Origin of the sequence: Natrarchaeobius versutus (assembly GCF_041205745.1) — an archaeon.
Lineage (GTDB): Archaea > Halobacteriota > Halobacteria > Halobacteriales > Natrialbaceae > Natrarchaeobius > Natrarchaeobius versutus.
On the sequence record NZ_JBGFCC010000001.1, the window covers coordinates 56,728 to 114,398 of the forward strand.

Genomic DNA, 57,671 nt, shown 5'->3' on the forward strand with positions numbered 1-57,671 from the left:
GTCGGTCGGCACGATGAACATCGAGTGGTTGCCGTACCGATTGGTTTCGTCGTCGCCGGTTCGGGCGTAGAGGGTGATCCAGTCGGCTTCGACGCCGTTGCCGATCCAGTATTTCTCGCCGTTTATGACGTACTCGTCACCCTCTTTTTCGGCGCGGGTTTCCATCCCGGCGAGGTCGCTTCCCGTCTCGGGTTCCGATACCGCAAGCCCCGAGAGCTGGTCGCCCTCCGCGACCGGTCGGACGTACTCCGCACACTGCTCGTCTGAGCCGTAGTCGTAGGTAATCTCACAGCCGAAACTTGCCAACTGGAGGGTCAGGGCGATGCCCGCATCAGCCCGGTAGAACTCCTCCGTGACGGCGAGCAACTGCGGGAGGTCGAGTCCCCGTCCGCCCCACTCCTCGGGAATGTCTTGTGCGACGAGTCCGGCGTCCTGGCCCGCCTCGAGGATTTCGTGGGGATACTCGCCCGACTGGAAGTACTCGCGGGCGTTCGGTTCGACGTGCTCCTGGGCGAACTCGCGGGCCTCGGCTTTGACCTCGCGTGCATGCTCCGGGACGATGCCGTCGTCGAGCAGGTTCATGTCTCTTCGCTCCACACGAAGGGGAATATAGGCCGGGGTCGGTTCCCACACTCTCGAGCGTGAATTCGAGAGACGGTCGTCACCCGCGGACTCGACGTTCCCGATCGGCCACTGGGTCGGCCTCGTGGCGCAGTCGCCAGACGTCCCAGGCGACGTCACAGACGACGTGGACGTAGAGGACGACGCCCGTGAGAATCGCGAACGCGACGCTCTCGAGTGCGAGTAGCGGAACGAGGACGCCGACGATCACCAGATGACTCAGTAAGCGAGAGAGGACGCCGACGTCGCCGCGGTCGAAGATTCGATGCTGGTCGACGACCGCCGCGATCGGGTTGGCGAGGCAGAACCGCACCGCGGCCCAGTCGCCGGTCTTCACGCGGGCGATGAGAAAGTGATCGAGGTCGACGAACACGCCGAGAAGCGTTCCGTAGACGACGACGGCGAGGGCTGGAACGGCGTAACCGAAGAGGGAAAACGGCGCGAGGACGTAGACGAGAACGCTCGAGACGACGAGCGAGATCGCCGCGTGGTGTGTCGAGTAGATCGCTGATCACCCGCTTACGACGACGACACCGATTCACTAATACGGTCCGCTGGACCGAGAGACCGACTCGGTGCGCGTCACCCGGCGAATCCCGAGAGGAGCCACTCGCCGCCGTCACCGTCGTCGTCGCCGATGCTCGGGGCGCTGACGAGGACGAACGCGCTCTCGTCGTCGCCGTTGTGGATCTGTCGAGTCGACTTGGGTGGGATCCAGAGCGCGTCGCCGGTCTCCATCTCGACCGGGTCGTCGTCGACGACGACCGTCGCCTCACCTTCGATCAAGACGTACACCTCCTCGTGGTCGTTGTTCGTGTGATCGTGTGCTTTGCTCTTCCAGCCCGGATCACAGCGTGCCACCGTCACGCCGACCTGTTCGGTCTCGAGCGGATCGCTGAGAAAGTGCATCGCACTCGAGACCTGATCGACGTCCTCGTAGTTCACCTTCCGGTAAGACATACGGTATCCTTCGGCGGGACGACAGTAAAACTACGCGTTCCGCCACGAGCGCTGTCCCGAAGCAACGTCCGCCTCGGCACAGTTCGCCGACGGCTATCCGTTTCCTCGGCCGCGTCGATGCGCGGGCTAACAGTGATCGCAGTCGCAATCTTCGCCACACGAACAGACCGAGTCACACGTACACGCTGGTTCACAACAGACTGACATTGGGAATCGATGTGTATTCGTTTCGACGACGACAAAAGTGTTGTGCTAACGAATGACGTGAGGTTACTATCGCATCAGTGATCCTGTGAGATCGGATCGAAGTCGTCGACGGGGATCACGGAGTAATCGACGGTGAGTGCGTCCTTGGTCGCACGAATCTTGCCGACGAACGTCGAAATATCCTCGAGGTCGCCCTCGAGGACGAACAGTTCCATACAGTAGTGGTCGCCGACGTGGCTGTGGAAGTTCGAGGCGACGAGTTCCTCGTGTTCGTGACGCAGGTGCATCATGCGTTCTTCGACGCTCGTCGTCTCGTAATCGAACAACACCGTGACGATGCCCATCAGCTCACGGTCCTCGAGTCGGGTGTCCTCGAACTCGCCCAAGAGATTTCGCGATGCTTCCCTGACGACCTCGCTTCGACCGGTGTAGCCGTGCTCTTCGGCGAACTGGTCTAACCGCTCGAGGAGTTCGTCGGGCATCGAGACGCTTACGACTGCCATATAATAACTCAGTGGAACAAAACTATTAAGCCTTATCATCGAACGGCCGATAGACCGTTATCCAGCACGCCGAATGTCGCGAAAACGTCGGAGTTGGCCGCCGATCGGCCACACAAGGTTTTGTTCGTGGGACCCGAGGGGTGGGTATGCTCATCCCACACCGGACCTGGCCGGAACTCGGAGACGCAACCGAGTCCGTCGCCGTGGTCCCGATCGGCTCGACCGAACAACACGGGCCACACCTCCCCGAGGGAACCGACTCCCTCATCGCCGAGGCCCTCGCACGCGAAGCGAGCGATCGAACGGGCCACCTCTGTACGCCGACGCTTCCGATCGGCGTGAGCAGTCACCATCGACAGTTTCCCGGAACGATGTGGGTCGAGCCGCCGATGTTTCGCGACTTCGTCGAGAGCTTCACACGAAACCTCACCACACACGGAATCGATCGAGTCGTCTACGTCAACGCCCACGGCGGGAACGTCGTCCACCTCCGTGAGGTTGGCCGGCGACTCCACCAGGACGAGACCGCCTTCGCCATCGAGTGGATGTGGAACGAGTCGATTCCCGACCTGATCGACGACGCGTTCGAGGTAACCGGCCCCCACGGCGGACCCAAAGAGACCGCGATGATCATGCACATCGCTCCCGATCTCGTTCGGACGGGTCGACTCGAGGACGCCCGCGACGGCGGGGCGACGTTCGAGTACGACGCCGAACGCGTCCACGGGGCGACGACGTTCTACGATACGATCGAACACAGCCCGAACGGCGTCTTCGGCGACCAGACCGACGCGACTCCCGAGATCGGCCGACAGCTGTTCGAGGCCGCGACGGACCAACTCGAGGCCTTACTCGAGTGGCTCGAGGAGCGTCCGCTCGAGGGGCTTTTTCCCGACCCAGACCTCGAGCCCGATTCCGCGCCGTAGTCGATCCGTGTGGTCGGTTGGTTCGGTGGTGTCCCCGACTGACGCTGGACTTATGGCGCTGAGTGGCCTGGCTCTTCCATGAACGACCGGGCACCGACCTCGGAGGCGGGGTTGTGGGCCGAACGCGGTCCCGTGGCGAGCGAGTGCGACCGAGCGCTTCGGGGAGCGATCGACGGCGGAATCGTCCAACTCGACGGGCGTGGTCGGATCGTCGCGGTCGACGGAGCGTTCCTCGAGTTGGTCGGACGCGATCGAATCGACGTCGTCGGCGAACCCGCCACGGCGGTTCTCGCCGAACCGGACGTCGATCGATTCGACGACGCGATCCGTTCGCTCGAGGACGATGGCGGATTGGCACTCGATGTCGACCTCGAACACGCCGACCGACCGACGGTTTCGACCACGTGTCGGCTTCGATCGATCGGATCCGACGGAAGCGAAGACGGCGCCGTCGCGATCTTCCGTGAACGCGAGTCGATGGCGTCGGAACCGAACTCGAACCGATCGACGAGTGCCGGGTCCGAATCGATCACGACGATCCTCGAAGACGCCGAGATCGGCGTGTTCGTTCTCGACGACGAGTTCGACGTGGCGTGGACGAACGAGGCCGCAGAGCGCTACTTCGGATTCGACCGATCGGACGTCCTCGGACGGGACAAACGGCGGCTGATCGACGAACTCGTTCGCCACCGTCTCGAGGAACCGGAGACGTTCGCCGACACCGTCTGTGCGACCTACGACGACAACAGCTACGTCGAACGCTTCGAGTGTCGCGTAACGCCCGGCGACGGTCGCGAGGAGCGGTGGCTCGAACACCGGAGCAAGCCGATCGAGTCGGGGCTCTACGCCGGCGGTCGGATCGAACTCTACTACGACGTCACCGATCAGCGCCGGCGCGCGTACCAGCTTCGGCGCCTGCACGAGGCGGTCGCCGAGTGGCTCGAGGGAGATTCGCGCGAGGCAGTCGCCGAACGGGCAGCCGTCGATATCAGGGACGTTCTCGGACTCGAGATCAACGGCATTCACCTCTATCAGCCGGAGACCGAGCGACTTCGGCCGGTCGCAGTCTCGAAGCCGGCGGCCGAGTTGTTCGAGCAAATCCCGGCGTTCGGGGAGGGCGAGGGGATCGCCTGGCGCGTCTTCGAGTCGGGAGACCCCGCCGTCTATACGGACGTTCGAGCCGATCCCGACGTCTTCAACAGCGAGACGCCGATCCGAAGCGAGATCTGTCTCTCGCTGGGCGAGCACGGAGTCGTGACGATCGGCTCAGAGCAACGAGGCGCGTTCGACGACGCCGATCTCTCGATCGCGAAGATCGCCGCATCGAGCCTCGAGGCGACGTTCGATCGCATTCGCCACGAGCAGACGATCGAACGAGAGCGGACACAGACCGAACAGCTCCTTCGGATGGCGCCCGCCGCGATTACGGTCGAGGACGACGACGGCGAGATCGTTCTCACGAACGAGCGGACTCGGAACGTCCTCGGAATCGAAACTCCGGCGAACGGCGACGGTCGATCCGAGCCGCGGCCGCCGCTCGAACTCGAGGTGTACGACGTCGGCGGCGATCCACTCGATCCGGCGGAGACGCCGTCGACGCGCGTCAGGCGGACCGGCGAACCGGTATTCGACGTCGAACTATTCGTCGAGGGTAACGCTGGTGACCGGACGTGGCTGTCGGTGAACGCGGCGCCGCTTTTCGATGCCGACGGCGAACTCGACCGCGTCGTGACGGTCAGTGAGGACATCACGACGCGAAAGGAACACGAACGGCGACTCGAGCGCAAGAAGAGCGAACTCGAGACGGAGCTAAGCGAGATCCTCGGGCGGGTCTCGGACGCCTTCTACGCGATCGACGAAGAGTGGACGTTCACCCACATCAACGACCGGGCGGCGGAACTCGTTGGCCACCCGGACGGTGACGTCCTCGGCCGGAAAATCTGGGACGTTCACCCGGACGACGATGGGACGATTCGCGAGCAGTTTCACCGGGCGATGGCGAGCCAGAAACACGTCGAGTTCGAGGCCTCGGTCGACGCGGTCGATCGCTGGTTCGAGGTCACCGCTTATCCCTCCAAAACCGGCCTCTCGGTGTATTTTCGCGACGTCACCCGAAGAAAAGAACGCGAGCGGGAGCTGTTGACCTACGAGACGATCGTCGAGACCGTCGAAGACGGAATCTACGTGATCGACGAGTGCGACCGGTTCACCGCCGTCAACGAGGCCTACGCGGAGCTTACCGGTTACGCCCCTGGCCAACTGCTCGAGGAACACGTTTCGATCGTCGCCGACGAGGAAGTGGTGGCGCTCGCTCGAACGACCGCGGCGAGTGAGGCGGACGACTCCACCATCGAGGCCGAACTCGAGACCAAAGGCGGCGATCGCATTCCGATCGAAGCGACGGTGACGACCGTCGCGGATGGTCTCGAGAACGGCGCTCAACGGGTCGGCGTCGTGCGGGACATCACGGAACGAAAGGCGAGACGGCAACAGCTCGAGGAGTCGAACGAGCGCCTCGAGCAATTCGCCTACGCCGCCTCACACGATCTCCAGGAGCCGTTACGGATGATCTCGAGTTACCTGCGGCTGATCGATCGGCGGTACGGCGATCGCCTCGACGAAGACGGCCAGGAGTTTCTCAACTACGCGGTCGACGGCGCCGATCGGATGACGGAGATGATCGAGGGGCTCCTCGAGTACTCGCGCGTCGAAACCCAGGGCGATCCGCTCGAGCCGACTGACCTGGAGGCCGTCCTCGAGGACGTATTACAGGATCTCCAGTTTCGAATCGCGGAGTGCGACGCCGAGATCACCGCTGAACCGCTCCCGACCGTCCGCGGAGACCGCGGGCAGTTGCGCCAGGTCGTCCAAAATTTGCTCTCGAACGCCCTCGAGTACAGCGGCGACGATCCGCCACAGGTACGTATCCGGGCGGAACGGTCGGGATCGGAGTGGGTGATCTCGGTCCGGGACGACGGTGTCGGGATCGAGTCCGCAGAGACCGACAGAATCTTCGAAGTGTTCCAGCGACTCCACAGCCACGAGGAACACGCCGGGACGGGAATCGGTCTCGCACTCTGTCAGCGAATCGTCGAACGCCACGGCGGTCGAATCTGGGTCGATGCCGAACCGGGTGAGGGCTCGACATTTTCGTTTACCGTTCCCGCGGTCGGTCGGGCGAACGCGTGACGGCTCGTCGCGTGGCCGGCCTACGAAACCAGCCTCTCGGTAGAGTATCGGATCGCGTTTTCGAGAGGGACGTCCCTTCGGTCCTGCGTCGAGGCCCTTCCCGCCCTACGCGAGGAGGTTCACGCCTTACGCCGGATACGTGTCGCCCCATGGACGAAGCCGTTCGAAGACGGCGCTCGCGGTGATAACCGTCTCGTCGTCGAAGCGGTCACCGACGAGTTGCATCCCGACCGGGAGACCGTCTTCGTCGAATCCAGCCGGGATCGACGCCGCCGGATGGCCGGTGAAGTTGAGCGGATAGGTCAGACACCAGCCGATCAGCGGATCGACTGACTCGCCGGCGACGTCGGTCGCCCCGACCGTACTCCCCTCGCTCGCGTTCTCGACCGGCCCCGTCGCGAGCGTCGGCGTCACGAGGAGGTCGTAGGACTCGAGCGCACTCGAGATCGCGTCGTAGATTTTCGTCCGAACGTGATCGTCCCGCTTGTACGCACTCACGCTGATATCCCTCGTTCGATCGAGGAGGTCGACGAACGCCGGCGTGAGTTCGTCGCGGTGGTCGCCCACGAGGTCGATACCCTGGTCGGCGAATCCCTCCACCTGGGACTGATACAGCATGCCGATCTGGCGAAGCCACAGCGACGATAGCTCGTTCTGTGTGGTGTCGATGCTCAGTTCGACCTCCTCGACGGACGCACCGGCTTCCTCGAACGCGAAGACGGCGTCGTCGACCACCTCGCGAACGCGGGGTTCGACCGGGAAGACGTCGAACTCCGGAACGTACCCGATTCGAAGCCCACCGACGCCACTGCGGACGGCCTCGAGCAACGGCGGATCGGTGTTCGGTACGCTCAGGGGGTCGCGCTCGTCGTAGCCGGCCATCATGGCGGTCATCAACGCCGCGTCCTCGACCGTTCGTGTGAGCGGCCCTGAGAAAATAAACGGCGTATGCGAGAGGAAGGCATCGGGTCGCGTCGACTGCGGAACGAGCCCGTAGGTGGGTTTGAATCCGTAGACACCACACCAGGCCGCGGGAATGCGTATCGAGCCGCCGCCGTCGGTTCCGGTGGCGATCGGGACCATCCCGTCGGCGACGGCGGCCGCGCTCCCGCCCGAGGAGCCACCCGCGTTTCGATCCGGATCGAACGGCGTGCTGGTCGGACCGAACAGACCGTTGTCCGTCGTCCCCTTGTGACCGAACTCGGGAGTGTTCGTCTTCCCGACGACGATCGCGCCCGCGGCCTCGAGACGGGTGACCTCGGTCGCACTGTCGGTCGGCACGTACTCGGCGAGTGGCTTCGAGCCGAACGTCGTCCGCACGTTGGCGACGGGCACGAGATCCTTGATCCCGACGGGGACCCCGTGGAGCGGACCGAGCGCGTCACCGTTCTCGACGGCCCGCTCGGCTTCTCTCGCACGATCTCGCGCGTGTTCTGCCGTCACGGTGACGAACGCGTTACAGCCGTCGTTTCGCTCGTCGATCCGCTCGAGACACGCTTCGACGACGTCGACCGGCGACCGGTCGCGGTGTCTAATCTGGAAGGCGAGTTCGACCGCAGAACGGTAAGACATAGGCGACATACGACGGCACCGAGCATTAAGCAGGAGCGTAAACCGGCACCGACGGGACGAGGGTTCGTCTCGGTTCGGTCCCACCCCGTCGACTGCCAGCCAACAGCTATATATCCGGCCGGCTATAGGTGCCAGCAAAGCGGTGCACGACGTGATTCCGACAACACTCCGTTCGGATCGACTGCTGCTGGCTGTATCGTTCGCCTGTTTCGCCGTCGCTGGCGGGACGAACGTCGCCGCCGACGCATTCGTGCCGACGGCCGGTGCCACAGTACTCGCTATCGTTGGCGTCTACTGCGTCGCCCAGTACGCAAATCGCGTCTCCAGACGGACGCTTGCGTCCCTCTCACTCGCGTTCTGGATCGGTTTTCTGGTGATCGCGGGCGTTCACGCAGTCGGTATCGCCGCCATCGCTGGCGCGATCGCCGCCCCGGCCGCGACCTTCTCGCTCTCGCTGTGGGCGATCACGTGGGCGACGTTGTTCGTCGCCTGCTCGGCAACGACGTTTCTCGGTTTCCGCGAGTACGGTTCCCCGGCCGGCGCCGAGGTGGCCGAAGAGCAGATTATCGAGGGAGAGACCTCGGATTACTCGACGCGGTAACTGACCGCGATCCCCTCCCCTAACGGAAGCACGAACGTCTCGAACGCCGAATCGTTGGTCACTTGCTCGAGATAGTCCGCGATCCCTCGGGTATGTTCGTTCGGCTCCGGCGGTCCGTCCCGCTCGCCGTCCGCTCGTTCTTGCTGTTCGTCGGTCGGGTCTCCCGCGACGAGTTCGAGGAGCGTCTCGAACTGGATCGGGGCCGCGGTGATCGCGTTATCCGCGACGATCACGCCGCCGACGGGAACCTTTGGCCGGACGGCTTCGAACGCGTCGACGTACCGGTGTTTCTGGTGGTCGATCAGGACGACGTCGAACGGGCCGTCGTAGCGGTCGATGGTCTCCATCGCGTCACCGAGTTCGTACCGCGCGCAGTCGTCGTAGCCGCCCTCGGCCATGTACGTCCTGGCTAACTCGAGTTCGTCCTCGTCGACCTCGGTGAGGACGATTTCGCCGTCGTCGGGGAGGGCATCGGCGAACCAGTACGCCGAGTAGCCGTATCCCGACCCGAACTCGAAGATGCGTTCGGCGTCGCTCGAGCGGGCAACGAACCGGAGGAAGGCCCCGACTTCGGGACCGACGTGTGGGAACCCTTCGGTACGGGCGAACTCGTCCATCTCGCGGAGCGTTTCGTCCTGTTTCGGGCCGACCGCACGAACGAAGCGAACGATTTCGTCTGCGAGTACGTCCATACTCGATAGAGGGATGCAACGCCCATAGAAGTATTCACGAACCAATCCGCAGGGAAGGCCCCCGTCGTCGATCTCACGTCCGGGTCGGATCCCGTCGGTGGCTGAGTCGGATCCCGTCGGGGGGAGTGGCTCGTATCACGTCGGTGGATTTAGTAGTCCGGTCTCCCAGTGTACGAGACGTCAGTGTTCGAGACGGTCGGGTGGGAGTGGCAGTACACGCCGTTTTCGCCGATTCTGCTGGTCGCAGGTTCGATTATGGCCTCGATCGGCGCCTACGCCTGGCAAAACCGCGAGGTTACCGGCGCGAGTAGCTTCGCCATTCTCATGGCCGGGACCGCGCTCTGGGCGATTACCTACGCGTTTCAACTCGCGGGAGCCAACGAAGCGACGATCGGCTTCTGGGCCGACGCCAACCACGTCGGAGTCGCGATCGTTTCCCTCGCCTGGCTGTGTTTTACGCTCCAGTTCGCCGCCAGAGACCGCTGGTTGAACCGACGGACGATCCTCGGTCTCTCGATCGTCCCCGCGGGGTACCTCCTGCTCGTCTCGACGAACCGCTATCACTACCTCGTTCGAGAGCCGATCGAGACGAAATACGTCGCCGACGGGACCCTCGTCGTCTCTCAACACGAGTTCGGCATCGCGTTCTGGGCCCACGCGGCGTACAGTTACGCGCTCATGACGGTCGGAGTCCTGGTTCTCACCCACTTGCTGTTCTGGTCGCCTCGCGTCTACCGGCGCCAGGTCGCATTGCTGATCGTCGGTGCGGCGGTCGCGGGTGTGACGAACGTCCTCTTTCACGTCGGCTTCAGACCTCTCCCGTACGTCGACCCGACGCCGTTTAGCTTCACGATCTCCGGGTTCCTGTTCTTCCTCGCGATCTATCACTACCGGCTGTTCGACCTGTCGCCCGTTGCCCGGGCGCTCATCGTCGACACCCTCCAGGACGGAATGATCGTTCTGGATACGGACGACCGCGTCGTCGACCTGAACGAGTCCGCCGGCCGTCTGCTCGAGGTCGGCCCTGACGACGTCATCGGCGACCCGTTCGAATCGTTGTTTCCGGACGACGGCACGTTCGTCGATCCGACGCGGTACGAACCCGCCCAACGAACCGACGGCGGCGTCACGATCGACCCCGATTCGACGACCGAACCGATCTCAGAAACCGGTTCGGGGAGGGCGGGTCCCTCACGCTTCGAGTTCGTATCCGCCGATGGATCGGCCGACGTGGATCCGTCTCTCTCGAGCGTCACGCCCGACGAGAAGATTCCCGTCGAGGCGGAGTTCGTCGCCGACCGTGGAGCGACCCGCCGGCACCTTCGGCTCTCTTCGACTCCCATCCTCGGTGTCGGCGACGACCTGCTGGGTCGATCGATCGTGGTTCGCGACGTAACCGAGACCCGGCGGCTCCAGGCGGAAATCGACGAGACGCTCGATCGCCTGCGTCGGTCGAACGCCGAACTCGAGTCGTTTGCGGGGGTCGTTTCACACGACCTTCGGGAACCCCTTCGAGCGATCGAGCAATCCCTCTCGATCGTCGAACCGAGCGTCGACGAACTCGATCCCGAACACGCGGAGTACGTACACGTCGCACGGGAGAACGCAAAGCGAGCCCAGCGGATGATCGCCGACCTGCTCGCGTACTCCAAGATCCAACGCGAGACGAACGAGTTCGGCGCCGTCGACTGCGATCGTCTGATCGCGGAGGTCCTCGACGGGCTCCGTTTCGAGATCGACGACCGGAACGCGACGGTCGACGTGGAGGATCTGCCGACGATCCGTGGAGTCGACCACCTGCTTCGACGGCTCTTCCAGAACCTGCTCGTCAACGCCCTCGAGTACAGTGGCGGCGAGCCCCCGGAGATCACGATGTCTGGGGAGCGAGACGGCGCCACATGGTTGTTCACCGTCCAAGATTCGGGCGTCGGGATCGGCCCCGAGTACGTCGATCGGGTGTTCGATCTCTTCGAACGCGGTGACCGGACTGGTGACGGCGGCGGGACCGGTATGGGGTTGGCAATATGTAAGAAGATCGTCACGGTACACGGCGGGACGATCGACGTCGACTCGACCCCCGGCGTCGGGACGTCGATCACGATCGAAATTCCGGTCGATCCGCCGACCGAGTGATTCCAACCGCGAGAGATCGTGACCGGTATCCTTTTTGCGCCTACGAATCGTTCATCCACGCGAAATGTCAGCGGATCATTCCCTCGTCGAGTACATCGACAACCTGGTGTACGAACCGACGCAGGTTCACGAACACGGAATCGATCTGACGGTCAGTGCCGTCTACGAGGTCGCATCGCCCGGCCGAATCGATTTCGGCGGCGACGAACTCGAGGATGCAGACCTCGAGCCAGTGCCGACGGCGCTTCGGAATCCCGACGACGAGTTCGGCTGGTGGGACCTAGCGGGCGGCCAGTACGTCGTCCAGCACAACGAGTTTCTCACCGACCTCGAGGAACCGCTCCAACTGCAACCCCGAAACGAACTGCTGGCACGCGGCGGCTCGCACCCGTCGGTGCTGGTCGCATCGCACCTGCCGTTGATCCCGCTCACCGTCGCCGACGGCGGCGTTCGAATCAAGGAGAACGCCCGCATCTCGACGCTCCTGCCGACCGGTTCCCGTGACGACGCCACGCCGGTCGACTCCGGAAGCGTCGATTCCCTGGAGTGATCGCTTCCGATCGGCGGCGCGTTTCCGGACTGGTCGTCCGGAACGTGCGACCGGGACGACTGGTCTGTTTCACCCGGCCGTCATCTGAGCGAGAGCCGCCGATCCGCAGAGACACAGTCGACCCCTCGCAGTCCGAGTAGCGCCGCGGTCAGCGGCCGTTCGATCGTCCAGGCGTGAACCTCGAGGCCGACGGCTTTCGCCCGGGGGACGAGTCGCGTCCCCAGACAGCGCCAGTAGTTCGCGCCGATGACGTCACAATTGAGCTCGACCGCCGTCGTTACCGGCGACTCGAGTCTTCGGCTGACGAGTAAGCCGGTGGGTTGGGTCGGGTCGAGATCGCGCATCGTTCGAATCTCCTGGCGGAGAAACGACGTGGCGACGACGCGGTTTTCGACGCCGTTTAGCGCCTCGAGGACGTCCGCGGCGATCCCCGGTGCTTTCATCTCGAGGTTGACCTCGACGTCGTCGGGGACGACCGTGAGCATCTCCGCTAACGTGGGAATTCGCTCACCTGACTCGAGGACGGTGTGAGTTTTGAGGTCAGCGAGGGAACTCTCGGCGACCGTACCGAGACCCCCGGTCACGCGGTCGATAGTCTCGTCGTGGATGACGACGAGTTCCCCGGACCCACACCGGCGGACGTCGAACTCGACGGCGTCGGCGTGTTCGGCCGCCGATCGAACAGCGGCGATCGTATTCTCCGGCGACTCCGAGGCGAATCCGCGATGAGCGATCAGTCGCATTCCGTACGTAGCCGAAGGGACGAAGGGAATATATACTGCCGGGATCGAACCGATCGAACGTTGGTCGAGAACCGGTTCGTCGTCCGATAGCGGCGGTTTGCGCTTTCGTTCCAAAGCCTTTAGCAAGTACCCTTAAACCGATACCGTGGGTAGAAGCGTACGAGTACGTTGTCTAATGAGGTGTATGTGTTTTCGGAGGACGGCGCACGTGGTGACTGACGATGACTGACCGATTCGAGGACTCGATCGAAATCCTTCTCGTCGAGGACAACCCCGGCGACGTTCGGCTCACCCAGGAAGCGTTCAAGGAGCTGTCGACCGACGTGCGTATCCGCGTCGCCACCGACGGCGAAACGGCCCTCGAGAAACTCGGCCTTCGGAACGGGACCGATCCTGGCTCACTCCCTGATCTCGTTCTCCTCGACCTCAACCTCCCGCGAACCAACGGGTTCGAGTTCCTCGAAACCGTTCGAGCGGAGCCGGTTCTCACACGGCTTCCGGTGTTGGTTCTGACGAGTTCGAACGCCCACGAAGACATCCTCGAGAGTTACGAACTCGCGGCGAACGCCTATCTGACGAAACCGACCGGTCCCGACGAGTACAGCGCCATGGTGAGAGCAGTCGTCGAGTTCTGGTTCGAACAGGTGACGCTTCCGCCTGCGAAAACGTAGCGATCGAGGGTCGAGAGCAGTTTTCCCCACCGGGCTGGACACCCTCGAGACGATTCCCTGCGTGGTCAGGTCGACGCCTCCGATCACACACTGGATCGACGCCCCGGTACGGCGCTGACCTGCCTCCGACTGCCCAAGAACTGACTTACAGTAGTTCGTATTACTCACCGCTATGTCCGCACAGACAGCGTTCGACGTGACGTTCGACGGAACCGTCGCCGTGATCACCGGTGCGAGCGGCGCTCTCGGCAGTGGTGCGGTCGATCGCTTCCGTGCCGCTGGCGCGACCGTCTGCGGTGTCGACGTCGTCGAACCCGACGACGACAGTCCCCTCGACCGTGAAGGGGACCCGAAGTTCGAGTTCTATCGGGCCGATCTGACCGACGAAAACGACGTTTCGGCGCTCGTCACCGAGATCGCCGACGACCACGGTCGGATCGATCATCTACTCAACGTCGCCGGAACCTGGCGCGGTGGCGCCCCGATCGAGGAGACCGAACTCGACGAGTTCGAACTCCTGATGGACGTCAACCTGAAAACGGCGTTTCTCGCGTCGAAACACTGCCTCCCCCACTTACAAGAATCCGAAGGATCGATCGTCAGCGTCAGCGCGCGCTCGTCGCTCGAGGGAGGAGAAGGCGACGGCCCCTACCGGATCACGAAAGCCGGTATCCGACTGCTGACCGAGACACTCGCCGAGGAGAACCGCGGAACCGTCCGAGCGAACTGCGTGATGCCGAGCGTGATCGATACACCGGCGAACCGCGAAATGATGCCCGACGCCGATCACGACAGTTGGGTCGACCCGACCGAAATCGCCGACGTGATGGCGTTTCTCTGTAGCGATGGTGCGACCGTCACCAGCGGTGGCGCGGTGCCGGTGTACGGTGATGCCTAACGAACCACATATGTATCCACCCCATACGATATAAACACAACCGCCACCAACAGTTATATATTCGAACGAAATCCGTTCGGGTGACAATGAGTCCACAGGAGCACGCGCCAGTCGAGCGAATCGAACCGGTTCCCGACCAGCTCGAATCCGCCCAGGCAAAACTCGTCTACTTCTACCTCGAGACGACCGGCGGCGCGACGGTCGACGAACTGAGTGAGACGCTGTCACTGAAGAAAATCGACGCCTTGAGCGTGCTTCACTCGCTTAGGAGTGTTGGACTCCTCGAGAAAGACGGATCGGAGTACGTCGTCGCCGGCTGAGTGGGACCGTGTCCCGAGTTGCCGGTGTAATTGCGATCTATCTGCGACCGGACCGGCAACGACTTACGACGGTCCGTATGAGGATTCGCCGTACCGATCGCCTGATGCGGACTGCTGTGGTCAATTACCGTCGATCGCTGACGCGAGCTGGCAGTCGCGGAAAATAGTTACAGCAAACCGTATGAATCACCGCCGGATTCGAACGGACGCGTGAGCATCTACTGCCGTAATCGAACGCCCGTGTGGGCGCTTAGAAGGTCTCGAGGTAGCGGTCGATCTCCCACTGGGAGACGTCGACGAGGTACTCCTCGAACTCCTGGGACTTCGCTTCGACGAACTTCGGGGCGACGTGCTCGCCGAGGGCCTCGTAGATGACCTCGTCCGCTTCTAAGGCGTCGACGGCCTCGCCGAGGTTCGTCGGCAGGGTGTCGATGCCGTACTCCTCGCGTTTGGCCTCGTCGAACTCGTAGATGTTTTCGCGAACCGGGTCCGGGCACTCGAGATCCTTCTCGATCCCGTCGAGTCCGGCGTGGAGCATCACCGCGAACGCGAGGTACGGATTACAGGAGGGATCTGGCGAGCGCAGTTCGACGCGAGAGGCCGCGGGGACGCGTGCGGCGGGCTTGCGGACGAGCGCCGAGCGGTTGCGGTCGGACCAGGCGACGTAGACCGGCGCCTCGTAGCCGGGGACCAGCCGTTTGTAGCTGTTAACCGTCGGGTTCGCGATGGCCGTGATCGCCGGCGCGTGCGCTAAGATACCCGCGAGGTAGGAGTGGGCGGTATCGGAGAGATTGAACTCGTCGTCCTCGTCGTGGAACGCGTTCTCGCCGTCCTCGGTGAACAGCGACTGGTGGGTGTGCATCCCCGAGCCGTTGATCTTCGGAATCGGTTTGGGCATGAACGTCGCGTGGAGGTCGTGCTGGGCCGCGATGGCGCGGACGACCGTGCGGAACGTCGCCACGTTGTCGGCCGTCGAGAGCGCGTCGTCGTACTCGAAGTTGATCTCGTACTGGCCGCGGGCGACCTCGTGGTGGCTGGCTTCGATCTCGAAGCCCATCTCCTCGAGGCCGTAAATAATGTCCCGACGGACGTCGCTTGCGAGGTCCTTCGGTGCGACGTCGAAGTAGCCGCCGTGGTCGGCGGTTTCGGTCGTCGCGTAGCCGTCCTCGTCCTCCTGGAACATGAAGAACTCGGGCTCGGGAGCGAAATTGACCTCGTAGCCCATCTCCTCGGCGCGCTCGATGGCGTTTTTGAGGACGCGGCGTGGATCGCCCTCGAACGGCTCACCGGTCGAGGTATCGTAGACGTCACAGATCATCCGGCCGGCGGCGCTGTCCTCGTCGTTGCGCCACGGGAGGATGGCGAACGTCTCCGGATCGGGAACCAGACGCATGTCCGATTCCTGAATGCGGACGAAGCCCTCGATCGAAGAGCCGTCGAAGTAGATGCCCTCGGTGAACGCCTTTTCGGCCTGGCGTGCAGGCACGGCGACGTTCTTGACCGTTCCGAGGATGTCGGTAAACTGCAATCGGAGGAAATCGACGTCCTCCTCCTCGATCTCGTCCAGTACCGCCTGTTCTGCCGAAGTCAGGTTGTCACCTGTCATCTTATGCTCGGATCAACAAATGGATTCGACTATTAAAGCTCTACTGTTGTGGGCGAATATCCTTGAAACAGCTATGAAACGTGCTTTTGTCCAATTCAACTATTCCATTTTCGAATTTGTCAGACGATTCGTGTGACTCGACCCCATCAGGTTGACGATCGGAGCTATTTCACCGGAAACGAGGTTTACATACACACAGAAGTTTGGCGGTTATCGACCACTTCGAACACGGTGTTCGACACGGCGCTCCGATCGGAACACGTTCGTCGAGTGTGGTCGCTAAATCGGCAAATCGCACCATCACGAGGGTAGGGACGGCTCGACGGGTTCGAAAGACACACTGAAGCTGTCGGCTCAACGTGATCTAGCACCTCGAGACGTCCGGTGGCCACTGAGGAAACCGGAGCGAGATCAGCGGTTTGGGTCGGCGTACGACGGGCGTTCGGCGTACTCGATCGGATCCCGAACGCTGAGTCGCTGAAACGCCTGTAATCGGTAGGCACAGGCGTCACAGGTTCCACAGGCGGGCCGATTCTCCCGGTAACAGCTCCACGTGGATTCGAACGGCACCGCGAGATCGATCCCCCGCTTTGCGATTTCGGTCTTCGATCGGTCGACGAACGGTGCTTCGATGGAGATCTCGGTTTCGGGTTTCGTTCCGGCGTCGACGACGCGTTCGAAGGCGTCGAAAAACGCCGGCCGGCAGTCCGGATATCCCGAGAAATCCTCGCTGTGGGCGCCGACGAAGACGGCCTCGCAGTCCGTGGCTTCCGCATAAGAGACGGCCATCGAGAGCAGGTTCGCGTTCCGGAAGGGGACGTACGACGACGGAATCTCGTCGCGGTCGACGTCGGCGTCCTCGACGGCCATCGCGTCGTCTGTGAGACTCGAGGCACCGATCTCGGCCAAGTGGCCCGTCTCGACGCGGAGAAAGTCGGCCGCCTCGAGTTCCGCGGCGATCGCTCGGGCACACTCGAGTTCGCGGTCTTCGGTTCGCTGTCCGTAGGTGGTGTGTAGGGCGTAGACGTCGTAGCCCCGGTCGCGTGCCTCGTAGGCCGCCGTGGCGCTGTCCATCCCGCCGGAGAGGAGGACGACTGCTCCGGGGCGGTCGTCGCCGTCGGACCGGCTGAGCGAGTCGGAATCGGGGTCGGTGCTGGCGTCGGTGTGCGTATCAGTGTGGTCGGTCATCGGTAGTCATCACCGTTCGGGAGCATCGTTCCAGAGGTCGACGTGTAATCGTGGCGTGTACCGAAACCCGTGGGCTAACGCGAGTTCCGCGACGCGGGTCCGCGTCTCCGCGAGCCGTTCTCGGGTGGCACCCTCGGGCATCAGGAGGACGTCCTCGTCCCGAATCGTCGCGTCGGTCGCGTCTCGAAGCGCGGAGAGCAGTTCGAGGATCTCCGCCATGTCGTCCTCGCCGGTGACGACGAACTTGAGCTGAAATGCGGTCGATTCGACGAGTTTCGAGAGCGCCTCGAGATCGATTCGTGCGTCCTCGTGGCGAGATTCCCAGTCGCCCGCTCCGTCGTTCGTCGGTGTGCGATCCGGCGTCGGCGTGCTGTTCGCGAGTTTCGGACTGATCGAGGCGAGGTCGATCGGCGCGTCCCGGTAGATCGTTCCGTTCGTCTCGACGGTGGTGTGATACCCCCTTCGGGCGAGTTCCGCGAGAAGATCGGCGCTCGAGTCGTGGATCAGGGGTTCGCCGCCGGTCAACACGACGTGGTCGACCGCGTGCGATTCGACTTCGGCGACGATCTCCTCGAGTCCGACCCACGCGTGGGTCGGTTCCCAGGAGGTGTGATAGGAGTCACAGAACCAACAGCGGAGGTTACAGCCGCTCGTCCGGACGAACGCCGAGGGGACGCCGGCGAGTTTTCCCTCCCCCTGGAGGGAACAAAAGAGCTCGTTGACCGGAAGGGCCCCGTCTTCACCCACCCGCTCGGCCGTTCGGTCGTCGACACGGTCGGCGTCGCCGGCGGTATCGGAAACGGGCATCTCAGTGGGCGTTCCCCCCGCGAAGTTCGCGCGTTTCGTCCACCTGTACCGAAACCCTGTGGACGTTCTCTGGAAGGGCGTCCGCGAGTTTCTGCTCTAAGACGACGCTCATCACTTCCGCGGTCGGCGGGTGCTCGAGGACGACGACGGCGTCACCGTCGCCGGTCTCACGGAACGCGTCGATCAGTGGATCGCCACGCTCTACGAGGAACGCGTGGTCCCACTCCTCGATGACGTCCGTGACGTCGCCTTTGTCGACGATCCAGCCCTCGGCGGTGAGTTCTCCCTCGAGTGTGACGGCGATTTCGTAGTTGTGTCCGTGCGGGCGAAAGCACTTGCCATCGTGGTGGAGGAGCCGATGTCCGGTACTGATTCTGATCGGTCGATCGTGACCGACGTGAATCGTTCGTCGGGTTCCGGCGACCGTCTCGTTGGCCGTCGAACTATCTTCTTCGAGTGATCCTGGGGACATACCTGGGTATTATCGCTGGAATACTTAAAGCTATAGTAACCGTCTTCGCTCGATGCACTCTCCCTCGAGAACTGGCGGTCAACACCGGTCATGTGGCCGCTCGAGTGAGAACGGTGAGAATCGTCGCGACGACTGCGATCGTAGCCACCCCACGTCAATGCACACCTGATCGCACGCCCGTTTTGCGACTAGTGTGTATGTTCTTTCAGTTGTGACACGATACTCGACGTGAGAGAGCTACCACATCGCCGATCGGTCCGGAGAGCCCATCACGTACGATGAACGAGAGAGGTGCGATTCGGTGGGATACTGTCACCGATTGCGACCAGATTACTCCCGTGTATATTATCGCAAAAATCGGTTTCCGCAAGTTATAGAATGTCGTCTCCCTAACGTCGAGTAATGAGCGAGCGGAACATTCGGGTCGAGCCGATCGACCGTCAGGCAGTCGAGGACCAAGAAGTCGAAATCGTCGAGCGAAAGGGAATCGGCCACCCCGATTCGATCTGTGACGGCGTTGCAGAGAGCGTCGCCAGTGCGCTCGCCCGCGCGTATCTGGAGCGAGTTGGGACGGTGCTTCACTTTAACACCGACGAGACGCAACTCGTCGCCGGCGAGGCCGCACCCGCATTCGGCGGAGGCGAGGTCGTCGACCCCATCTACCTACTGATCGTCGGCCGCGCGACCAAACGCTACGACGGCCAGACGATCCCCACCGAAACGATCGCGTTACGCGCCGCCCGCGAGTACATAGAGGAGACGATCCCGCAACTCGAGTTCGGCGAGGACATCGTCGTCGACGTGAAACTCGGCGAGGGAAGCGGTGATTTACAGGAGGTCTTCGGCGAGGACGAGGTATCGGTTCCGATGGCAAACGATACGAGCTTCGGTGTCGGGCACGCGCCGCTGACGGAGACCGAGCGGATCGTCCACGAGGCCGAATCGCGGCTCAACGACGAGTTCGCCGAGGAGAATCCGTATCTCGGCCCGGACGTGAAGCTCATGGGCAAACGCGAGGGCGATACGATCGACGTCACCGTCGCGGCGGCGATGATCGACGAGTATATTGCCGACTTGGACGAGTACGCCGAGGCCGTCGAGTCGGTTCGCGAATTCGTCGCCGAGGTCGCGAGCGAACACACCGATCGTAACGTCGAGGTCCACGTCAACACCGCCGACGACTACGAGGAGGGCTCGATCTATCTCACCGTCACCGGCACCTCCGCCGAACAGGGCGACGACGGCTCCGTCGGTCGCGGCAACCGTGCGAACGGCCTCATCACGCCTAACCGATCGATGTCGATGGAAGCGACCAGCGGAAAGAACCCGGTCAACCACATCGGGAAGATCTACAACCTGCTCTCGACCGAAATCGCCGAGGCCGTCGTCAGCGAGGTCGACGGCATCCGCGACCTGCGGGTCCGACTCCTCTCCCAGATCGGCCGCCCGATCGACGAGCCACACGTGGCAGACGTCCACGTCGTCACCGCCGAGGGCGTCGACCTCGCCGACGTCGAGGACGAGATCGAAGCGATCGTCGACCGCGAACTCGCCGACGTCACCGGGATCACGCGTCGCGTGATCGACGGCGACCTCTCGACGTTCTGACGGACTCGGCCGCTCGTTGACGTTCGTTCCGACGCGACCACACCCTCGAGCGATGCGTTTCCACGATCTTTGCCGAATACCCGACGCAGTGGCCGACAGTTCGACCGACCGAGAATTCGATACGCCGACCGGCATGCACACTCCGGGGGTGCGTTCTTTTACCGTCGCACTCGAGTGAGACGACCGTGACGGAACCGCTACGAGGGTGTTCGCGCCGATCGTATCTCCGGAGAGTCGGGGCGACAGGTGTCGGCTCCGGGACAGCCGGACTGGCCGGATGCGGGCGTGAGAACCGAAACGACGAGAGGGGTAACCCCGGCGGTAACGGCGGCGGAGGCGGTGAAACCGACGGCGATCCGTCGATCGGCTACGTGACGTCCGTTCCGCCGACGGTCGATCGACCACCCCGTGAGCCGTCGGTGACCGACTCGGTCGATGGCCCCCTCCAGTCTAACGACTGGTGGACGAGTGCGCTCTTCGATCGGTTCTCGGAACCGCTGTTCGCCCACCCGTTCGTCGCACAGGCGACGGAAGACGGGCTGGCGGTCGCCCGTCCCGTCTCGTGGGAGGCAAGCGGCAGCTACGACGTCACGGAGAACGTGACGTAACCGAACGTCGCCGCCTTCGACGCGGAGCCCGACTTCACCGTATCCCTCGTCGACACCGGGAGATTCAGGGAGGCGCCAGTGGACGGGTGGAGCGACTGGTCCGTGACCCTCGCGTGGGGAGTCGACGACGAACCGCCGCTGCGGTCGACGATCACGATGGGCTGTCCGTTCCTCTTTCTCGAGGCTGACGGGGACGTCGAACTCCGGTTCGACCAGCAACCGGCGGTCTGGGCCGGCGACGACGGGGATCCGATCCGCGGCTTCTCGGTCGGCGAAACGCCGTACGCGGTTTTTGCAGCGGACGGGAGTTCCTGGGAGGGTGTGGAGGGGGCGGACGAGGGAAGTGACGAAACGGACGGAATCAGCGGGATCGACGAAACTGACGAAACCGACGATGACGGTCGAACTTCCGAAGAGGACGCGACGATTCGCCTCGTCGGCGACCTTGAGGAGGAGTTCGTTTCGATCGCGACACTTCCCGAGGCGAGCCAGGAGGCACTTGAGGACGCACGGCGCTACGCCTACAACGCGATCGACGAGACCCGACTCGAGGACGTACGTCGCCGACAACCTGACGGACGACCTGGAGACGGTACGGTTCGACGACGGGTTCGAACTCGCCGTCAGCGTTCACGAACTCGCCGTCGACCGCGGCTGAGCGACGCTTGTACACTACACGGTAAAACCGAGCAGGTTCCAGTACCGGTACACCCACAGCAAGACCGCGAGTGCGACGACGACCGCCGTGTAATGGACTCGACCGGGAAGTCTCCAGAACTCCTCGTGCCACGCTTGCACGGCGTATCCCGCCGAGACGAGCGTCGCAATGGCTGCGCCAAGCGGCAGCGCGAACAACAGGCCGAACCCGCGGGGTGGCACGTCGAACACCGTCGGTCGTCCGAGGGCGTCGAGCAGGATGAACAGTGCTAGGAACGCGACGACGAACCCGAACAGCAATCCTCCTGCCGTCCCCGCAGCCCAGCGCGCACGACGTGGCCCAGGCGAGTCGGAACCCGCCGACGAGGTGCCACGATACCGCCGAACCGCGGCCGCGAGCGGCCAGCCGACGAGTCCCGAGAGGACGACGAGCGTCGACACGAGCGTCGCTCCGGCCTGGACGACTCCCTTCTCGTACCACGAAATTGACGTGTACGGGCCGATTGACCCCTCGAGGGTGAACGCGACGATTTCGCCGTCCTCCTCGTGGAACACGAGCGACTGCCCGCCGTCGATCCGTCGGTACACCAGCGGTTCGATCTCGACCCACCGTTGGACGCTGTGGCCGTCGGTGACCAGCGTTCCGTCGTCCTCAACCCGCACCTCGAGATCGGGTGTGAGCGCCGTGAACAGGGTCTTCTCGTAGGTGGTCTGCGTCGCGCCAGCGAACTGACGGTACGTTCCCACGAGGTCGTCCGCTCGTTCCGGGCGACCGTCCGGCGTCAACTCGCGGTCGGGTTCGGGCACGTACCGGTCGAGAAACTCATCCTCGAACGACGACGTCGGAGCGCCGGTCGCATCGCCCTGAAACGCGACGAACAGTCCGAGGTCGAGTTCGGGAACGAGCACGAGGCTGCTCCCGTATCCGGTACCCTCGCCGGTGTGGCCGAGCAGTCTGACGTCGCCGCGGGTGCGCTCTACGAACCCGAACGCCATCCCGTCGAGTTCCTCGTGGACGGTGAACCACTGCCGGTGCATCTCCTCGGTAGCCTCCGCCGAGAGGATGCGCCCCTCGTCTGTTGCGCCGCCCTCGAGGTGTGCCAGCACGAACTCAGCCATCTCCTCGCCGGTCGACCAGAGCCCGGACGCCGGCGGGACGTTCGACAGCCACTGGGCCTCGTCGAGGTACGCACCCCGCGTCTCCGCATCGAACTGGTCGGGGACGACGTCGAACGTACTCCGGTCCATGCCCAGCGGCTCGAGCACCGATTCCGCGACGGACGCCTCGAACGACGAACCCGAGACGTCGGCGACGAGTTGGCCGGTCAGCGACGCCGCGTAGTTCGTGTACCCGAACCGCTCGCCGGGCGGATAGACCCGATTCGGCGGCCGTTTCCCGACTGCATCCTCGAGCGGTTCTCGGTCCGCCGGATCGCTCACCGTATCGTGTCGCGACCGAATCTCGAACCCCGCGCTGTGGGTCGCCAGGTGCGAGAGCGTGATCGGGTCGTCGTCAGTGTCGGGAATCGACACCGACTCGAGGTAGTCGGTTACGTCCTCGTCGGGGTCGATCGCACCCTCCTCGATAAGCCGCATCGCCGCGGTGTAGGTGAACAGCTTCGAGACGGAACCGGTGTGGATCGGCGTTACCTCCGGATCGATCGGCGCGCCGCCGAACGACGTTTCGCCGTACCCGTTCGTGAGCGCAATCTCGCCGCCGTGGACGACGGAGACGACCGCGCCAGAGGCGTCGTACTCCTCGAGGTCGGCCGCGATGGCGTCGTCGACGAACGACTCGAGGTCCTCGAAAGCGCCCGGTTCCTCCTGGCTCGTCGGTTCGGCCCGCGCTCGGCCCGGAACGCCGCCCGCGCTTGCGGCGACGCCCGCAGCCGCGCTGCCGACGAGAAACCGCCGTCTGGAGAGAGGACCTGACATTAGTTCGGAGTAACATGATGGATGATAAATTAGTTTTGATCGACGGGACGAATGTTGTCGGCTCCTCGCCCACGGTGCTCCGCTCGTAATCCCCTTATAGCTCCCGCCATCTATCCACGACCATGCATCCGCCGGGAGCCGACACCGTCCTCGTCCGCCACGGGGACGTCAACACCAAGAGCAACACGGTCAAGCGGTACATGGAGGGGCTCCTCGCCGAGAACCTCGAGGCGCTGCTGGCCGATCGGTCGATTCCCGGCGACGTCGAGCGCCGGTGGAATCGGCCGCTGATTCACACGACGGAAGAACACGTCGAAGCGGCGACTGCGGCGGCGACGGACGCTTTCGGCGTCGTCTCCGCAAGCCCCACGCTCACCACGAGCACCGAGTTCGACCGGATCCTCGAGGCACTCGCCGACATCGCCCGCGAACGCTACGAGGGCGGTACGTTCGCCATCGACGCCCGGCGGGGGGACAAGCGCCTTCCTTACGACAGTGAGGACCTCGCCAGGGAGGGCGGGCAGGCGGTCTGGGACGCCGTGGCGGGCGAGTTCGACCCCGAAGTTGACCTCGACGATCCAGACCTCACGTTCGGCGTCGAGGTTCGGGAGGATCTCGCCTTTCTCTACCTCGAGTCGGTCTCGGGCCGCGGCGGGCTCCCCCTCGGTGCCCAGGAGCAGGTGATCGCGATGGTCAGCGGCGGGATCGACTCGCCCGTGGCGGCCTACGAGATGATGAAACGCGGCTGTCCGATCGTGCCGGTCTACGTCGATCTGGGCGCCTACGGCGGGATCGACCACGAGGCTCGTGCGATGGAGACGGTCCGAACGCTCTCGCGGTACGCGCCGAACTTCGACACCGAGGTCTACAGGGTTCCCGGCGGTGAAATCGTCGACCTGCTGGTCCGGGAGATGGAACAGGGACGGATGCTCTCGCTCCGGCGCTTTTTCTACCGGGCCGCCGAGACGCTGGCCGAACGGGTCGACGCCCACAGCATCGTCACCGGCGAGGCCGTCGGCCAGAAGTCGAGTCAGACGGTCCAGAATCTCGGCGTGACCAGCCGCGTCACCGACCTCCCGATCCACCGGCCGCTTTTGACCCGGGACAAACAGGAGATCGTTGCGATGGCCCGCGAGATCGGAACCTACACCGACTCGACCATCGACGCCGGCTGTAACCGGGTCGCCCCCGACCGCGTCGAGACCAACGCCCGCCTCGAGCCGCTGCTCGCGGCGGAGCCGGACGACCTGCTCGAGCGGGCAGAAGAGGCGGCGCGGAACGCGGAACTCGTCGAGCCGTAGACTCGTGTAGACCCCCAGACCGTACTCGCTCTCCAATCGGTGGGGCCGCGAGACCAACACTCGATCGACAGTCGGTGCGACCGGGAGACGAAACCCACATTACGGGACCGCACGCACCACCAGATAGTGACCCGCGTCTGTCTCATCGGGGATCCCGACTGCACCCTCCAGTACGAACTCCTCTCTCGAGAGACCTCCCGCGAGGCGCTCGCGACCTACGACCTGACGCGGCCGTTCGAGAACTCGCTGGCCGTACGAACGGTAAGCGTCGGCGCCGCGATCTCGCTTCTGAACGATCTCGACTGGTATCTCACCCGGTTCGTCGACGAGGCGCTCGTCTTCGAGCCGAGCGTCAGCGACGAGGAGTGGCTCTCGCGACCGCTGGCTCGGACCCTCCGCAACGGCGAGGTCGGCCCCGAGGACACCGGCGAGTTCTGTAAGGTCTACGGCCTCGAGCGCGTCGGCGAATCGGACTCGAGCAGTGATTCCGAACCGAACTCGAGCGACGACGGCGAATCCGTCGACGCCGATTCGGGTGACGAGTCCGGTGTGGACGACGCTGGTGGCGTCGCCGGCCCGACTCACCGCCTCGTGGAGCCGCTTTACGTCCGCCGAACGGGCGGCGAACTCCCGGAGTACGACCTCCGAGACGTCGAACAGACGCTCGTCGTTCGACTGACTGAAGCCGAGTACTCGCCGTAGCGGTTCGGCCGACGGAACTGGGGTATCACCGTAACGAGACGGCAGACGGGAAAACCGAGACGGGATCGTCAGTCGAACAGGCCGGTCGAGAGGTACCGTTCGCCGCTGTCCCAGAAGACCGTGACGACGAGCGGACAGTCCTCGACGGCGCCGCCGTCGGTTTCGGGCGAGGCCGGCTGACCGCCGTCGAAGGCCGTCGGCACCTCGGGGCACTCGAGTTCGGGTTGTGCAATCTCGCGAGCCATCCGCTGGGAGACGATGCTCGTCGCGCCACTCGACTGGCCGACGAGGACGCCCTCCTCGCGGGCCAGACGGCGACACTCGTCCTCGGCGTCCTCGAGGCGGACCGTCTCGACGCGGTCGATCAGCTCTCGGTCTAAATTCTCGCTGACGAAGCCGGGTCCCATTCCCTGGAACTCGTCGCTTCCGGGTTCGCCCGTCGAGAGAATCGCGTTTCGCTCCGGTTCGACGGCGACGATCTCCATCTCGGGAAACGCCTCGCGAAGCCGCCGACCGGTCCCCGAGATCGTGCCGCCGGTGCCGACGCCCGCCACGAAGACGTCCACTTCCCGGTCGCCGACTTGCTCGACGATCTCTGCGCCCGTGGTGCGGTAGTGTGCTTCGGGATTCGCGGGGTTGTCGAACTGTCCGAGCTGGATTGCTCCCTCGGCCTCGAGTTCGTCGGCGCGGGCGCGGGCGGTTTCCATGTCGCCGTCGACCAGCTCGAGCTCGGCGCCGTAGGCGGCCATGATCCGTCGACGCTCCTCGGACTTGTCGGCGGGCATGACGATCGTCAGGTCGTAGCCTCGAGCCGCACAGACCAGCGCGAGGCCGATTCCCGTGTTACCGCTGGTCGGTTCGACGAGCCAGTCGCCGGGTTCGATCACCCCCTCGCGCTCGGCCGTCCGGACCATCTCGCGGGCCGGCCGGTCCTTGGCCGAGCCGCCGGGGTTGAACGATTCGATTTTGGCGGCGACGGTCGCCCCCTCCGGCGAGTCGACCTGGACGAGCGGTGAGCCGATCGTGTCCAGGATACTCCCTTTCATTGGCAACCTCTAGTGAGTCGAGCCATAAACCGATGCTGGACGAAGGCAGGACGTGCCGGTGTATTTATCGATGCTCCGACGAATGTCCTCGGTTATATCGTAGCCACTGCAAGGGAGTGTCGTATTCCTACTGTACAAGTCATTGCACACCCGATCGCCGACCCGTCTGGCGATCGGGTGTACATCGTTTCAGTTGTTACTGTAGCTTACAGCACGCTTGATGTTGTAGACGGCACGCATCAGGACGATTTCACGGAACTTACGATATCACTTCGTGCATGCACGGCGTTGCCGAGCGTGCGCTCGATCAGGGCCGATAGACCGCGCAGTGACAAGAATATTTGCGGCAGATCGATGAACTGGGAAGAATCATTCCGATCCCCATAGATAGGTAGAATTATCAAAAGTGTCTCGACGGACGTAGAAATAAATAGCGAATAGTGCTGGAAACATCAGCAATCCCCAGGCAATTACGTCGTTAGCCGCTTGGTCATACAGACGATAGAAGTCATACAGATAATAGAGGAAGACGATTACTCCCGTAACGGCTCCAACGATCCACGCAAGTGGATGTTGGAGATAAATCAAAAATGCGAGAACAAACAGGGTGAGGGCGAGAAGGCCAAATTTGAGGCCTGCAATAGTTTGTGGCTGGATTCCGGATGTAGCTACTGGGCCAGAAAGTTGAGATCCAATTGTGAGTCCGACAGAGATGATTGCGAGTATAACCACAATGGTTCCAACTACAAGTAATTCAAAAGGTGGAAGTCTGGCTCTAACCATTGTTGTCCCGATTAGTTCCTTTTCACCATAATATTTTCTTGTTAATGCTAAATGAGTTGTACCTTCAAAGATCACCCTAGGCGATCATTAACCAGACCACTGACCCTGTTGGGTAATCACTACGATTTCGTTCTCCGGAGATAAGCAGTTGGATCATCACGTCGGTTGATAGGACTGTGACAAGTCGATCAATCAGGACGGGTCCGACGTGAATTTCGACGCGACGGCTACCCTGAACTATCGTCTATTGTATCAGTTGGTGAAAACGTGAGCGTTCAGTGCGAACAGCAGAATGAGTGTCACACGTAGTACATCCACTTATTTATCAGACACATCCTCTCCTGAACTTTTTATAGAATTAGTGTTTCTTGTTGACATGGGCTCGATTACTTCGAAACGGGATATCCAATTTAAACAGACTCCCGAACGCGATCTTCTCGCAAACGTATTCCTTCCTGATACCGCTGATCAGAAACGTACCGTCGTCATCTGTATCCATGGTGGTGTCTGGAACCGTGGCGACAGATCGTTCTTCGATGACCGGTGCCGTACGCTCGCTAAACGGGGGTTCCCCGCGTTGACTATTGATTATCGTCTTTCCGGCGAAGCGACGTATCCGGCTGCACTAAACGACATTAAAAGTGCAGTCCGGTGGATTCGATCGGAACGGCCGTTTGGAACGACTCCTCACCAAGTGATTCTTTGTGGGCACTCCGCTGGTGCCCATCTCGCAGCATTAACGGCGACAACTGCAACAGGTGAGCCGACGATACCGGACGACGGGTACGAAGATGCTGAAACGACGGTTGATGGAATCGTTTGTCTTAGTGGCCCGTACGACCTGCTCGGGGCCACAGAAGACGGTGAAACAGCAGACTTTATGGGCGGGTCACCGACCCAAATCCCCGAGCGGTACCGTGAGGCGTCTCCTCGAGAGCGTGTCACATCTGCACACCCGCCGACCCTGCTCTATCTCGGGGAGGACGACGAGCACCTCACGATGCGCGAAACGCGGGCGTACCGTGACGTCCTCAATATTGCGGGCGTGGACGTCGAATTGTATACACCACCGGGAGACCACTTCTTTTTCACCGAAGAGCCGTGGTTTGAGCGGACAATAATTCAAACGGTGACCTTCATAGAAGAGATGCAGTCCTGACGATCCCGAAGACCGACCGATCGGCTGATGCACTGGATCAACGTGATCCAACTGAAGCCACAGTGTTACACTTATCCGCGATAGTAACAACTGAAACGATGTACACACCGGTCGCCGATCCATCTGGCGATCGGGTGTGCATTGACGTTCAGTGGCTACTATATATTCAGCGGACGAATTTTGGTATATCTTGGTATACGAACTGTTCGAGGCCACCCACACTGCAAAATCAATGCACACTCGATCGTACCTGGCGGTCTGACGTACTGACGCCGCCACATTTCGAATCACCAATCCAGAAAAATCGTGTCCCAAACTGCTTATCGCGATGGGAACTTCGCGTCCCGAAACCGTGCTTTCCCCTTCTCGAATAACCCGGACGGTTTGACCACGTTGTCGTTGAAAAAGTACTCCTCGGCGGATCGGCCGATCGCCCAGGTCGTCCCGGCGGCGACCGCACCGGAGATCGCCTGTCCGCCGACGGGCGCAAGCTGGACGAGCGACCGGGCAACCTCTCGAGCCCCCAGCCCGCCGACGGCCGAGACGCCGACCGCGCTCGTGTAGTCCTGGACGGTCGCCCACTCGAGTTCCCGACAGGAGAAAGATCCGACGAGGGCGACGAGTCCCGCTTGCAGGGAGCTCAGGACGACGATGTCGGCGACGGGCATCGGCGTCGCACCGATCCCCGCGGCGATCGAGCTAAAGCGATTCGTCGTGCTCCGGGCCATCTTCCGCATCAGCCGTTCCCGGCGCTGGGCCTGGTTGAACTGCAATCTCGCGCTGATCGGCAAAAAATCTCCCATCAACCACGACAGGGTCTCGACGTTCCAGTAGGGCTCCTCTTTGACGTACGTCGGGACCACGCCGACGTTCTCCTCGGAATCGAACTCGTAGCCCCGCAGTGGTTGGTTCTCCTCGAAGGCCGTCGGATCCGGTTCCTCGAGCACGCGGGAGACGAAATCCAGGTTCGCCTTGATGTCTCCGGCGAGGGAGGGGTTCGTCTCCGGCGGCCAGTCCCCACCCGGAGAGAGGTGTGTATCGACCTTGTTCAGACAGTAGACGACCGGCGGAAACAGGCTGTCGAGTTCGTCGCGGAGCCGTTCGACGGTCTCGAAGTCCTCCTCGCCGGCCCGGACGTGATCGGGCGTCATCACGTGAATGGCGATATCGGGACGGTGCTCCTCGAGATCGCGTTTCATGAGCGAGACGGTGTCGGCGGGAACGTCCCCGTCCGGCGGGACGCTCTCGAACAGCCCTCGTGAGTCGACGACGTCCCAGCTCGCGTACCGGTCTGGAAAGGAGATGTGATAGAGCTCGGACTCGACGGTCGTCGGCTCGACGCTTCCCACGTCGGCGGCGGCTTTGTTCGCGAGGGCGTTGATCAGCGATGACTTGCCGGCGCCGGAGCGCCCGAACAAGTACAGCCGCGGCGGCCTCGAGTCGTCGATCAGGTCGTCCATCTCGTTGAACGCCGGACCCAGAACGTTGTTCACGACGAACTCCCGATTTTCCTCGCGTATCGGAGCCGATTCGACGAGTCGGTCTAGCTTCTTCCGGAGGGCTTTGAACTTCGCTGGGTCGACTGCCATCGACTGTACTGTCGTGATCGACGCTTGAAAAGCCATCTGCCGACGAGGAGTTCGACGTCCGTCGTTGGTGTGAACGCTGACGGTTCACCAGGCCGCGGCCGTCCCCCGAGAAACACGACCGATAATACTCCGAATAGATCTATCTGAAGATCGGTCGCTCCACCGGCTGTTCCCGGTGGTGACGACGGCGGATTCGCGACCGGTTTCTCACCGAGTTCTGTCCGACAGTATAAGCCCCTTGGCGCGTAATCCGTGCGTATGAGTCTCGAGACGATGAACCCGAATCCCGCGTGGGACGCCGCGTCCTACGAGGACGCCGTCGACACGCTCGAAGAATACAACGACGAACTCGTCTATACGGTCTGGGGCGGCGACTGGTGTAAGGACTGTCGCAAACTGCTCCCGGACTTCGGCGCGGCGATCGAGGCGGCCGGCGTTCCCGAAGATCGCATCGAGGAGGTCGCGGTCGACCAGGACAAACAGGGCCCCGGCGTCGACGAGTACGGCGTCGAGTACATTCCGACGATCGTCGTCGAACGTGCGCCGACCGGTTCGGACGACGACGGCGAGGAGATCACCCGGTTCGTCGAGGAAGAGGATCTTCCGCCGGCGATCTGGCTGGCTCGAGAGATCGAGTCGACGCTCGAAAACGCCTAACACGTACGCTTACGCCCGTTGCGTTCGCACCAGTTCGACGCCGCTGACGTCGAAGCGGGCGCCGCCGCCGTTGCTCTTGCTGACCGAGAGCTCCCAGCCGTGGGCGTCGACGATGGTGCTCACGATGTCGAGCCCGAGACCGGTTCCGTCGGCCGACGAGTAGCCCCGCTCTAAGACGTCGGCGCGTTTCTCGGGCGGGATTCCGGGCCCGTCGTCGGCGACGTAAAAGCCGTCGGCTGTGGTTCCAACCTCGATCGTCGCGTCGGTTCGGCCGTGTTCGACGGCGTTTCGAAACAGGTTCTCGAAGACACTCGAGAGCCGTTCTACGTCGGCGACGACCACTGCTTCCTCGTTGCAGACGACGAGTTCGGCGTCCGGGCACGCGACGACTGACCACGCGTTTGCGACGACACTCGAGAGCCGGACCTTGCTCGGATTCTCGAGTTCTTTTCCCTCTCGAGCGAGCGACAGAACGTCGGAGATGAGTGAGTCCATCCGGTCGAGAGACTCCCGGGCGTGCTCGACGTGTTCTCGATCGGCGTCGGAAACTGCGGGTTCGAGCAAGTCGAGTCGACCCTGTGCGACCTGGAGTGGGTTTCTGAGATCGTGGCTCACCACGCTCGCGAACCGCTCGAGGCGCTCGTTCTGTTGTTCGAGTCGTTCGAACTGACGACGACGAACGAGGAGGTTCGTGAGCCGTCGGTGGAGGACGTCCTCCCGAACCGGTGCCGTAATCACTTCGTCGACCAGCCGATGGTCACCGTCCGAATCGGTCGGATCGAGGTCGATTCGGGTGCCCTCCCGTCGGACGAGGACGACCGGCGAGAACGACGAGGACGCCTCCAGGGATTCGAGGCGGTCTCGGTAGGTCGGAACGGAGAAGTCGTCGACCAAGACGACGTCGCCGGTCAACTCCGCATCGTCCGTACGGACCTCGTAGCGCCCCTCGAGAAGCTCCGCGAGCGCCGTTCGGTTCGCGTCGTCTTCGATCAGAAGCTGGACCGTTCCGTCTTCTACGCTCATCGGCGGATTCCTCCGCCCGTTCGTCGGTCGGGCTCGTCGGGGGCGAGAACCGTCACAGTTGAATTCGGTCCGTCCGCTACTTTGGGTTGTTGGCCGTTGGCCTGCTCGTCGGCGTCCCCTCGAGGATCCCTTCGACGCCGGTTAGGGGCTCGCCGACGACGATCCCGTCCGGGGTGATCTCGAACTCGCGGATCGTCCGCTCGAAGTTCCCGGCGCGCTTTTTCAGGACGCCGATTCCTTTCCGAAGCTCGCCGTCGGTCTCGATGTAGTTGAGGAAGACGACGTTGTCGGCGATGTAGCTGATGTTCGCACTCGTCGCGCTCGGCATGCCGGTGACCTGGTCGGTTTCGTCCAACAGGAGGACGGCCACGTTCTCGCTTTTGAGGTACCGAATCAGCGCGTGGAGTTTCCGCCCGAGTGTGGACTCCTCTCCCTGGAGGGCGACTTTGTACCCCTCGACGCCGTCGATCATGACGATCCCCGTGTCGGTCGTTTCGACGCGTTCTCTGACCCGTTGGGCGAACTCCTCGGCGGAGAGCGCGAGCGGCTCGACCGCCTCGACGGCGAGCGTTCCCGCGGCCTCCATCTCGCTGACCGGGATGCCGATCGACTCCGAGCGGTGGACGAACGTCTTCGGAGACTCCTCGAAAAGGTACGCGACCGGGTGGTCGCCACGACCGGCGGCTTCGCCGAGAAACTGCGTTCCGACCGTGGACTTTCCAACTCCGGTCGGTCCGGCAACGAACGTCGCCGTTCCCCGCTCGAGGCCGCCGTCGAGCAACGCGTCGAGTTCGTCGATTCCGAACGGGAGACGTTCCGGCCCGAACTCCGCTGCGTGTCCGGTCGGAAGCAGGCTCGGATAGACCTCGAGACCGGTCTCTCTAATCTCGAGTCCGTGGGTGCCGTCTCGCTGGCCGATCCCGCGGTGTTTCGGAACGGATATTCGCCGCCCGCGGTCGCCGCGTTCGAGTTCGACGACGCCGTCGCTCAGCGACCGAACCTCGTTGTCGTTTCGCGACGCCGCGGGGGTCATCGTGGCGAGTACCGTCGTTCCCTGCCCCTTCAGAAAGCGCATGAACGAGATCAATCGCTTGCGAAACTGGTACTCCGAGGGCTCGAGGTACTGCAGTTGTGAGATCGGATCCAGCAACACCCGATCCGGGTTGATCTCCTCGATCGCTCCGCGAATCTCCTCGATGAATCGCTCTGACTCGAGATCCCGTGAATCGACCAGGTCGTAGGCGTTGTCCGCGTCGAAAAAGTCGGAGTCGGGTCCGAGGTCGAGAAAATTTGCCGAGTCGAGGTCGATGCCGAAACTCGAGGCGTTCGCGACGATCTCCGAGCGTGACTCCTCCCCGTGGACGAAGAGAACGGTCTCCTCGGCCGCTATCCCGGTCTGGAGGAACTCCATACCGAGGAGCGTTTTCCCAGTTCCGGGTCTCCCGACGACGAGATAGAGTCTGCCCGTCACCAGCCCGCCGTAGAGAATCTCGTCGAGTCCGGAAACCCCCGTTTCGATCGTCGGCAACTCCGTATTCATCCGCCGACCGTCTCCGTGTCGATACTCATATCGTGACCGTTCTAGAGGGGCGAGTGTCGAATAAAGCTACGGGTAGACGATTCGGTCGCAACCAGCCTCAGACCGCGTCGCGTCCGCGGGAGATCGGGGTACGGTTTGGGCTATATCGGGGCGTCGGATCCCGACTCGGGTCCGCCCTCGAGCCACTCGAGGGCGCCCTCGACGTCGTGAGTCGGCGGCGAGCACGTCCGATCGTGACAGACGTACAGCGTCGGTTCGCCGTCGCGGGCCTCGCGCCCGGCCCAGATCGGCGGTGTATCGTCGAGATCGAGTTCTGTGAGCCACGCCTCGAGGTCGTCGTCGGTCGGCGGTCTGCGGGCGAACAATCGGTTCGGGAGGTATCTCGAGGCGAACCCGTCGCGCCACTCGTCGGGGACGTCCTCGGCGGCGACGGTCACCTCGAGCAGGCCGGACTCGAGACGGTCGGCGCCGAGACAGAGCGTCGCGTGCTGGAGCGCGTTCGTCTCGAGGCGGTTGGCGTGGGTCTCGAGGACAGTCGCGGCGATTTCCTCGAACTCGTCGGCCGCGAAGCCGTCGAGTGCGAGCAGGACTTCGACGGCGACGCCCGCGGCGGAGGGAGTCGACTGGTCACCCAGCTCCTGTGGCCGCGTGACGAGCGATTCGCCGCTTTCGGGCGTAAAGTACAACGTTCCGCGGCCTTCGTCCCAGAACTCGTCCTCGATCACGCGGGCGAGGTCGAGCGCGAACGCGAGGTGGGAGTGGTCGCCGGTCGCCTCGTAACAGGCAAGCGCCCCCCGTGCGAGAAACGCGTAGTCCTCGAGGTACCCTTGCACTTTGACGTCCCCGTCCTTGAAGCGTCGCGAGAGCCGTTCCGAATCGGCGTCCCAGAGCCGTTCGCGGACGAACTCGAGGGCGTCGACAGCCATCTCGGCGTAGTCGTCCTCGCCGAGGACGAGCGCGGCTTCCGCACAGGTCGCGATCATCATTCCGTTCCAGCCGGCGAGGACCTTCTCGTCGCGACGTGGTCGCGGTCGCTCTTCGCGGGCCTCGAACAGCCGCGCTCGAGCGGACTCGAGACGGTCCCGAACTTCGTCCTCCGCGAGGTCGTGGCGGTCGGCGAGTTCGGACATCGAGGTCGTCCGGTTGGGCTGGTTCGTCCCCTCGAAGTTCCCCGACTCCGTGATATCGTACCGGTCACAGAACAGGTCGACGTCGGTCTCGTCCTCGAGTACGTCCCGGACCTCGTCGGGCGTCCAGACGTAGAACGCGCCCTCCTCGCGCTCGCCGGTTTCTGGATCCTCGCTCTGGGCGTCGAGCGTACTGAAGAAGCCGCCCTCCTCGTGGGTGAGTTCACGCTCGAGGAAGGTCAATGTCTCCGCGACGACCTCGGCGTACCGGTCCTCGCCGGTCAGCTGGTAGCCGGCGAGCAGTGCCCGCGGGATCTCCGCGTTGTCGTAGAGCATCTTCTCGAAGTGGGGCACCGTCCAATCGCGGTCGACGCAGTAGCGATGAAAGCCGCCGCCGACGTGATCGTACAGTCCGCCCTCGGTCATCGCGTCGAGTGACTCCTCGAGTACGTCGCGATAGCCCTCCTCGCCGGTTCGATCGTACGCGCGGGCGAGTACGCGAAGCCGGGAGGGCTGGGGGAACTTCGGTCCGTCGTCGCCGAAACCACCGTAGCGCCGGTCGGCGCTCCGTCGAGCCGCGTCGGCGGCCCGCAACAGGACGTCGCTCGTCGGCGGTTCGTCCGCGCCGATCGAAGCGGGCGTCTCCTCGAGTTGACTTTTGGCGGCCTCGGTCCACTGATCCGCGCGGTTTTCGACCTCCTCGCGATCGGTCTGCCAGGAGTCGACGAGCTTCTCGAGGATGTCGAGGAATCCCGGCTGGCCGCGTTTTTGCTCTTTCGGGAAGTACGTTCCGACGTAGAACGGGCGTCCGTCGGGGGTGAGCCAGGCTGAAAGTGGCCAGCCACCCCGGCCGGTGACCAGATTACAGACCGTCATGTAGATGCTGTCGACGTCGGGACGCTCCTCGCGGTCGACTTTGATCGGGACGAACTCCTCGTTGAGGAGCTCCGCGACCTCCTCGTCCGCGAAACTTTCCTCCTCCATCACATGACACCAGTGACACGCCGAGTAACCGATCGAGAGGAAGATGGGAACGTCGCGCTCGCGAGCGGCCTCGAGGGCCTCGTCGTCCCAGGGTTGCCAGTTGACGGGGTTATCGGCGTGCTGGTGCAGATACGGACTCTCCTCCTCGTCGAGCCGATTGCGCCGCGTGGGTTCGGTCATGGCCGAGCCTAAGAGGGGGTCATGTAAAAGGACGTGGTAATGTTGGTTGGTAACGATGGTTGTGATCGGCGATCGAGACCGTAGACGTGGGGCGATCCCAGCGAGATTGGTGGTGTACTCGAGTCACGCCGACGAGCCGATCGGCGGAGCCACCGTCGTTCGATCACACGCTCGTCCGATTTCGACAGGATGGACAGTACATCGAGTCGGTTCGCTGGATCATGTAGGCTTCGTCACAGTGTGGGCAGAGACAGCCGACCGAAACGTCCGACTCCCGAGCGAGTCCGCGCACGGTTCGTTCGAGACGCGCCTGTTCGCGCTCGAGTGACTCGAGTCGGGCCTCGAGGTCGTCCGGGTTCGGGTCGTCTCGCTCGTGACGGATCGTCGGTGCCGCATTTAGTGGAATCATTATCTGGTATGGATTGCTGTCACGGCACACCCGCGGAAGTCGCGGGCGCGCCGGAGCAGACTGATCGTCGTCTATCGAAGACAGTCGATAACCGGCCAAAAGGTCGCCTCCAACGTGTGATGGGAGACCGATGCCGACCGTCGGACGAACGACCTCGCGGCGGGTGTCGACCGAGGCGTGACGTGAGCGTCAGATACCGAGTCGATCCGTGACGGACTCGAGAGTGGTTTCCGATTCCGAAATCCTCGCCCAGAGGATCAACGCCGGCGGTAACGCGACGACGGACGCGACGAACGAGTAGAACACGCTGAGTGCCATCAGCAAACCGAAATCACCCAGAACCGGTGTGATCGCGAACGCGAGCGCACCGGTACCGATCGACGTCGTGAGCATACTCCCAGCGAGCGCGCCGCCGGTCCCCGAAAGCGTCGTCGTGAGCGCGGGGACCGGCTTCGAGAGCTGGTTGTACTCGTCGATGAACCGCGCCGTCGTGTGGACCGAGTAGGCGATTCCGATCCCGATCGAAATCGAGAGGATCGTCGCCGTCAGCGCGTTCAACGGCATGCCGAGCAGTCGCATCGTCCCGATGAGACACGCGACCGCGATCGCGATCGGGAACACGTTGACCACGCCGAGCAACGGCCGCCCCTCGAGTACCGCGTACGCGATCACGAGGAACACCGCAGTCAGTCCGATCGCGAGCATCATCCCCTGAATCGCCGACGCGAAGATGATGTCGCTGACGGCGTCGAAGACGACGATCTCGCCGGTCGCGGTCGATCCGTACCGGAAGTCCTGTGCGAACGTGCCGGCGTCCGCCGCAACCTCGCTCTGGCTGGCGTCGGCGTCGACGGCGTACTCGAGTTTCGCGCCGCGGCGGTCCGCCGTGAGATACTGTTCTGCCTCCGCGCCGGCCGGTGAGGCGAACAGTTCGTCGTACACTCGATCGAGGTTCCGATCGGGAATCCCGTTCCCGCTTCGGTCGTTTCGTTCGACGAGCGCGGCGAACTCGGGGTCTTGCTCGGCGTACGACTGGATCACCGTGACGATGCTCTGGGCCTCCGCCTGTCCGCCGTCGCCGACCGCCAGACTACTCGGCGGGTCGTCGTTCGGCGCCTCGAGGGCTTCTAACGCGTGATCCTCCTCGAGAGGCCCCTCGACGTATATCGTCACCGACTCGTCCTGGTTCGTCGCGAACCGATCCTCGAGTAGGTTGATCGTCCCGGTGATCGTGTACTCGCCGGGAGCGAACGGTTCGGGAACGTACTCGACGTATTCCGGCTGTTCTTCCGGCGGCAGGAAGTCGTCCTCGTCGAAGGTGGTGTCGACGCCCGCACCGTAGCCCGCCGCGCCGACGCCCACGAGCAAGAGTGCGAGGACGAAAACGACCGGCGCACGTTGGCTTACGGTCGCCGGGATCGACAGCAACTGCCCGAACGACGACTCCTCGGAGGCGATCGGCGTGGAGTCGAACTCGGGCACGCCGAATCGCTCTCGGAGGCGATCGACCTCGAGTTTCGTCGCGGGAAGGAAGAATCCAAAGATGAGGAACGTAAAGACGATCCCGACGCTCGAGGCGATCCCCATGTCGCGGATCGGAGCCAGATCGGAGACGACGTTCGCCCCGAAGCCGAAGACGGTCGTCGTCGTCACGATGACGAACGCGATCATGAGCTGGTTGTTCGCGGTTCGCATCGCCGTCACCGGCTCGACTCCGTCGACGATCTCCTCGCGGTAGCGGTTGACGATGTGAATCCCGAAGTCGACGCCGACCGCCAGCAACAGGACGGGAACGGCGATCATCATCTGGCCGAACGGAATCCCCGCGTAGCCGAGAAAGCCGAACGTCCAGACGACGGTCATCACGAGCGCGAGCAGTCCCAACACGAGGTCGACCGGATCCCGGTAGGCGACAGCGAGAAACGCGAGCAACAACAGGACGACGATCGGCATCACGATCGCCATCGAGTCCTCGATGATGTTCTCGAACTCCTCGTCGATGATGCCGGATCCGAACGCGCGCAGATCGGTGGGTTCGTCGTCGGCGATCGACTCGACGGCTCGCTGGGTATCCGTCAGATCGTCGTCTCCGAACTCCCCAGGAACGTCGTGATCGATGACGATGATCGCCGCCGACGCGGAGGCGTCGTTCGGGTTGAAATCCTCGGAGACGATACTCGCAAACGCCGGGTCGTCGGCGAGCGCCCGGATCGTCCGGTCGACCTCGGCGTTCGTTGCCCCCTCGAGGACCCGCCGTTGTTCGGCCGCCGTCTCCGCTTCGGGGTCGATCGCCTGGGCGACGACCGTCGCCGGACCGTCCGCCGACTCCATCCGGAGGTCGTCACGCTGTTCGACCCGCTCTAAAACGACGAGCGAGCGAACCAGCTCCTCGCGGGTTAGGACGTCGGTTCCGGTGTGGACCAACTGTGTCGATTCTTCACCGGTGTCGAACGCACCGTCGAACTCCTCGTCGACCGCGTCGAGGGCGTCCTGTTCGGGAATCCCGTCGGTGAACGCGTCCATCTCCCCCTCCTCGGATTCGATGGCCGTCATCCCGCCGGCGAAGATCGCGGTGAGAACGAGAAAGACGACGATGACCGCCTTCGATCGATCGACGATCGTCTCGTTGAGTCGTGCGGTCGCCTCGTCGATCCGCGCTCCTGGCTCTCTCATCGTGTTTCTCTATTTCCGCCGGTAGACGTACGCGCCGGCACCCAGCCCGAGGCCGGTCAGGACGATCGTTCCGATCAGGAAGCCGGGTATGCCGCCGCCGCTCTCACCGACCTCGATCGCGACGCGGCTGGTGTCCGAAAGCTGACTGTTTCCCCGTTCGTCGTCGTACCGGAAGTCGAAGGAGACCGGATACGTCTTCGCCACCGCCGACGAGTCGGCGCTCAGGTGGAAGGTCATCGTCACGGTCTCTCCCGGCTCGAGTTCCTCGACGAACCCTTCGTCGTCGTCGCTGTCGAGGGGGTCGTCGGCGAACAGTCGCGCCTCGACGTCCGTGACGGTCTCATCGAGGTTGTTCGTCACCTCGACGGTGACGTGTTGTTCGTCGCCGGCGGCGATCTCTCGCTCGAGAACGTCGACTTCGAACTGATCGCGCTTTGGCTCGACGTCCGCGACGACCTCGAGGTCGTCGTAGTGGCGCTGTTCGAAGTCGGCGTTACGGTACTGGACCGCGAGATCGATCGTCCGTGCGACGGGTTCGGCCCCGCCGCTTACCTCGAGGGGGAGCCGGAACGACGCCGACTCGCCGGCCTCGAGCGATCCCACGCTCACGCGTTGTTCGATCGGGATCACGTTCGGTGACTGCTCGGCGAACCGGACGACGACATTTTCCGCGTCGCTCGGTCCGTCGTTGACGACGACGCCGTGAAGGTCGCCATCCTCGCCGACGTAGAGGTCGGATTCGACGTCGGTCACCGAGAACTGCTGTTCGGTGTGGGGGGTAACGCCGACCGACGGACTCTCGTCGACGCGCTGTAGCCCGTCGCTGGTCTTGAACTGGACGGTGCCATCGAGCGTGTAGCCACGAACCGGCGCGTTCGGCGCGACGCTGACGTCGTACTCGACGGTCACCGACTCTCCGGGCGACAGTTCGTCGATCCACGCCGAATCCTGTGCGCTCTCGCCGAACGCGAACCCTCGACTCGAGGACTCGAGGACGACGGTGACGTCGCGTGCGGTCTCGTCACCGACGTTTTCGACGGTCGCTTCCATCGTCCCGGAGTCGCCGACCTGTGCGTCGGTCTCCGCGCCGGTGATCGTAAATCGTGCTTCGTCGTCGACTTCGACGTCGATGGACGTCGACAACGTTCGCGACCGATCGTCGGTGACGCCGTTTCCGGATCGCTGGTAGGTGTGGGCGTAGGAGACGTCGAGGTCGATCGTGTACGTCCCCGCGTCGACGTCGTCCGGAACGCTGATCGCGAGGGGGACCTCGTTCGGTTGGTTCTCGGTGACGCTTCCGACCGATACCTCTCCGCTCTCGACGGTGAGCGGAGTCCCGCCCGCGTCGGCGTCGACGCGGACGTTCCGAGCGGTCGTCACGAGCTCGCGCTGATCCGACGGCCCGAGCCTGAGGTGTCCGCTGTTCGACACCTGGAGGGGAACCTCGTTCGTCTGTCCCGACTGGAGTTTCGGTTCCGGCGCATGGACTTCGAGGTCGGGCTCCCCGCGGATGAGCGTTCGTTCACCCGACGGCTGTTGCTGTCGTTGCAACGCCGGTTCGGACTCCGTTCGAACCGATTTCGTCACGGTCTCCCCGAATTCACCGTCGTCTGCATCCCCGTCTGTGACCGACTCGAGCGCACCGTTATCCCCAGCGTCGGCCGCGGTCGATCCACCCGCCAGAACGAGACCGGCCGCGCCGGTGATCACCGCGAGCGCGACCACGACGACGATCCCGACCGTTCGTTCGTTCATCCACCAACCCTCCACCGCCCGCACCGACGGTCGTTTTGACAGCGGCCTGGGAACCGCTCCGGGTTCTCGCTGTGGAGGCGCTGTGGGCGGCAATCTCGTTCGATCCCTAACGTGTCCATACTGTATAGAGAAACACAAAAACAAAAAATGTTTTGATTCATGGGTTCCTACATTCTCGCATTCACATGCTCGAGACGGACGACACCGGTCACGCGACACCGAACGAGCGATCCCGTATCGGAGTGGAATCGAAATACACACACCAACGACCGACGACCCAACGACTATCGCGATGAAGGGGTTCAGCGACGAGGAACGCGACCGTATCAGGTCAGACTTGCTCGAGGAGGGTCGAACGCTGTTCGCGCGATTCGGACTCGAGCGAACGCGAATCAAAGACATTACCGAGGCGGTCGGAATCGGAACGAGCACGTTCTACCAGTTTTTCGACTCGAAAGAACAGCTGTACGCCGAGATACTCATCAGGGAACGCGACCGCCTCGACGAGAAGATCGCCGATTCGATCACGGACGTCGACTCGCCTCGCACACAGGTTCGGCTCACCCTTCGAACGCTGCTCGAGGAGGTCGAAACCAACCCGCTCGTCCATCGGTTCGTCGTCGACGGCGAACTCCACTCCCTCCAGGATCGACTCTCGGACGACGAAAAACGAGCGCTCAGCGAGAACATCCGCGAGCGGGATTTCAGATACGCCGAGGAGTGGACGGCCCATTCGACGTTCAAATACGACGATCCGACGGCGATCAGTTCGTTGTTCCGAATGCTGATCTTCGTCAGCCAGTGTAAGGACGCCTTCCCGGTCGACGACTGTTCGCCACAGTACGAAGCGACCCGGGATCTTCTGATCGACGTGGTCGTCGACGGTCTCTTCGACGACGATAGTAACAACTGAACCGATTGACAGACCGTTCGCAACCGCCGCCAGGGGATCGGCTTCCGACCGATCCCCGTGTAGACAGTCCCAAGTGGATGTGCAATGACGTTCAGTGGCAACTATCGTTTCACGTACGTGTGAAAAATATCGGGGCTGGTTCGTCTGTCTCGCGGCCTCACCGCGACGGAGCGGCGTCCGGCGCGAACTCGTCGACGAGGTACTCGAGCGTGCGATCCATCCGCTCGATGTGATCGGTCTGGGACTCGACTTCGGTCGCGATCGCGCCGGTGTCCTCGGCGATGTTCTCCGCGCTGGTGACCGTCTGATCGACCATACTCGCGACCTCCTCGGTGCTCGAGGCCTGCTGGTCGGTCGCGACGGCGACCTCCGAAATTCCGTCGGAGACGTCCTCGACGGTGTCGTGGATCTCGTCGAACGTGTCGACCGCTCGTTCGATCGACTCGATACCCTCCTCGATTCGGTCGTTGTTCTCGTCTAAACTCTCGACTGCAGTCGCGGTGCTCTCTTCGACGTCGCGGATCATCCCTTCGATCTCGCTCGCACGCGCCTGCGAATCCTCGGCCAGCGATTTCACTTCCGAAGCGACGACGGCGAAGCCGTCGCCCGCTCTGTCGGCGTGAGCGGCCTCGATAGAGGCGTTGAGGGCGAGCAGGTTCGTCTGATCGGCGATGTCGTTGATCACTTCGATGATCTCGTCGATCTCTCCGACGCTTCGCTGGATCGCGCTGACGTCTTCGGTCACTTCGTTCGCCGTCTTCTGGATCTCCTCCATCGCCGTCCCGATCTCCGTCGCCGACTCTTGGCCGTCCTCGGCTAGCTCGCGGGCCGACTCCCCGGCCGATGCGACTTCCTCGGAGGACGACGCGATCTCTTCGACCGCCGCCGAGAGACTCGACATCTCCTCCGCGACGAGCATAACAGACTCGTACTGTTCGGAGGCCTCCGCGTGAATCTCCTCGAGTCGGTCGCTGATCTCGCCGGTACTCTCGCCGAGTTCCGCGATCGACTCCTGCATCTCCGCGGCGTCGCCGTTGTCGTAGTCTGCGTCAGTCTCGAGGTTCGTGACGGCCGACGTGTCGACGTCGGTGTCGACGTCGTCTTCGATCTCGTTGCGATCGGCCAGTTTCGACGAGTTATCGAACGACACGACCGAAGTCCCCCCGAATAAGCCCACACGACTCTTCACGCTCACCGTTCGATTCGAAATAATTTTTACCTCTTCTGAATTGCTGGTTCATCGATGTATCACGTCCGGACGGTCTGGAGTAAAGACTGTCGGCCAACAACGTTGGTATCGGCCGAGTAAACTCCTGGGAACCGAAATAACGTTTCCGAGGAAGCGCCCGATCGGGTTCTACTGTGCGCTCGCCGCGTCGACGACCCGCCCGAGGAACAACACGGCGTCCGTTGGCCGATCCCGGACGAAAAACAGGAACGGCCGGTCGGCGGTCACCGTCGGCGGACCGGATCCCAGTCCACCGGAGAATCCCGTCGCGGCGACCGCTTCGGTTCCCTCCTCGTCGACCGAGACGTACGCCTCGTGGTAGACGTCGAAGAGGTAGAGGTCGTCCGCCCCGGCGTCCGTCGGCGCGACACCTTCGAAGTTTGCCGCCTCCGGATCGAACGGATCGGACATCCCGAGTTCACCGAGGACCTCCGCGAGTTCGAACTCGACGTCGAACTCGAACTGGGGGAGCTGGATCATGGCCTCTCGCTTTTCGAGCGCGTCGAAAATCTCGGCGATCCGATCGGCGTCGAGGTCGGCCTCGAACGTCTCGAAGGCCTCGCCGGTCCTCTCAGCGTCGGGATCGGCCTCGGACGGCCGGGGAACGACGACCACCATGCTCACCTCCTCGCCGACGTACGGGAGTTCGAGCGCCCGGTAGTCCTCACCGTAGGCGTACGGAAAGTCGTCGGTCTGACTCATCATCTGAACCTCCTCGGTCGAGCCGTCCAGCGCTGTGAACGTCCGTTCGTGGGTGTCGTCGGGATCGAACGCCTCCGCCCAATCTGCGAAGAGTGCGACTGCGTTTGTCACCACGAGCCGCGTCGTCTCGGTCACCGAGCCGGGTGGAAGGAGTTCGTCGATCCGGCCGTCGGTCGCCTCGTCGACCCACTCGTTTACCTCACCTCGAGCGGCGTTGCGATCGTCGACGAAGTCGAGTTCGCGGAGGCCGGTTCCATAGTTCGACTCGAGGGTCTCCAGAAACTCCTCGCGATAGGGGTAGCCGTCCTGTCCCCACAACGCGTTAGCGACGGTGAGATCGAACTCGTGTCCGCCACGGAGTCGGTCGACGACCCCAGGGGTGGCGGCGTCCTCGGCCCGTTCGTTCAGATCGTACTGGAGCGCACCGACGGCGGGGTGGAGGTCGTCTTCGGGTGGGAACTCGAGCGTCTCGGTCAGCTGACTGGCCGTCTCCTCGCGAGCGCCCGCTCGAGCCATCGCGAGTGCTGCGGCGATGCTCACCGGCGAGAAGACGACGTTCGCGTTCGGTTCGCCGTTCGCGAACTGCCGGAGCATCGCGGTCGCGAACTCGGTATTACCGCGAATCAGTTCCTCGAGGTGTACGTCGGTTGCCGCGGGTCTCGTCTCGGGACCGAGGTCTCCCTCGGGGCCGGCGCGGGTGTGCCAGAGGAGGCCGCCGCCACCGACGCCGACGCCGAGGAGGGCAAGGGCGTGTCGGCGTGAGAGCGTCACGATTGTCGAGTAAGGGAAGTTACAGGTATAAATGAATGGGTTCGAACGGGCGACCGTCGCTGAAAATCGGTTCCGGTATCCCGCGCCCCGTCTGTGGTTACACCGGTACACCATTACAACGAGCCTACTCAATCGTCGGCCGGTCCGGCGTCGGGCCGGTAGGCCTCACTAATCGACTTCCAGACGCCGGACCGGAACCGCCAGTAGTTGAGAACGGCGGGTATCGCGGCCTCTCCAAGGAATGCGAGGTACAGTCCCCAGTACCCCAATTCCGAAACTGCGCCCAGGTACGCCACCGGAACGGCAACACAAAACATCCCCGTAAACTGGCTCACGAAGGGAATCGTCGTATCTCCGCTGGCCTCGAGCGGCCCCGCCGTCGCGCTCGCGACGGACTGGAAAAGCATCGCGACACAAGCCGCATACACCAGGTTGACGGCGATCGGAATCTCGCCACTCGCCGGATCGTCGGAGAACAACGTGACGATATCGTGAACGAAGATCGCGACGACAACTGCAAACACCGCGTAGGTGACCGTCGAAAACAGGACGATATCCCGGCCGTAGTCCTCCGCGACCGTTTCGTCGTTTCGTCCCAGCGCTTGGCCCACCAGACTGGAGGCCGCCAACCCGAACCCCCACCCGGGTGCGTTCATCAGACCCCAGATCCGCCGGGCGATCACGTATGCGGCGACCGTATTTTCCCCGTACATGTCGAGGATACCGAGCATCGGGAACTCGAAGGCGGCCCAGACGAGACTGCGCAACCCGATCGGCGTGCCGATCGTCACGAGATCGGCTAGCACGTCCGGGTCCAGATACCGTCCGGTTGGATCGATCGTCACGGGGAACGCGCCGATCCACGGAAGGCTCCCCCGGACGAGACCGATCGCAAATGCGGCGGCGACGGCGACGTTCGAAACGGTTGTTCCGAGCGCCGCCCCGGTCACCCCGAGTCCGATGCCGAAGATGAATATCGTATTCAAGACGATATTCACCATCGCGCCAGTCACGCGAATCTGCATCGCCGTGTACGAGTCGTCACACCCCATCAACACACGGCTTCCCACCAGGTTCAACGCGAGAAATGGCGTCCCGAACGCGACGATACGAAGATACTCCGCCCCGTGAGAAATCACTCGTTCGTTCGAGGTCAGAAGCGAGATGAGCAGATGGGGGTAACTCCAAAAGAACCAGACGAACGGGAGACTAACCGCCAAAACGAGTATCGCACTCGAGCGCACGGCGGTTCCCAGTTCGTCGTATGCATCGGCGCCAAAGCGCTGGGAAACCAAGGCGATCGTTCCTCCCGCGACACCGGTTCCGACTGCGAAAATCACCCCCCAGAACGGCCCCGCGAGTCCGACACCAGCAACGGCGGAGGTCCCGACGGCGACGCCAACCATCGCGATGTCCACCGCATCCTTCGACATTCGAGCGAGGCCGGTCACCATCCGGGGCCAGGCGAGGTTCGTCGCCTTGATCGCTCTCTCCCGGTCGATTAATCCGACCCGAGATAACGCCAACCCGATCCACAGCACGGCCAATCGAACCGGATTCGGTACCGATGATTTTTGTTGCCGTCCAGCGGTTCTATCTCCCATACAGTAACCGATTACCTACCGTCTCGAGTTACCCGAAAATCGACGCCAAAATCCCCTGTTAAAACCATACTATATTGAACTATATTGTGTGCTGTCGTCTGCGTCGTTTATTCTTTCTTCAATCGTAGTATATCACTATCGGAATTAGCTATCAGAACTGCCCGCTCTGAGGCGTGATACCGTGACGTGCAACGGGAGGCTGTCGGAGGCCGTCGAATTTTCCGCGTACGATACGTTCGACGGCTCGGCGGACCCAACACAGGGTCGAACACATCGTGGTCGGGCACCGGCATCGACGGCAACACCCGCGGCGTCGTGTGGTTGCGAGTCCGCTCGAGGCCAGTCGCTTGATCACGCAGTAGGAGTGTAGGTGGCCACCTACGCCAGCGGACGTCCGATCGCACGAGCGCCGCGAGATCGGCGCGTAACCTGCTTCAGTCGGGAGCGTAGGTCCGATCGGACTCCGGCCCGTCCTCGGGGAGGTCGACCACCTCGAGGACGACGCCGTTCATCTCCTCGCGGGTGTCGAGGTACCAGAAAGGGCCGCCCTGGTAGACGCCGCTCTGAAGCACCGGGATGCCGGCGTCCTCGTAGCGCTCGACGACGACCCGTGGATCCTCGAACGCGTAGCACGCGACGTGGTGGATCCCCTCGCCGTGTTCCTCGAGGTGTGCGGTGTAGGTGTTCTCACCCTCGAGGGGTTCGATCAACTCGAGGTCGACGTCGCCGACGCTCGCGAGCGCGAGTCGCCACGACTGGTGGGTCTCCTCGCCGCGATACGTCGCTTCGGCGAGTTCGGGCGGCTCGAACCGGTAGACGTGCCAGGGTTCGACGCCGAGCATCGCTCCGAACCGATCCATTCCGTCCGCTAAGTCCTCGACGACGATCCCGATCTGGCTGAGTTCGGGCAGTTCCACGTCGAGGTCGGATACATCGATCATCGACCCGCTGGTTCGGGAACCAGGCCGATAAAGCTACTTGGAAAGCCCGGACGCCGTTCGACTCCCGCGACTCGCCCACCTCTGCCGTTCGCTTTGCCGCGGTTCCCGGACGTCGACCCGAATTTTTCGGCCGTCGACTCGAATCGCGCTCTCGTTGCGCGCTTTGGGCGCATCCGTGGGCCAGTACGTACGTCACTGGGTTCGTCGAACACTGCTCGCCCGTTCAGTCCGCAAGATCCGTGATCGAGCGATTCACGGTCCGCTATCGTAGCCACTGAAAAACAATGCACATCCGATCGCCAGACGGATCGGCGATCGGTGTGTACATCGTTTCATACGGACCGTTGTCGTCGTTGCCGGTGGTCGCTCGGACGGGGTCAGCGATCACCGGTAACACGCGACAACAATCCGTATCAGTTGATACTATAGAGCCCAACGTTTCGAACAACCACGACTTCGAGTCGGCGGACTGCCCGCGGACAGCGCGGGCGCCAACGCAGGGCGTCCGATCTCCACTGACGGTGACCCTCGCGACGGACCCGATGGTCGCCGTGTTCCGCTCTGGAGTGGGAAAAACAGTGAGAACGTCAAATATCAGTCGCCACAGACTGAGTCGGTTCGAATCCGATCAGTTCAGTTCCGAGTTGAGCAGTCGGCGAAGCACCAGGTGAAGGACGCCGCCGTTTTCGACGTACTCGACCGCCATCGGCGTGTCGACCTGTGCGGTGACGTCGAACTCGACGGTCTCGCCATCCTCGTTCTCGGCGGTCACGGTCAACACGGCGTTGGGCTCGAGGCCGTCCTCGAGGCCGGAAATCTCGAAGTATTCGTCACCGTCGAGGCCGAGTTCCTCCCAGCCCTCGCCGTCGTCGAACTGGAGGGGTAAAACGCCCATACCGATGAGGTTGTCGCGGTAGATGCGCTCGTAGCTCTTGCCGATGGTCGCACGGATGCCGAGCAGGTCGGTCCCCTTTGCGGCCCAGTCTCGGCTCGAGCCGGTCCCAAGCTCTTCGCCGGCCATGACAACCAGTGGAGTGTCGTCCTCGCGGTAGCGCTCGGAGGCCTCGAAGACCGAGGTCTCCTCGCCGGTCGGGTGGTGGACCGTGTAGCCACCCTCCGTCCCGTCGAGCAGTTCGTTCTTGATGCGGACGTTGGCGAAGGTCCCGCGCATCATGACCTCGTGGTTCCCGCGGCGCGAGCCGTAGGTGTTGAACTCGTGGGGTTCGACGCCGCGTTCTTTCAACCACTGACCGGCCGGCAGGTCCTCGCCGAACAGGCCTGCGGGGCTGATGTGGTCGGTGGTCACGGTGTCGCCGAGGGTCAACAGCGCGCGGGCATCATCGACGTTGTCCACGCCGGGGGCCTCGAGCGGGAACTCCTGGAAGAACGGCGGCTCGCGGATGTACGTCGACTCCGAATCCCAGTCGTAGACGTCGCCGTCGGGCGCGTCGAGGGACTCCCAGCGCTCGTCGCCCTCGTAGACGCTCGCGTACTTTTCCTCGAACATCTCGGGGGAGATGCTGTCGTGGATCGTCTCGCGGATCTCTTCGGTATCCGGCCAGACGTCCTCGAGGTAGACCTCCTCGCCGTCGTCGTCCGTGCCGATCGGCTCTTCCTCGAGGTCGATGTCCATCCGGCCGGCGAGGCCGTAGGCGACGACCAGCGGCGGGGACGCGAGGTAGTTGGCCTGGATCTTCGGGTGGATACGCGCCTCGAAGTTGCGGTTGCCCGAGAGGACGCTCGTCGTCCAGAGGTCGTGTTCGTCGATGGCCTTCTCGATCGGCTCCGGAAGCGGTCCGGAGTTACCGATACAGGTCGTACAGCCGTAGCCGACGACGTGGTAGCCGAGGTCTTCGAGGTCCTCGAGCAGGCCCGAGCGCTCTAAGTACTCCGTGACGACGCGGCTTCCGGGTGCGAGGCTCGTCTTGACGTACTCGGGCACCTCGAGTCCGGCTTCGGCGGCGTTGCGCGCGAGCAGACCGGCGCCGACCATCACCGACGGGTTCGACGTGTTCGTACAGGACGTGATCGCGCTGACGAGGACGTCGCCGTGGCCGATCTCGACCTCGGTGCCGTCCTCGAGTTCGACGGGCACCTTCTCGTCTAACGCGAGGCCGGGACCTGCGGCGGTCGAATCCGCCGTGGAGGTGCCGCTCCCGTCGCCGATGGCGGGTTCGCCGCCCGGACCGAGGACACCCTGTTCCTCGAGCAGGCTCGGGAAGTGCTCGTCGAGGTCGCCCATCGGGATGCGGGCGTGGGGTTTCTTGTGGCCGGCGAGGCTCGGTTCGACCTCGCCGAGGTCGAACTCGACGACCTCCGTGAACTCGGGGTCCTGCTCGCCGAACAGGCCCTGCTCCTCGAGGTACGCGCGAACGAGGTCGATGTGTTCGGGATCGCGACCCGTGAGTTCGAGGTACTCGAGGGTCTTCTCGTCGACGGGGAACATGCTGATCGTCGAGCCCTGTTCGGGAGCCATGTTCGAGATGGTCGCCCGATCCGCAACGGAAAGCTGGGAGACGCCGGGGCCGTAGAACTCGACGAACTTGTCGACGACGCCGACTTCGCGCAGTTTCTCGGTGATGTGGAGCACGAGGTCAGTCGCCGTCGCACCCTCGGGGAGGTCGCCCGAGAGGCGGACGCCGACGACTTCGGGCAGGGACATGTTGATCGGCTGGCCGAGCAGTGCCGCTTCGGCCTCGATACCGCCGACACCCCAGCCGACGACGCCGATACCGCCGATCATCGGGGTGTGGCTGTCGGTGCCGACGAGCGTGTCGGGGACGAGCCATCGCTCGCCGTCGACCTCGCGGTCGTGGACGACCCGGCCGAGATGCTCTAAGTTGACCTGGTGGACGATCCCGGTTCCCGGCGGGACGACTTCAAAGTCCTCGAACGCCTGCTGGGCCCACTTGATCGCGCGGTAGCGCTCTTCGTTTCGCTCGTACTCGATCTCGACGTTCTTCTCGTAGGCGTCGTCGGAGCCGAAGTGGTCGACCTGGACGCTGTGGTCGATGACGAGGTCACACGGCACTTCGGGTTCGACGACCGTCGGGTCGACGCCCTTGCGGTCTGCGGCCGAGCGAAGCGCCGCCAGGTCGACGACTGCCGGAACGCCGGTGAGGTCCTGGAGGACGACTCGCGAGACCGTAAACGGCACTTCGGCGTCCGGCACGTCGGGTTCCCAGGATGCCGCCGCGCGGACCGCGTCGGCGTCGATCACGTCGCCGTCGGCGTTTCGCAACACCGACTCGAGCAGAATACGAATGCTCACGGGCAGTGAATCCAGATCGCAGAGGCCCTGTTCCTCGAGCACCGTCAGATCGGCCATCGTATACGTTTCCCCGTCGTGTTCGAACTCCCGGATCGCATCCGAGAAATCCTCGGTTACCATGATGGCGCCTTTGAATCGGCCGCATTTGAAACTGCCGACTTCCGCAATTGGAGCGATATAATCCCCGCATTCGTTGGGCCACGGTCTCGGACCTCGACCGACCGTCGTGGAGTATCGCCTCGAGTTCGGAACGCGGAGACGATCGCTCAGCCGGTATCGTAACAACTGCAACGATGTACACACTGATCGCCGAGCTCACGGGTCACTGGGTTCCCCGCTCGCTATTCCGCGGTTCTCGCTCATGGTTCGAAAAGCGAATATTTTCGTCATCACGAACGACCGCTGGTCGTTCGAACGACTTCTTGGCTCACGGGTCACGTCCGTTCCCCGTTCGCCGTTCCGCGGTTCTCGCTCGCTTCGAACCGCGCTCGCTCCGAACCGCGCATTTCGTCTGGCGATCAGGTGTGCAAGACCTGCAGTGGCTCCGATAGCTTCTCGACTCGAGGGAGAGGAGATTGGAGGGGGTCTGATACGATCTGCTGTATGACATTTCCGGTGCGACCGCGACCCGTCCTGCGGTCGCACCGGTAAATCGTTACAGCAAACCGTATGAGACGGGGCGACTCGAAAACGGGCTCGAGGATGACGGGAACCACTCGAGTCGAACTCGCCGCCTAGTCGGACCGACTGTCCGCGGATTCGCCGATTCGAACGTACTCGACGAACGCGAACCCCTCACGGTCGTCCCGGCTCACCTCCTGGTACGCCTCGCGATCCCACTCGGGAAATCGCGTGTCGCCGTCGGGGTCGTCGTGAATCTCTGTCACGATCAGCCGATCGAGCGCCGACAGGAGTTCTTCGTAGACGGTTGCCCCTCCGGCGACGAAGATTCGGTCGGCGTCGTAGCGCTCCCTGGCGATACGCTCGGCGACCGTGAGGGCCTCCCCGAGCCCGTTCGCGACCGTCGCGCCGTCGGGAACCTCGAGATCCCGGTTCGTCAACACGACTGTCGTCCGACCGGGCAACGGTTCGCCGAGCGTCTCGAGAATTCCCTCGTACGTGACCCGGCCCATGATCACGGGGTGACCCATCGTCGTCTCCTTGAAATGTGCGAGGTCGGCGGGAACGTGCCAGGGCATCTCGCCGTCGCGGCCGATGATTCCGTTGTCGGCGACGGCGACGATACCGACGAGTTCCAGCGGCGTCTCGAGGTCCGGTATGGGGTCGACACGCTCACGTGCCGGGCGCGAGGTGCTCGCGTCGCCTTGGGAGGGGCGGTCCTCCTCCGGGCGCGACGCGTCGGCGGTTTCGCGGGCGGAGTCGTCGTCTTTCATTCGGCGACCGCGAATTTCAGGGGATCGTGGGAGTCGTAGCCGTGTAACTCCACGTCGTCGTAGGCTAGATCGTCGATCGTGGCGTCGCCGACCTCGAGCGTCGGCCGCTCTCTGGGCTCGCGCGTGAGCTGTTCGAGTAAGTTCGGCACGTGGTCGTAGCCGTCCTCGCCGTCGGCCTCGGCGGGCGCTTCCGACTCGAGCCACTCGCGGACCTCGCGGTACTCCTCGCGGTCGTCGACCGCGGAAAGGCGGGACTGGAGTGTCTCGAGGTTGTCGGCGTACCACTCGCCGCGGTCGCCACGCCCGCAGTAGACGTGGGCGTCGACGACCGTGTGGGCGAACGTGCCGGGCTCGAAACCGGTCTGGTTCGCGACGACTTTCGTCAGGAGGGCGTAGGCCGCGACATTGAACGGGATTCCCAGCGCGATGTCGCCCGAGCGCTGGGTCAGGTGGCAGTTCAGCCGGTCGCCCTGGACGTTGAAGACGAACGAGTAGTGACACGGCGGCAGCGTCGAGACGGTGGCGTTGGCCGGGTGCCAGGCGTTCACCACGAGCCGTCGGGAGTTCGGCGAATCCGAGAGCGTGTCGACGACGTACTGGAGCTGATCGAACGTGAGTCGGCCGTCTTCCTCCTCGGTCACCCATTGGTGGCCTTCGTCGGGCCAGGACTCCCCCTCGAGTCGTGCCTCGCCCTCCGGAATCGGGTACCGACGCCAGAACCGCCCGTACGCGGTGTCGAGGTGGCCGTCGTCGTCGGCCCAGGCGTCCCAGATCTTCGTCTCCTCGCGCAACTCCCGGATGTGTTCCTCGCCGGAGAGATACCAACAGACTTCGTGGAGCATCGAGTTCCACCGGTAGTCGTCCATCCGCTTGGTCGTCAACAGGGGATACCCTTCCCCCAGGTCGACCTCGTAGTGCTCGCTGAACGAGGAGATGGTGTCGACGCCGGTCCGGTTCGGCTTGTACGCGCCCTCCGAGAGAGCCGAATCGACGAGCTCGAGGTACTGTCGCATTATCCCCCTTTTCGAAGCGACCCTACATATGCGTTTGAGTTCGATCCGACTTAGGTCGCGTCTCGACCCGATAGTGTGGAACGAACTCGCCGTGGTGCTCGTCGCTCGTTCGTGGGCGCAAGTTCCAACACCGTCCCGCGAGAGGTGTCATACGACGATGACGATTCGGGAGACGATCGAGACGACGCCCCTGATCGACAACCACGCCCACCCCATCGAGCCGCTGTCGGAGACGGACGTCCGCGAGCGCTTCGCACGCTGGTTCACCGAGGGTGACCTCGAGTATCGTGACGCCAGACACACCCTCAACTATCGGGCGGCGCTTGGCGTCCTCGCCGAACGGTTCGACGTCGACGCCAACCCCGGTGACGACGCGTTCGAGCGGGAACTGCTCGAGCGACGTGCCACGGTCGACCGCCGCGAGTACACCCGCGACTGTATCGCCTCGACGAACACCGAGATGATCCTCGCGGACGACGGCTTTCCGGACACCTCGCCCGCCGAGTTCCGCGAGTACACCGACGCGGACGTCCACCCGTTGTTGCGCCTCGAGCCGCTGGCCGAGTCGCTGATCGACGAGCACGCCGAGTTCGGGGCGTTCGAGGACGCCCTCGTGGATCGGATGGAGTCGGCGCTCTGCGGTGAGTACGTCGCGCTGAAGACCATCGTCGCCTACCGGCGCGGGCTGAACGTCGGAACGGCCGACCGCGCGGACGCTCGGGCGGCGTTCGCCGACGCCCGGTCGGGCTGGGACGGCCGCCTCCAGCACCCGCGACTGCTGGATTACGTGGTCCATCGCGCGTGCGAGGTTGCCGCCGACTACGATGCGCCGATCCAGTTTCACACGGGCTTTGGCGATCCGGACGCCCACCCGCGGTACGTCGATTCGACGCATCTCGTGGAGTGCATCGAGGCCCATCCCGAGACGCCGTTCGTCCTCCTCCACGGGGCCTACCCCTACGTCGGCCAGGCGGGGTACGTGACCGCGACCTACCCGAACGTCTACCTCGACCTCTCGCTGGCGATCCCGTTCGCCCAGCACGGCTCCGAACGGGTGGTCTCGACCGCGATGGAGCTCGCGCCGACGACGAAACTGCTCTACGGGAGCGACGGCTTCTCCGTCCCCGAACTGTACGTCCTCGCGGCGCGGCGCTTCCGGGACGCGCTCGCGTCGACGCTCGAAGGGGCGGTCGAGGACGAAATCGTCACCGAATCGTACGCCGAGACGGCCGCCCAGAACGTGTTGCGCGAGAACGCGCTTCGACTGTATGACCTCTAGTGGCGGTCCAAACCTGAACTGATGAGCGAAATCACGTGGTGGGTGCCGATTTCGCTCATCAGTCGACGTTTGGGACGGTACTAGCGATCCGTTTTCCCTTTCGAAACGCCGAGCCGTCGCACCGCGAACTCGAGCATCGCCTCCGCCCCTCGAACGACCTGCTCGCGCTCGACGAACTCGAGGGGCTCGTGCGACCACGCGCCCGCGGGCCCGTACTCGACGAGCGTCGGGAGCCTGGTGCCGTGGTAGATGCAAGCGGCGTCGGTGACGCCGGGAGCGACGGTGACGCCGGGATCGTAACCGAACGTCCCGCGTGCGGCGTCGATCGCCGTCGCGACGAGCGGGTGGTCGAGCGAGTCGGCCTCCGAGGCCGCGACGGCGACCGGCGGGAAGAACTCCTCAGGGTCGATCTCGGCCTCGAACTCGAGATCGGGCGTGCGGTCGGCCGCCTGTGACTCGATCGTCGTCTCGAGGTGCTCGCGGACCGACTCGAGGTCATCGGGAAACGACTCCCAGCGCGGGAAGCGGACGTCGAACGTCGTCTCACACCAGTCCGGCACCGAGTTGACGCCGCCGCGGTCGACGACGCCGTTCTCGACGCGCCGGACGTCGCCGCCGACGATCGTCGTCCCGGCCGCGACGGTGAGATCGCCGAGCAACTCGTCCTCGCGAAACGGCTCGACCAGTTCGTTCAGGAACGCTCGATCGCGAACGCCCGCAAGCGCCTCGGCAGTCCCGAGGACGGCATTTCGGCCGAGGTGAGGCGTGGAGGCGTGGGTCGACTCGCCACCCGCTCGCAGGGTGACCCACGCCAGCCCACGGTGGCCGATCGCCGGGACGAAGCCGTACGATCCCTCGAGAACGACCGCCGCACCCTCGGGATCCGGGTACCGATCGCCGAGCCAATCGGGATAGCCCTCGCGGCCGACCATCGCCTTCGCGCCCTCTTGGGCGACCTCCTCGCCGACCAGGTGGCCGTGGACGAGCGTCCCGTCGAGTTCGGCGTCGTCCTCGAGGGCCGCCTCGAGTGCCAGAAGTGAGCCGACGAGACAGACGATCGACGCCTTGTTGTCGTACGCGCCGCGGCCGACGAGGACCGCTCGCTCTTCCGGTTGGCTCGCGTCCGCGTTGCCGTTGCTCGAGCTTCGACGCCGCCAAATCCGGTCGTACCGCCCGCGGATCGAGCGCGTCTCGGTCCGGTCACCCACTCGGAGTTCGACGGTCTCCGGTTCGACTCGGGTGGCGACGCCCGTCGCGAGTTCGTACGGGTCGTCGTTCGGCCAGTCGGCCGAATCGCCGGACGGAACGGTATCGGTGTGGCTCGTACAGACGAGTAGTTCGTCGCTCGCCCCTTCGAGGACGGCATAACAGTTGTCCCGCGGCTCGCTCGCGCTCCCGACGTCGGCCAGCCGCTGACTCGTCAGGTCGGCCCGTTCGAGGCGCTCAGCGAGGAACTCGTGGAGGTGGCCGACGGTCGTCTCCGGATCGTCGGCAGTCCCCTCAGCACCCGTCACGCTCGGCCGGGCGACGAGGGCGGCGAGCAGTTCCTCGAGGTCGGTCTCGTGCTCGCGGATCCACTCGCGCCCGCACTCGACGATCGTACGTTCCGCTGCAGTGAGTTCGTCGCCCGTTCCGTCGGCGTTCCTCTCGTTCGTCGCCCCGTTCGTCGTCTCGGTCGGCCCCTGTTCGTCGGTCATCTGGTCGTCGTCTGTGGTGGTGTCCGTTCGGTTGTCGTTCGTTCGATACCGCGATCGATCGACAGCACCCGATCGATCGGAGGTCGTGAGCGGTCAGAACGCCCGCAAAAGGTAGTCGGCGGTCCACTCACCGTCCTCGTCGACCGATGCCTCCCACTCGCTTCGTTTCACCTCGAGGTACGACTCGTAGAGCGTCTCGCCCAGAGCGTCTCGAAGGACGTCGTCCTCGGCGAGTTCGTCCAGTGCGTCCGCCAGCGTCTCTGGCAGGCGCTCGATGCCACGGCCCTCTCGTTCGTCCTCGGAGAGCGCCGAGGGATCTCGCTCGAGCGGTTCACCGGGGTCGAGACCGCGCTCGACCCCGTCCATTCCGGCGGCGAGCAGACCAAGTTGGACGAGATACGGGTTGGCGGTGTTGTCACAGGACTTGTACTCGATCCGCGTCGATCCGGCTTCGTCGCTCCAGTTCGTCGACGGAACGCGGACGCAGGCCTCGCGGTTGTCCGGCCCCCAGCAGGTAAACGCCGACGCCCACATGCCCGGCTGGAGTCTGTCGTACGACTGCACCGTCGGCGCGGTGAGCGCGACGAGCGCGGGTGCGTGCTCGAGGACGCCCGCGACGAACTGCCGACCGAACTCGCTGAGCCCGTATGCGCCGTCGCCGCCGGAGTCGGCGAAGACGTTCTCGCCGTCGCGCCACAGCGAGAGGTGGACGTGACAGCCGCTTCCTGGAAGCCCGTCGAACGGCTGTGGGGCGAACGTCGCCTCGAGGTCGTGCTGGCGGGCGACCGCGTTGACGGTGGCTTTGTAGAGGACGTGGTTGTCCGCCGCGGCGATCCCCTCGTCGTGCTCGATCACGAGTTCCTGCTGGCCGGGACCGTACTCGGGGTAGTAGTTCGACAGCCCCAGACCCTGGGCTTTCAACGCATCGATCGTCTCGAGGATCACGTCGTGGGCCGAATCCATGCCCTCGACCGCAAAGCAGGTGCTGTCGTCGAACGGCTCGAGGCCGTCGCCCTCCTCGGGCTCCCGTGCCAGGTAGTACTCGCCTTCGAACGCCGCGGCGGGCACGAGGTCGTCGTCGGCCAACTCCGTGAGATACGACTCGAGTTGCGAACGCGGGCAGGCGTCCCACGGCGTGCCGTCGAGTTCGTACATGTTACACAACGCGACCGCGGTCCGGTCGGCGTAGGGGAGGACTCGGAACGTCTCGGGGTCCGGCACCACTCGCACCTCCCCGATCGGGCCGAACGTCCCGCCGGGAACGAGCGCGTCGAGGGCGTTGAACGACTGCATCCCTTTCGTGAGGTTCGCGCCGTCCTCGAAGATGGCGTCGACGTCGCCGGCGTCGAGGACGCGCCCTCGAGGCACACCACTGTTGTTCACGAACAGCAGTCGTACGAGGTCTACGTCGTTGGCGTCGATCGTTCGTTCGATGTCGGTTGTGTCTGTCATTGCTGATCCCGTGAGTGTCGGCTGGTACCACGAACCCCTCACCCAAAACTGTTGGTTTAGTTGGATGAGCGTCCGATCTCGTTTGGCGCTGTCCGGCCCCCGCTCGATGCGACGGACGAAGACCGGGCTTCGATTTCGGAGTCATAGAGCGAAACGTTGCACGAACCGCTTTTGCCCGTCGCGTCCGTACGGCCAATATGGACATCTCGATCCGCGTTCTCTCGGTCGGTGTCGGTTCCGCGGATCGAATCACCGACGCGAGCGAGTCGATCGACAGACGCCTCGACGTACGGACGGTCGACACGGCTTCCGCCGCGCTCGAGGCACTCGCCGAAACCGACGTCGACTGTCTCGTCTCGGGCCACGATCCGCCCGAAGTGGACGGCCTCGAGTTGCTCGAAGCGGTCCGCGAGCGATTTTCCACCCTTCCGTTCGTTCTGTGTCCCGACGACGGCTCCGAAGCCCTCGCCAGCGAGGCGATTGCGGTGGGTGTCACCGAGTACGTCCCCGCGGACGAGTCCGGTGGTCGTCACCGATCCGTTGTGCGGAGTGTGGTCGGCGCGGTCTCCCGCGAGCGGCGGCGAACGAGCCGCTGTGCGGACACGGTCGACGAAGTCTTCGAGCACTCGCCGGACATGATCGACGTCCACGACGCCGACGGGACGATTCTCGACGTCAACCGCCGCTTTTGTGAGGCGCTCGGTCAGTCGAGATCGGAACTCGTCGGGCGGAAGATCTGGGAGGTCGACCAGTCGATCGATCCGGATGCGGTGTTGACCACACTGGCGGAGATGGACGTCGGCGATCGACTCCACCTCGAGACACGGTTCGAACGCGGTGATGGGTCGTCGTTTCCGGCGGAAGTTCACGTCGCCAAGCGACGAGACGGCGGCGACGACCGGTTCGTCGTCGTTACGCGAGATATTACGGGACGAAAACGCCGCCAACGAGAACTGGTCGAACTCGAGAACGCCCTGGAGATCGTCCTCAGGAACGTGCCGGTCATTTTCT

48 protein-coding genes and 1 pseudogene (2 of these 49 only partly in view) are annotated in these 57,671 nt (G+C 63.6%); 18 read left to right on the forward strand and 31 right to left on the reverse strand.

Going from position 1 to position 57,671, the window contains the following annotated elements:
- From AB7C87_RS00260 to nikR, 4 genes are all read right to left on the reverse strand, one after another.
- Nucleotides 1-582: the 5' portion of an acyl-CoA dehydrogenase family protein gene (locus AB7C87_RS00260; RefSeq protein WP_369727392.1), read on the reverse strand. 570 nt of this gene lie to the left of the window's left edge; 582 of the gene's 1,152 nt are visible here — the first part of the coding sequence; its start codon is at nt 580-582; its stop codon lies off the left edge, out of view.
- Between the two features lie 79 nt (nt 583-661).
- A complete protein-coding gene (locus AB7C87_RS00265; protein ID WP_369728364.1) occupies nt 662-1,102 on the reverse strand; it encodes a hypothetical protein in 441 nt (146 codons plus the stop codon).
- A gap of 101 nt (nt 1,103-1,203) precedes the next feature.
- Nucleotides 1,204-1,581, reverse strand: a complete 378-nt coding sequence (locus AB7C87_RS00270; protein WP_369727394.1) for a cupin domain-containing protein — start codon at nt 1,579-1,581, stop codon at nt 1,204-1,206.
- Between the two features lie 281 nt (nt 1,582-1,862).
- Nucleotides 1,863-2,291 carry a nickel-responsive transcriptional regulator NikR gene (gene nikR, locus AB7C87_RS00275; protein WP_369727396.1) on the reverse strand — a complete coding sequence of 143 codons (429 nt, stop codon included), beginning with the start codon at nt 2,289-2,291 and terminating at the stop codon, nt 1,863-1,865.
- Nucleotides 2,292-2,437: 146 nt separating this feature from the next.
- Between nikR and AB7C87_RS00280 the strand changes: the two genes are divergently transcribed.
- Nucleotides 2,438-3,217, forward strand: a complete 780-nt coding sequence (locus AB7C87_RS00280; protein WP_369727398.1) for a creatininase family protein — start codon at nt 2,438-2,440, stop codon at nt 3,215-3,217.
- A 78-nt stretch (nt 3,218-3,295) separates the two neighbouring features.
- Complete coding sequence (locus AB7C87_RS00285) at nt 3,296-6,406, forward strand: PAS domain S-box protein (RefSeq protein ID WP_369727400.1); 3,111 nt, start codon at nt 3,296-3,298, stop codon at nt 6,404-6,406.
- A gap of 126 nt (nt 6,407-6,532) precedes the next feature.
- On the opposite strand, the gene AB7C87_RS00290 is transcribed toward AB7C87_RS00285, so the two are convergent.
- On the reverse strand, nt 6,533-7,978 hold the full coding sequence (locus AB7C87_RS00290; RefSeq protein ID WP_369727401.1) for an amidase: 1,446 nt from the start codon (nt 7,976-7,978) through the stop codon (nt 6,533-6,535).
- A gap of 142 nt (nt 7,979-8,120) precedes the next feature.
- Here AB7C87_RS00290 and AB7C87_RS00295 point away from each other — a divergent pair, with 142 nt between their 5' ends.
- Nucleotides 8,121-8,579 (forward strand): hypothetical protein, encoded by a 459-nt coding sequence (locus AB7C87_RS00295; protein ID WP_369727402.1) that lies wholly within the window; start codon nt 8,121-8,123, stop codon nt 8,577-8,579.
- Here AB7C87_RS00295 and AB7C87_RS00300 read toward each other — a convergent pair.
- Complete coding sequence (locus AB7C87_RS00300; protein WP_369727404.1) at nt 8,564-9,271, reverse strand: O-methyltransferase; 708 nt, start codon at nt 9,269-9,271, stop codon at nt 8,564-8,566. The two genes, AB7C87_RS00295 and AB7C87_RS00300, sit on opposite strands and share 16 nt — an antisense overlap.
- Before the next feature lie 168 nt (nt 9,272-9,439).
- On the opposite strand from AB7C87_RS00300, the gene AB7C87_RS00305 reads away from it, so the two are divergent.
- Entirely contained in the window at nt 9,440-11,404 is a 1,965-nt protein-coding gene (locus AB7C87_RS00305; RefSeq protein WP_369727406.1) for a histidine kinase N-terminal 7TM domain-containing protein, read from the forward strand.
- A 64-nt stretch (nt 11,405-11,468) separates the two neighbouring features.
- Entirely contained in the window at nt 11,469-11,954 is a 486-nt protein-coding gene (locus AB7C87_RS00310; protein WP_369727408.1) for a dCTP deaminase/dUTPase family protein, read from the forward strand.
- Nucleotides 11,955-12,034: 80 nt separating this feature from the next.
- On the opposite strand, the gene AB7C87_RS00315 is transcribed toward AB7C87_RS00310, so the two are convergent.
- On the reverse strand, nt 12,035-12,697 hold the full coding sequence (locus AB7C87_RS00315; RefSeq protein WP_369727410.1) for a glycerophosphodiester phosphodiesterase: 663 nt from the start codon (nt 12,695-12,697) through the stop codon (nt 12,035-12,037).
- Nucleotides 12,698-12,918: 221 nt separating this feature from the next.
- Here AB7C87_RS00315 and AB7C87_RS00320 point away from each other — a divergent pair, with 221 nt between their 5' ends.
- The 3 genes from AB7C87_RS00320 (at nt 12,919) to AB7C87_RS00330 (ending at nt 14,586) form a co-directional block, all read left to right on the forward strand.
- A complete protein-coding gene (locus AB7C87_RS00320; RefSeq protein WP_369727412.1) occupies nt 12,919-13,368 on the forward strand; it encodes a response regulator in 450 nt (149 codons plus the stop codon).
- 172 nt (nt 13,369-13,540) lie between these two features.
- Nucleotides 13,541-14,266, forward strand: a complete 726-nt coding sequence (locus AB7C87_RS00325) for an SDR family oxidoreductase (protein ID WP_369727414.1) — start codon at nt 13,541-13,543, stop codon at nt 14,264-14,266.
- Nucleotides 14,267-14,352: 86 nt separating this feature from the next.
- The gene (locus AB7C87_RS00330) at nt 14,353-14,586 is read left to right on the forward strand and encodes a MarR family transcriptional regulator (RefSeq protein WP_369727415.1); all 234 of its coding nucleotides are present in this window, start codon (nt 14,353-14,355) and stop codon (nt 14,584-14,586) included.
- A 250-nt stretch (nt 14,587-14,836) separates the two neighbouring features.
- Here AB7C87_RS00330 and glnA read toward each other — a convergent pair whose 3' ends face one another.
- From glnA to AB7C87_RS00350, 4 genes are all read right to left on the reverse strand, one after another.
- Complete coding sequence (gene glnA, locus AB7C87_RS00335) at nt 14,837-16,192, reverse strand: type I glutamate--ammonia ligase (RefSeq protein WP_369727416.1); 1,356 nt, start codon at nt 16,190-16,192, stop codon at nt 14,837-14,839.
- Nucleotides 16,193-16,603: 411 nt separating this feature from the next.
- Entirely contained in the window at nt 16,604-17,380 is a 777-nt protein-coding gene (gene queC, locus AB7C87_RS00340) for a 7-cyano-7-deazaguanine synthase QueC (RefSeq protein ID WP_369727417.1), read from the reverse strand.
- Between the two features lie 9 nt (nt 17,381-17,389).
- Entirely contained in the window at nt 17,390-18,187 is a 798-nt protein-coding gene (locus AB7C87_RS00345; RefSeq protein ID WP_369727418.1) for a 7-carboxy-7-deazaguanine synthase QueE, read from the reverse strand.
- A 1-nt stretch (nt 18,188) separates the two neighbouring features.
- Entirely contained in the window at nt 18,189-18,659 is a 471-nt protein-coding gene (locus tag AB7C87_RS00350; protein WP_369727419.1) for a 6-pyruvoyl trahydropterin synthase family protein, read from the reverse strand.
- Between the two features lie 402 nt (nt 18,660-19,061).
- Between AB7C87_RS00350 and AB7C87_RS00355 the strand changes: the two genes are divergently transcribed.
- From AB7C87_RS00355 to AB7C87_RS00365, 3 genes are all read left to right on the forward strand, one after another.
- Nucleotides 19,062-20,267 carry a methionine adenosyltransferase gene (locus tag AB7C87_RS00355; RefSeq protein WP_369727420.1) on the forward strand — a complete coding sequence of 402 codons (1,206 nt, stop codon included), beginning with the start codon at nt 19,062-19,064 and terminating at the stop codon, nt 20,265-20,267.
- A gap of 185 nt (nt 20,268-20,452) precedes the next feature.
- Complete coding sequence (locus AB7C87_RS00360; RefSeq protein WP_369727421.1) at nt 20,453-20,875, forward strand: hypothetical protein; 423 nt, start codon at nt 20,453-20,455, stop codon at nt 20,873-20,875.
- 394 nt (nt 20,876-21,269) lie between these two features.
- Entirely contained in the window at nt 21,270-21,533 is a 264-nt protein-coding gene (locus AB7C87_RS00365; protein ID WP_369727422.1) for a hypothetical protein, read from the forward strand.
- Nucleotides 21,534-21,547: 14 nt separating this feature from the next.
- Here AB7C87_RS00365 and AB7C87_RS00370 read toward each other — a convergent pair whose 3' ends face one another.
- A complete protein-coding gene (locus AB7C87_RS00370) occupies nt 21,548-23,467 on the reverse strand; it encodes a serine hydrolase domain-containing protein (RefSeq protein ID WP_369727423.1) in 1,920 nt (639 codons plus the stop codon).
- A gap of 122 nt (nt 23,468-23,589) precedes the next feature.
- Between AB7C87_RS00370 and AB7C87_RS00375 the strand changes: the two genes are divergently transcribed.
- On the forward strand, nt 23,590-24,768 hold the full coding sequence (locus AB7C87_RS00375; protein ID WP_369727424.1) for a tRNA sulfurtransferase: 1,179 nt from the start codon (nt 23,590-23,592) through the stop codon (nt 24,766-24,768).
- Nucleotides 24,769-24,894: 126 nt separating this feature from the next.
- Complete coding sequence (locus AB7C87_RS00380; protein ID WP_369727425.1) at nt 24,895-25,470, forward strand: DUF5804 family protein; 576 nt, start codon at nt 24,895-24,897, stop codon at nt 25,468-25,470.
- Nucleotides 25,471-25,538: 68 nt separating this feature from the next.
- Here the strand turns inward: AB7C87_RS00380 and AB7C87_RS00385 are convergent, their stop codons facing one another.
- From AB7C87_RS00385 to AB7C87_RS00395, 3 genes and pseudogenes are all read right to left on the reverse strand, one after another.
- Nucleotides 25,539-26,516 carry a PLP-dependent cysteine synthase family protein gene (locus AB7C87_RS00385; protein WP_369727426.1) on the reverse strand — a complete coding sequence of 326 codons (978 nt, stop codon included), beginning with the start codon at nt 26,514-26,516 and terminating at the stop codon, nt 25,539-25,541.
- 189 nt (nt 26,517-26,705) lie between these two features.
- Nucleotides 26,706-26,824: pseudogene (locus tag AB7C87_RS00390) on the reverse strand (IS5/IS1182 family transposase); the annotation flags it as partial.
- Between the two features lie 61 nt (nt 26,825-26,885).
- The gene (locus tag AB7C87_RS00395; protein ID WP_369727427.1) at nt 26,886-27,374 is read right to left on the reverse strand and encodes a hypothetical protein; all 489 of its coding nucleotides are present in this window, start codon (nt 27,372-27,374) and stop codon (nt 26,886-26,888) included.
- Nucleotides 27,375-27,675: 301 nt separating this feature from the next.
- On the opposite strand from AB7C87_RS00395, the gene AB7C87_RS00400 reads away from it, so the two are divergent.
- Nucleotides 27,676-28,458, forward strand: a complete 783-nt coding sequence (locus AB7C87_RS00400) for an alpha/beta hydrolase (protein WP_369727428.1) — start codon at nt 27,676-27,678, stop codon at nt 28,456-28,458.
- Between the two features lie 320 nt (nt 28,459-28,778).
- On the opposite strand, the gene AB7C87_RS00405 is transcribed toward AB7C87_RS00400, so the two are convergent.
- Nucleotides 28,779-30,047, reverse strand: coding sequence for a GTPase (locus AB7C87_RS00405; RefSeq protein ID WP_369727429.1), 1,269 nt, complete (start codon nt 30,045-30,047; stop codon nt 28,779-28,781).
- A gap of 258 nt (nt 30,048-30,305) precedes the next feature.
- On the opposite strand from AB7C87_RS00405, the gene AB7C87_RS00410 reads away from it, so the two are divergent.
- Nucleotides 30,306-30,704: a TlpA family protein disulfide reductase gene (locus AB7C87_RS00410; protein WP_369727430.1), complete on the forward strand. Its 399-nt coding sequence runs from the start codon at nt 30,306-30,308 to the stop codon at nt 30,702-30,704.
- A 9-nt stretch (nt 30,705-30,713) separates the two neighbouring features.
- Here AB7C87_RS00410 and AB7C87_RS00415 read toward each other — a convergent pair whose 3' ends face one another.
- The 6 genes from AB7C87_RS00415 to AB7C87_RS00440 form a co-directional block, all read right to left on the reverse strand.
- A complete protein-coding gene (locus tag AB7C87_RS00415; protein WP_369727431.1) occupies nt 30,714-31,727 on the reverse strand; it encodes a sensor histidine kinase in 1,014 nt (337 codons plus the stop codon).
- Nucleotides 31,728-31,803: 76 nt separating this feature from the next.
- Nucleotides 31,804-33,267 carry an ATPase domain-containing protein gene (locus AB7C87_RS00420; protein WP_369727432.1) on the reverse strand — a complete coding sequence of 488 codons (1,464 nt, stop codon included), beginning with the start codon at nt 33,265-33,267 and terminating at the stop codon, nt 31,804-31,806.
- A gap of 140 nt (nt 33,268-33,407) precedes the next feature.
- Nucleotides 33,408-35,558, reverse strand: a complete 2,151-nt coding sequence (locus AB7C87_RS00425; protein ID WP_369727433.1) for a thioredoxin domain-containing protein — start codon at nt 35,556-35,558, stop codon at nt 33,408-33,410.
- Between the two features lie 163 nt (nt 35,559-35,721).
- The gene (locus AB7C87_RS00430; protein WP_369727434.1) at nt 35,722-35,967 is read right to left on the reverse strand and encodes a hypothetical protein; all 246 of its coding nucleotides are present in this window, start codon (nt 35,965-35,967) and stop codon (nt 35,722-35,724) included.
- 189 nt (nt 35,968-36,156) lie between these two features.
- A complete protein-coding gene (locus AB7C87_RS00435; protein WP_369727435.1) occupies nt 36,157-38,640 on the reverse strand; it encodes an efflux RND transporter permease subunit in 2,484 nt (827 codons plus the stop codon).
- A gap of 9 nt (nt 38,641-38,649) precedes the next feature.
- Entirely contained in the window at nt 38,650-40,395 is a 1,746-nt protein-coding gene (locus AB7C87_RS00440) for a COG1361 S-layer family protein (protein WP_369727436.1), read from the reverse strand.
- Nucleotides 40,396-40,687: 292 nt separating this feature from the next.
- Between AB7C87_RS00440 and AB7C87_RS00445 the strand changes: the two genes are divergently transcribed.
- Nucleotides 40,688-41,308, forward strand: a complete 621-nt coding sequence (locus AB7C87_RS00445) for a TetR/AcrR family transcriptional regulator (protein WP_369727437.1) — start codon at nt 40,688-40,690, stop codon at nt 41,306-41,308.
- Between the two features lie 157 nt (nt 41,309-41,465).
- Here the strand turns inward: AB7C87_RS00445 and AB7C87_RS00450 are convergent, their stop codons facing one another.
- From AB7C87_RS00450 to thyA, 7 genes are all read right to left on the reverse strand, one after another.
- Nucleotides 41,466-42,458, reverse strand: coding sequence for a methyl-accepting chemotaxis protein (locus AB7C87_RS00450; RefSeq protein ID WP_369727438.1), 993 nt, complete (start codon nt 42,456-42,458; stop codon nt 41,466-41,468).
- Between the two features lie 207 nt (nt 42,459-42,665).
- Nucleotides 42,666-44,009: a serpin family protein gene (locus AB7C87_RS00455; RefSeq protein ID WP_369727439.1), complete on the reverse strand. Its 1,344-nt coding sequence runs from the start codon at nt 44,007-44,009 to the stop codon at nt 42,666-42,668.
- Nucleotides 44,010-44,137: 128 nt separating this feature from the next.
- Nucleotides 44,138-45,613 (reverse strand): MATE family efflux transporter, encoded by a 1,476-nt coding sequence (locus tag AB7C87_RS00460; protein ID WP_369727440.1) that lies wholly within the window; start codon nt 45,611-45,613, stop codon nt 44,138-44,140.
- A gap of 434 nt (nt 45,614-46,047) precedes the next feature.
- Entirely contained in the window at nt 46,048-46,554 is a 507-nt protein-coding gene (locus AB7C87_RS00465) for a VOC family protein (protein WP_369727441.1), read from the reverse strand.
- A 628-nt stretch (nt 46,555-47,182) separates the two neighbouring features.
- On the reverse strand, nt 47,183-49,945 hold the full coding sequence (acnA, locus tag AB7C87_RS00470; RefSeq protein ID WP_369727442.1) for an aconitate hydratase AcnA: 2,763 nt from the start codon (nt 49,943-49,945) through the stop codon (nt 47,183-47,185).
- Between the two features lie 614 nt (nt 49,946-50,559).
- Nucleotides 50,560-51,219: a dihydrofolate reductase gene (locus AB7C87_RS00475; protein WP_369727443.1), complete on the reverse strand. Its 660-nt coding sequence runs from the start codon at nt 51,217-51,219 to the stop codon at nt 50,560-50,562.
- Nucleotides 51,216-52,232, reverse strand: coding sequence for a thymidylate synthase (gene thyA / locus AB7C87_RS00480; RefSeq protein WP_369727444.1), 1,017 nt, complete (start codon nt 52,230-52,232; stop codon nt 51,216-51,218). Before thyA ends, AB7C87_RS00475 begins: the two co-directional genes overlap by 4 nt.
- 157 nt (nt 52,233-52,389) lie before the next feature.
- Between thyA and AB7C87_RS00485 the strand changes: the two genes are divergently transcribed.
- Nucleotides 52,390-53,511 (forward strand): amidohydrolase family protein, encoded by a 1,122-nt coding sequence (locus AB7C87_RS00485; protein ID WP_369727445.1) that lies wholly within the window; start codon nt 52,390-52,392, stop codon nt 53,509-53,511.
- Between the two features lie 80 nt (nt 53,512-53,591).
- Here AB7C87_RS00485 and AB7C87_RS00490 read toward each other — a convergent pair whose 3' ends face one another.
- Both AB7C87_RS00490 and glnA2 read right to left on the reverse strand, forming a co-directional pair.
- A complete protein-coding gene (locus AB7C87_RS00490) occupies nt 53,592-55,208 on the reverse strand; it encodes a M20 family metallopeptidase (RefSeq protein WP_369727446.1) in 1,617 nt (538 codons plus the stop codon).
- Between the two features lie 93 nt (nt 55,209-55,301).
- Nucleotides 55,302-56,660, reverse strand: a complete 1,359-nt coding sequence (gene glnA2 / locus AB7C87_RS00495) for a gamma-glutamylputrescine synthetase (RefSeq protein ID WP_369727447.1) — start codon at nt 56,658-56,660, stop codon at nt 55,302-55,304.
- Nucleotides 56,661-56,857: 197 nt separating this feature from the next.
- On the opposite strand from glnA2, the gene AB7C87_RS00500 reads away from it, so the two are divergent.
- Nucleotides 56,858-57,671 carry the 5' end (the start) of a hybrid sensor histidine kinase/response regulator gene (locus tag AB7C87_RS00500; protein WP_369727448.1) on the forward strand. Its footprint extends 1,013 nt past the window's final position, so 814 of the gene's 1,827 nt are visible here — the first part of the coding sequence; the start codon lies at nt 56,858-56,860; the stop codon falls past the right edge of the window.

Excerpts from the sequence above, each read along its gene's own strand:
- AB7C87_RS00270 (WP_369727394.1), bottom strand. The coding sequence starts at position 1,581 with ATGTCTTACCGGAAGGTGAACTACGAGGACGTCGATCAGGTCTCGAGT.
- nikR (WP_369727396.1), bottom strand. The coding sequence starts at position 2,291 with ATGGCAGTCGTAAGCGTCTCGATGCCCGACGAACTCCTCGAGCGGTTA.
- AB7C87_RS00280 (WP_369727398.1), top strand. The coding sequence starts at position 2,438 with ATGCTCATCCCACACCGGACCTGGCCGGAACTCGGAGACGCAACCGAG.
- AB7C87_RS00285 (WP_369727400.1), top strand. The coding sequence starts at position 3,296 with ATGAACGACCGGGCACCGACCTCGGAGGCGGGGTTGTGGGCCGAACGC.
- AB7C87_RS00290 (WP_369727401.1), bottom strand. The coding sequence starts at position 7,978 with ATGTCTTACCGTTCTGCGGTCGAACTCGCCTTCCAGATTAGACACCGC.
- AB7C87_RS00300 (WP_369727404.1), bottom strand. The coding sequence starts at position 9,271 with ATGGACGTACTCGCAGACGAAATCGTTCGCTTCGTTCGTGCGGTCGGC.
- AB7C87_RS00310 (WP_369727408.1), top strand. The coding sequence starts at position 11,469 with ATGTCAGCGGATCATTCCCTCGTCGAGTACATCGACAACCTGGTGTAC.
- AB7C87_RS00315 (WP_369727410.1), bottom strand. The coding sequence starts at position 12,697 with ATGCGACTGATCGCTCATCGCGGATTCGCCTCGGAGTCGCCGGAGAAT.
- AB7C87_RS00320 (WP_369727412.1), top strand. The coding sequence starts at position 12,919 with ATGACTGACCGATTCGAGGACTCGATCGAAATCCTTCTCGTCGAGGAC.
- AB7C87_RS00325 (WP_369727414.1), top strand. The coding sequence starts at position 13,541 with ATGTCCGCACAGACAGCGTTCGACGTGACGTTCGACGGAACCGTCGCC.
- AB7C87_RS00330 (WP_369727415.1), top strand. The coding sequence starts at position 14,353 with ATGAGTCCACAGGAGCACGCGCCAGTCGAGCGAATCGAACCGGTTCCC.
- glnA (WP_369727416.1), bottom strand. The coding sequence starts at position 16,192 with ATGACAGGTGACAACCTGACTTCGGCAGAACAGGCGGTACTGGACGAG.
- queC (WP_369727417.1), bottom strand. The coding sequence starts at position 17,380 with ATGACCGACCACACTGATACGCACACCGACGCCAGCACCGACCCCGAT.
- AB7C87_RS00345 (WP_369727418.1), bottom strand. The coding sequence starts at position 18,187 with ATGCCCGTTTCCGATACCGCCGGCGACGCCGACCGTGTCGACGACCGA.
- AB7C87_RS00350 (WP_369727419.1), bottom strand. The coding sequence starts at position 18,659 with ATGTCCCCAGGATCACTCGAAGAAGATAGTTCGACGGCCAACGAGACG.
- AB7C87_RS00355 (WP_369727420.1), top strand. The coding sequence starts at position 19,062 with ATGAGCGAGCGGAACATTCGGGTCGAGCCGATCGACCGTCAGGCAGTC.
- AB7C87_RS00365 (WP_369727422.1), top strand. The coding sequence starts at position 21,270 with ATGACGGTCGAACTTCCGAAGAGGACGCGACGATTCGCCTCGTCGGCG.
- AB7C87_RS00370 (WP_369727423.1), bottom strand. The coding sequence starts at position 23,467 with ATGTCAGGTCCTCTCTCCAGACGGCGGTTTCTCGTCGGCAGCGCGGCT.
- AB7C87_RS00375 (WP_369727424.1), top strand. The coding sequence starts at position 23,590 with ATGCATCCGCCGGGAGCCGACACCGTCCTCGTCCGCCACGGGGACGTC.
- AB7C87_RS00385 (WP_369727426.1), bottom strand. The coding sequence starts at position 26,516 with ATGAAAGGGAGTATCCTGGACACGATCGGCTCACCGCTCGTCCAGGTC.
- AB7C87_RS00400 (WP_369727428.1), top strand. The coding sequence starts at position 27,676 with ATGGGCTCGATTACTTCGAAACGGGATATCCAATTTAAACAGACTCCC.
- AB7C87_RS00405 (WP_369727429.1), bottom strand. The coding sequence starts at position 30,047 with ATGGCAGTCGACCCAGCGAAGTTCAAAGCCCTCCGGAAGAAGCTAGAC.
- AB7C87_RS00410 (WP_369727430.1), top strand. The coding sequence starts at position 30,306 with ATGAGTCTCGAGACGATGAACCCGAATCCCGCGTGGGACGCCGCGTCC.
- AB7C87_RS00415 (WP_369727431.1), bottom strand. The coding sequence starts at position 31,727 with ATGAGCGTAGAAGACGGAACGGTCCAGCTTCTGATCGAAGACGACGCG.
- AB7C87_RS00420 (WP_369727432.1), bottom strand. The coding sequence starts at position 33,267 with ATGAATACGGAGTTGCCGACGATCGAAACGGGGGTTTCCGGACTCGAC.
- AB7C87_RS00425 (WP_369727433.1), bottom strand. The coding sequence starts at position 35,558 with ATGACCGAACCCACGCGGCGCAATCGGCTCGACGAGGAGGAGAGTCCG.
- AB7C87_RS00430 (WP_369727434.1), bottom strand. The coding sequence starts at position 35,967 with ATGATTCCACTAAATGCGGCACCGACGATCCGTCACGAGCGAGACGAC.
- AB7C87_RS00435 (WP_369727435.1), bottom strand. The coding sequence starts at position 38,640 with ATGAGAGAGCCAGGAGCGCGGATCGACGAGGCGACCGCACGACTCAAC.
- AB7C87_RS00440 (WP_369727436.1), bottom strand. The coding sequence starts at position 40,395 with ATGAACGAACGAACGGTCGGGATCGTCGTCGTGGTCGCGCTCGCGGTG.
- AB7C87_RS00445 (WP_369727437.1), top strand. The coding sequence starts at position 40,688 with ATGAAGGGGTTCAGCGACGAGGAACGCGACCGTATCAGGTCAGACTTG.
- AB7C87_RS00460 (WP_369727440.1), bottom strand. The coding sequence starts at position 45,613 with ATGGGAGATAGAACCGCTGGACGGCAACAAAAATCATCGGTACCGAAT.
- AB7C87_RS00465 (WP_369727441.1), bottom strand. The coding sequence starts at position 46,554 with ATGATCGATGTATCCGACCTCGACGTGGAACTGCCCGAACTCAGCCAG.
- acnA (WP_369727442.1), bottom strand. The coding sequence starts at position 49,945 with ATGGTAACCGAGGATTTCTCGGATGCGATCCGGGAGTTCGAACACGAC.
- AB7C87_RS00475 (WP_369727443.1), bottom strand. The coding sequence starts at position 51,219 with ATGAAAGACGACGACTCCGCCCGCGAAACCGCCGACGCGTCGCGCCCG.
- thyA (WP_369727444.1), bottom strand. The coding sequence starts at position 52,232 with ATGCGACAGTACCTCGAGCTCGTCGATTCGGCTCTCTCGGAGGGCGCG.
- AB7C87_RS00485 (WP_369727445.1), top strand. The coding sequence starts at position 52,390 with ATGACGATTCGGGAGACGATCGAGACGACGCCCCTGATCGACAACCAC.
- AB7C87_RS00490 (WP_369727446.1), bottom strand. The coding sequence starts at position 55,208 with ATGACCGACGAACAGGGGCCGACCGAGACGACGAACGGGGCGACGAAC.
- glnA2 (WP_369727447.1), bottom strand. The coding sequence starts at position 56,660 with ATGACAGACACAACCGACATCGAACGAACGATCGACGCCAACGACGTA.